This is a genomic window from Paenibacillus sp. OAS669 (assembly GCF_014873645.1).
In the GTDB taxonomy this organism is placed as follows: Bacteria; Bacillota; Bacilli; order Paenibacillales; family NBRC-103111; genus Paenibacillus_S; species Paenibacillus_S vulneris.
Genome location: NZ_JADBDR010000013.1, coordinates 57672 through 113324 on the forward strand (window position 1 = coordinate 57672; position 55653 = coordinate 113324).

Here is a 55653-nt window from a genome sequence, read left to right on the forward strand (position 1 = left end):
CTTTACTCTTGCCATGATTCATTACCTCCAAAGTTTAAGTAGAATAAAATTACGAATTAACCTTTGATGTTAGCCAGTTGCTGTTTCAAGCGTCTTACGTCGCCTGCAGCCATAACCGGGTTAGTAGCAAGAACACGCTTTTGACGTGCGGATTTACCGGATAACAGGTGGTTTTTGTAAGCTTTGTATCTTTTCACTTTGCCTGTACCTGTAATCTTGAAACGGCCTTTCAAGCTGCTATGTGTTTTCATTTTTGGCATGACGTGTAGTCCTCCTTATAAATTATACTTGCTGCTTCGGCGATAAAATCATGATCATGCTGCGGCCTTCCAGCTTCGGTCTGCGCTCAACAATGCACAGTTCCTCCACTTCGGCTGCCATCCGCTCAAGCACTTTTTGCCCGATGCTAGCATGGGCGATTTCACGACCGCGGAAACGGACGCTCAGCTTGACCTTGTCGCCATCATTCAAAAACTTCACGACGTTGCGCTGCTTTGTTTGAAAGTCATGCTCATCAATCGTGGCGCTCAAGCGAACTTCTTTAATTTCGATGACTTTCTGGTTCTTACGGGCTTCCTTTTCTTTCTTCTGCATTTCATAGCGGTACTTCCCGTAATCCATGATCCGGCACACCGGCGGCTTCGCCGTTGGGGCAACGTTAACCAAGTCCAAACTGGCATCCAAAGCAATTTGAAGCGCTTCGCGAATCGGCTTGATCCCGAGCTGCTCCCCATCCGCACCGATCAGACGAACTTCCTTCGCCCGAATTTCATCGTTAATTAAATGCTCTGTACTAATAACCTGCCACCTCCATTAGGATTGTGAGATAAGCCTCTATGGGGATCTTTCAAATGAACGACCGCACCCAGAGGTTGGTTTATGCGCCAATAGGAGTGAGTTTTCGCTAAAGCAAAAACGGTTCCTATGTGCTAAAAAAGAAAAGACGCGGGCACAATGGGCCCACGTCTGTTAAGGTTCAAGTGATCGATTTCATTCCACATTCACTTTAGCTTATAACCAGCCAACTTCAAGTCGGTCAGGTGAGAAGCGGGCGCTTCTTCTTTTGCACCAAAGAATCATATCATATTCTATTTAGGAAGTCAACAAGTTCGCAAATTGTAAGCTAGCTAACCTGCTTGCTTTGAACCTCTTCCAATCGAATGACCCTTGTATGCTCCGTATGGCTCCATTGCTTGTTGTTTTGCGTGAAGAACGCGTACACCGTAATCGGCCACCAGGAAAGCATAAATACAGGGAACGTGATCAGGTACATCCAGGTTTTCCAGGACGCCTTCTCGATAATCAGCGCTAACGGGAACAGGACGTAGCTGACAATAGCAACGATCGTGAACAGGGCCGGCGCATAATCGAACAGCGATCTCAGTGAAGGAATGCCCGGCATCATCATATCGATCCACAACGCGATGGAAACGATAGAGCCGATCAGAATGACATAAACATTCAGCGCGTATACGGCCGTATCGATCTTGGCCCAGCTGGCTTCCTTCAGACCCTGCCAGAACAACGGGAAGAAATAGCGGCGGGCGACATCAAAGTGTCCCTGCATCCATCTCAAACGCTGCCTGGCCGATGCCTTGAAGGTCAGAGGCTTCTCGTCGTAAACCTTTGCATCATAGTTAAACGTAGGATTAATGCCGCGCTGCACGCAGCGCATAGTGAACTCCAGGTCTTCCACCAAGCTTGTAGCGCCCCAGCCGATCTCTTTCAGGAGATTGGTTTCAAAGCACATGCCCGTTCCGCCCAGGAAATTAGCCAGTCCCAGGTTTTCACGAGGCAGCTGCCACAAGCGGTTGCAGTACCAGTAGGTTACCGCGTAAGCTGCGGTAATCCAGGAATCGTTCGGATTTTTGGTATCCAGGTAAGCTTGAATAACACGGGAACCATTGCACAGATCATTGTTCATGTGCTTCAAATAATCAGGGTTCACCAGATTGTCTGCATCGAACATAACGACCGCATCATAGCTGCGGGGCATCTTCCAGAGCTCCTTCAGCATCCATTCAATGGCAAAGCCTTTGCCGCGAAGCTTCGGATTGTTGCGCTCGCAGGCATGAACGCCCATGCTACGGGCAATGTCTGCGGTTTTGTCCGTACAGTTATCGCAAATTACAAAAACGTCATACAATTCTTTCGGATAATCGAGGTTTTTCAGGTTATCGATCAGCGCTCCGACGACTTGCTCTTCGTTATGAGCCGCAACCAGTATGGCAAAAGACTTTTGCGGTGCATGCTGCGCTTTAGGCTTGCGGCGGAACCAACCAAAGCATGTCAAAAAAAGCTGGTATCCTCCGACTAACGCCAAGACAATCTGAATGCCTAGTATTACATTGTCCAGCATCATAAATCCCCCTTTTTTATGTACCTCAAAGTCTTTTCTCTCTCTACTCTCTATAGTTATGAACTTCGATGGTCTCTTTTGGATTTGTGTGGGTAGCCGAATATGATTTTCCTCTCTTTGCCCCGTTTTGTCAAAAGCCCCTGAAAGCTCCTTTTAGTCAGATCTATGAGCTATACGGTCAAAAACAAGGCAAATTAAACAAAGCTCTCTGCCAACCAGCTTTTACATCTCATTTTCATCGATTTTCAGCTTTTTTTCAGTTTAGCATGATTTAACAGCTGCAGCATCCGGGCAATTAACGGATTCAGAAGCCGCTTGTCCTTTCAACTTGCGCTTGTACAAGCAGGTACTTGCATGTGATCCCACGACTGCGTAAGCTGTATGCCTCCCTGCCGCGGATTACGGGAACGGCATACGCTACTATGATACAACAATTCAACGTCGTGTACAAATTGTGGAAAATGTACCCAAAAGGACATAAGGATGCCTATGCGGCGGCACTTCATAATTCCTTACCCTGCCGCGAGCCATTCTAATCATCCGAATGACGGGCTTGTGCACTCATACAGTCTAGGTCTAATGGGCCCGTCCGGCAAAACCGCAACACGGCACCAGCACCCGCTATCCAAATTGACGAATGTTTCCGTCTCCAACCCTCAACTCTTCTAAAATTGTTGCATAATCGACAGGAGAAAAGGGAGGCTTGTTCGTTCATAGAAGCTCACAGGTTGACAGGTGGCCTGTCCATTAAACGTTCGGAACACGTCTCCCGAATAGCCCCGACGTGATAGGAAATGCCGTTTGAGGACCCCGTAGAGCTTCTGGGCTCTACAAGCGGTCGCCCATTGTTAGAAGAGCATTAACGCGGCGTTAAATATGATTTGAGCCTTTTTATTATGGAATTGATATTCCATTAACAAAAGGGGATTACACTTATGTATATGTTCGCTATCTTGAGCTTATCCCAATTTTTGAAGGAGGAAGGGGCAATGAGCAAAGTCATGCTCTGGCTTCAGTTTCATGAAAAGCGGCTGTTTCGTTGGGTCAATCAGCGGCTTCAGCACAAAGTACTCGATTATGTATTTAATACGATAACCCACCTGGGAGGCGCGACGATGACGATCCTGGCATCCCTGGGCTTGACCTTATTCGGGCAGGACGGCTGGAGAATGGCCGGGGTCCATTGCTGTGTCGCTCTGGCACTCAGCCACATCCCCGTTGCGATTATAAAACGAGCCTACCCGCGGCTTCGTCCTTATCTTGTTCTTCCCGACACGAATACATGCAAAAAGCCGTTGACCGATCCTTCCTTTCCGTCCGGCCATACAACCGCTATTTTTTCCCTCGCCGCACCGATATCTTATGCCGCCCCCTGGCTGGGAACTATTTTCATTCCGCTTGCATTCTTTGTAAGCTTGTCGCGTATATATTTAGGACTCCACTATCCATCCGACTGCTTGGCCGGGTTCTTGATCGCAATGACTGCCGTATTGGTCACCGCGCCGATATTCGGGTAATGATTTGGGCATAATAGGGACTATGTTCACTTTCTGTAAACCATTTGGCACAAGGTATGGTGAAGAGCCTATGAGTAAAAAAAGGGTCTTGTTATTATCCGAAGGCTTCGGTGCCGGACATACGCAAGCTGCTCACGCTTTATCTGTAGGCCTTCGTATGCTCTCTCCCGATATTCAGACCCGCGTTATGGAGCTTGGTACTTTTTTGCATCCCACACTGGCTTCATGGATTCTGACGGCCTATCGCAAAACCGTCACGAAACAGCCTAAACTATACGGCCTCATGTACCGCTACCAATACAAAAAATCATTGAACCGCTTTACCCGGCTGGCGCTGCATCGGATTTTTTACTCCCATGCCGCCGAGGTCATCAATCACCTCCGCCCCGACACTATCGTATGTACGCATCCGCTTCCAAGCGCCGTAATTTCCAGGCTGAAGCGGGCCGGTTTAGATGTTCCCTTATGCACGGTGATAACGGATTATGACGTTCATGGCACCTGGGTCAGCCCCGAGGTAACCAAATACCTCGTACCGACTCCCGCCGTAAAAGATAAGCTGCTCCAGCGCGGCGTTCCCGCCGAGGCGATCGAGGTTACGGGCATCCCGGTCCACCCCAACTTTTGGGAGAGGCACAACCGAGAGGAGCTCCGGGCCCGCTTTCAGCTTAAGGCTATGCCCACGGTCCTTATTATGGGCGGAGGCTGGGGCTTGATTCACAATACGGAGTTTATGCAGTACTTCACCCGTTGGCGCGACCAAATACAGCTGATTATTTGCCTGGGTAAAAATGACAAGGCTCTAGGCCTTTTATCCGAGGACGAAAGGTTCAGGCACGAGAATATAAGACTAATGGGATTCACGAGAGAAGTAGATAAATGGATGGACGTGTCGGATTTATTAATTACGAAGCCCGGAGGAATGACCTGCACGGAAGGACTGGCCAAAGGAATTCCCATGCTCTTCTATACACCGATTCCGGGCCAGGAGGAAGAAAACCTGCAGTATTTCACCCAGCACGGCTTCGGCGAGCGGATCAAGTCTGCGGAAACGATCGACCATTGGTTTCAGCTGCTGATAGACCGGTACCCGGAGGTCCAAAAAAGAAGAGCCCTGCTGAACCGGTATATAAACAGCTATAAGCCCGCAGATTGTCCGAGCGCCATTATGGAATTAGTGAATGCAAGCCGCTAACAGACTCCAGAGCCGGGTCAGCTATATGTTGCGAAGATATTCTAGCCGATGAAAAAAAGCATGCCGGGCCTTAGGGCTCAGCATGCTTTTCCTATATTAATCCTCTTCAACATCGTCAGAAGCTTCCACGTTCTTTTCCTGCCGTTCGTTCAACTCCAGCTGACGCAAATGGTTCTCTAAAGCAGCGGAGCCGATAACGACCTCCAGGCGATGAATATTCATTCCCTTATCGTGAAACTTCATTTCATATTCCGTCATAACCAAATCGGTTCGCGGTCCTTCCGCGTGAAGATCCAAAGAAATGTTACGCATGCGAAGTCCCATATCGGCAAAAGAATTCAATGAAAATTCGAATAAGGAACGCGAATCTGTCTTGAAATGAATTTCGCCCAGGTCATTTAAAATATCGATATATTTGCGAACAAAGCCGGAATGTGTCAAACGGCGGCGCGCGTGGCGTTTTTTGGGCCAAGGATCGCTAAAGTTCAAGTAAATGCGTTCCAATTCGTTCGTATCGAAAATATCCTCGATTTTTTCAATATTAAAAAGCGCCAGTCTCAAATTGTCCAGAGTCCCGCCATGCTCCTCACGGGAAAGCTGCGCCTTCTCAGCCGCTCTTCTCAGCAGTTCGTCGTACATATCGACGCCTATGTAATTGATATCGGGGTTCAAGGCGCTGAGCTGACTGATAAATCGGCCCTTCCCCATTCCCAGCTCGACATGAATAGGCTTGTCATTGCCGAACAATTCCTTCCATTTGCCTTTATAAGCCGCTGGATTTAATAGGATAAGACCCGGTTGTGCCTCCAACGCTTCCCTGATCCCTTTTCTACCACGTAAACGCATCGTCATCCTCCAAAAAACTGCAATCTCAATTTCAGTTCAGTGAGAATTATACTCTGAATTGCCGTTAAAGAAAAGACCGGTCCATGCAACCTGCACTGCATGGACCGATATAAGCCGGATATCATACTTCGAGAAGGTGATAATCCACTTTGGTCTGTTCGGAGAACAGATGAGCTTCCATCGTTTCTCTCACCTTTTTACGAGCCGCGGCGGCCAGCCCCGGCTGTTCCCAGAAGTGAGTACCCATACTGAGCGCCCAAGCTTCTTTAACCGTAAGCTCCACGAGCATCTTGTGATCTCCGGATGGAAACATCAAATGGCTCATAGGATGCCCGAATTAACGGTCGTTTGCATTAGACTCGTTACGGTTGTTGTTGCGAAGTCCTGCCAAGCCCAGCAAACCAAGCAAGCCTAACCAGCCCCAGCCGGAGCCTGTTCTTGTCGTATTGTCCGCGTTAGCACGGTAGCTGGTTGTGTTGTAATTTCCGCCGTAGCCATATGGTCTGTACGTGTGATCATACGTATTCCCATACGTATTCATACGGTTCAGCAAATTATTGCTGCTATAAGTTCCCGTTCCAGTCCCGGTTCCGGTAGGCGTGCTAGTACTTGTGGCATTGTTCGTGTAGGTGCCGTCAGGTGTCGTGGAAGTTCCTGTAGTAGAACCCGTCGTGCTTAAATTAGTCCCGGTAGTAGTACCAGTGGTTCCATAAGTGCTAGTACCGGTAGTACCCGTACCCGAAACGCCTGTGCTAGAGGTCGTATCCACATTATAAGTGCTGTAATTGCCGGTAGTCGACGATGTCGTTCCCGTACCGGAAGTAGTCGAAGTACCCGAAGTCGAAGTGGATGCTTCGGCAAAAGCTTGTCCCCCAAATCCCAAAGAAGCAGTAAGAGCCAGGGTCATAACAGTTTTACTAAGCTTGTTCATGTGGTTGTAATCTCCCTTCGCAGCTTGGTTTTGTTGGTGCACCTTTAGCATGGTCCCTTGATGAAATAAATATCCTCACCGGGCGATAGGAGCTTTTGTCAAGGAAAAATTCGCAAAGCATGCGTTTTTGCGATAAAATAAAGAGGTCGAAGATCCTCGAATTCTGCTCCCAAAGGGACTTCCGAGGTTAAGCTCATACAACTATAAAGGAGTTCACTATAGATGAAGCAAGCGGCAATATCACCTATTCCTGCAAGCTGGGGAGATAAAAGGTTTCATACCTGGAACGTGGAAATGCGCCGGCAGTTTGGTACGAAAGTATTCAAGGTTATGCTGGATGCAGGGTTTACTTGTCCCAATCGGGACGGATCTATTGCGGCAGGAGGCTGTACCTTCTGCAGTGCGCGGGGGTCGGGAGATTTTGCCGGCAGCCGCCGCGACGATCTGGTGACCCAATTCAACAAAATTCGGGATCTGCAGCATAAGAAATGGCCCGAAGCCCAATATATCGGTTATTTTCAAGCCTATACGAACACGTATGCCCCGGTAGAGGTGCTTCGAGAATATTTCGAGGTTATTCTGGAGCAGCCAGGAGTTGTCGGATTATCGATTGCTACAAGACCCGATTGCCTTCCCGATGATGTCGTCGAGTATTTGGCGGAATTAAATGAAAGAACGTACCTGTGGGTAGAGATGGGACTCCAAACCATTCATGAATCTACCTCGCAGTTAATTAACCGGGCCCATGACACGGAATGCTACCTGGATGCGGTAGCCAAGCTGCGCAAGCATAACATTCGCACCTGCGCCCATATTATTTACGGGCTTCCCGGCGAGACGCATGAAATGATGCTGGAAACCGGCCGGGCCGTGGCTCAAATGGATGTGCAGGGCATCAAAATCCATCTTCTCCATTTGATGCGCAAAACTCCGATGGTCAAGCAGTACGAAGCCGGTTTGCTGCAATTTCTGGAAAAGGATGAGTATGTGAAGCTGGTCGTCGATACGCTGGAAATATTGCCTCCGGACATGATCGTTCATCGGCTTACCGGAGATGCTCCGAGGGATCTGCTCATCGGACCTATGTGGAGCCTGAAGAAATGGGAGGTTCTGAACGCATTCGATCAAGAGCTGAGAAGACGCGATACTTGGCAGGGTAAATATTGGAATAAAGACAGGTCCTGAATATACAAGCCATCATTACACAGAGAAAGAAGATGAAGGGAAACGACCAAGGATGTACATGACGAAAGGAGCAATGCTTCGTGAAAAAGACATGGATAGCGGCGCTGGTCACCGCCGCGATGATCTCCGGCTGCACCAGCGAGCCTGCCTCGCAGCCGAAGGAAAGCCCGCCGCCCGCGAAGCCTGCTGACACGGGCGAGCTGGTCGCGCCGCCAAAGGCGGAGCAGCCGGACGATACAGCGTCCGGCACCACCGCTGGCGGCGACAGCGGGGCCGCTGCCCCTCCGGCGGCAGCGGAAGAGCCTGCTGCGCCCAGCCATGGCGCAGCAAGCGGCGGCGGCGCGGCGACGGGCGCGCCGAAGAAGCCGGCAGCGGACAAGCCGACGCTGCCGCCGGCAAAGACGCCGGCGTTGAAGGAGCCGACGCCGTCCCCGCAGACGGTGGCCGAAGCGCCTAAGCCCACCGAGCCGGTAACGCCATCCTTGCCGGCCTCAGCCTTTAAGGAGCCGCCTAAGGCAACTCCCTCCCCTACGCCGTCGGGAGAAGGCAGCAAATCGCCTATCGTCCCTCCGGTACAGGATCTTCTCACTCCGCCTATGGCGGGGGGAGGCAAATAAATCGTGTTTCTTCTATAGAATATGTAGGTTTTAAAACTATGTAATTTTTTTAACGGCAATGATCCTTTGAACTTATTTTATTATTGAGACTATAGTCATATTTTGGAGGCTCCAATGGGTTTCTTATCCATTCTAAGCTTTGCTCATAAACTGATACAGGAACGTGTCGCTCCAGGCGAGACCGTAGTGGATGCTACGGCAGGCAATGGGGTCGACACCGTTTTTTTAGCCAAATGCGTAGGTCCGCGAGGAACCGTTCACGCCTTCGATATTCAGGAGCAAGCCCTGCTTCTGACGGAGCAGCGTGTTGCCAAAGAGGTGCCCGGGGGCTCCTCGGTTCAGCTGCATTTACGTAGCCATGCGCTGCTCAAAGACACTCTGCCTATAGCGGCGCATGGGCACGTCGGGGCTGTCATGTTCAATCTGGGTTACTTGCCGGGCGCCGACCAGGAGACGATTACGAAGCCCGAATCCACCATCCCTGCGCTGCAAAGCGCTCTGGACGTTTTGCGTGTCGGAGGGATTCTGACGATTGCCTTGTACACCGGGCATGAAGGCGGCGGACTTGAAGCCGAAGCCGTGCACCAATGGGTCGAACAGCTTCCGCAGCAGCAGTACCAGGTCCTGGAATATCGCTTCCTTAACCGGCATAACAGCCCACCTTACTTACTGGCGGTAGAAAAAAGACAATCGAGCTGATATAATGCTACTAAAAAATTGGAAAAACCTTAGAAAGCAGGGAATGCATTGAAACCATATCCATTATTATTTCAACCCGAAATGAAAGAGCGTGTTTGGGGCGGCCGTGCCCTGGAGCAATTCGGCCTGAAGCTGCCCGATGGCCCGATAGGCGAAGGCTGGATGATTGGAGATCATCCGAACGGCACAACCAAGGTGGTGAATGGCGAGCTTGCGGGCATGGGCCTGGATCAAATTCGCGAGCAATATGGCAAAGAGCTGTTCGGCACCAAAGGCTTCTCCGAGAAAAACGGCCGTTTCCCTCTGCTGATCAAGCTGCTGGACTGCCAGGACGACTTATCCGTTCAGGTGCATCCGAATGACCATTACGATCGCCTTCCGCAGGGAGAACTCGGCAAGACGGAAATGTGGTATATTCTTGATGTCAAGCCCGGCGCCAAAATTATTTACGGGCTGAACGACGGAGTAACCCGCGAGCAATTGGCTCAAGCCATTGAGGAAAACCGCATTCTGGATTGCTTGCGTGAAATCCCGGTTGAAGCTGGAGACTCCTTCTATATCCCGGCAGGTACGGTTCACGCGCTGGGCGCAGGAATTCTGGTAGCGGAAATCCAGCAAAATTCGGACAGCACTTATCGTTTATACGATTACAATCGCTTGGGGCTTGATGGAAAGCCGCGTGAGCTTCACATTGAAGACTCCTTGAACGTTATCGCTTACGAAGGCTCGGGTTCCTCCTATATGAAAACCGAGCTTGCGGGCGCCAATCAATGGCTTACGCTGGCACGCTCTCCGTTCTTCATTACGGAAAAAGGCAAGGTGGAGCAAGCCTGGGCGCTGCAAACCACTGCAGAAAGCTTTGTGATCCTTATCATTTGCGACGGTACCGGCACTATCCAATGGGCCGATGGAGAGCTTGCCGTCAAGCCTGGAGAATGCTATTTGATCCCGGCCAATCTGGGGAACTACACGTTGACCGGATCTATGACCGTGCTTCGAAGCTATCTCCCTTAACCTTAATACAGAAAACAACCACCCTGGAATTTCAGGGTGGTTGTTTTGCGTTTTGCGTTTATTATGCAGATCCTCGTCGGATTATTGGGTCATGACCGATGCCTGGGCGGCATTCATGGAGAAATATTGTGCGGGCGAAGAAGCATCCGGCGGGAAATACACGACAAGCAGCCGCTCTTCATCCGTTAGCATCTCGCCCGTTTCCAGATAGTGGTCCAACCGGAACGGAAGCACTTCGATCATGACATGCTTATGCAAGTCCTTCTCGCTAATACGCAGGGAAGCGAAGGTTTCCGAGACGGCCTCGGGATGCTCCGCCAGCAGCTTGAAGTAACCGGCCTGAGCTGCCTTATCCAGCTTGAAATCCCACCATATTTTTCTCGGCTTGTACTTATGGTTAAGGAAGTAATCCAGCTTCATCAAGCCCTCCACTACTTCCAGGCTCTTGGTTCCCCGCTGGATCAGGAAATCGCGCAGGCGGGTGAACAAATCCTCCAGCTGGTGGCCGATTTTTTGCCAGCCCCGGGATTCCCAGAAGTCCCCGAACTGCTGGAAGAAATCGAAGGCCGAAGGGAATTCCTCTCGAATCAAATAGTTTACGGTATGGTCCATCCGGTGGGCATTCCAATACTTCTCCAGAACATCCTCCACCCGTTTAATTCGAACCAGATCCGAGAAAGGCAAAATATCGTTGCCGAGAATTTCATAAGGCGCATAATCCATAAATTTATAGCCGTATTTCTCCGCATCCGCCCTCATACCGGTTCCTCGAAGCATTTTCAGAAATCCAAGCTGCAGCTCCTCCGGTCCCAATGCAAACACGTCGTTGAACGTTTTGCGGAACGAATTGTAATCCTCCTCCGGCAGGCCGGCAATCAAATCGAGATGCTGGTCGATCTTGCCGCTTTCCTTGACCTTGGTCACCGTACGGGTCAGCTTGGTGAAATTTTGCCTCCGTTTGACGAGGCTGTTCGTGAGATCATTCGTCGACTGGACCCCGATCTCAAAGCGGAAGATGCCGGGCGGCGCGTTCTCCGCCAAATAGTCCAGCACCTCGGGCCGCATGATGTCGGCGGTAATCTCAAATTGAAATACCGTACCACGATGGTTTTTGATAAGAAAATCGAAGATTTCCATCGCATAGTCCCTTTTAATGTTAAAGGTCCTGTCCACGAACTTGATCAGCTTCGCTCCCGAATCGATCAGGTAAAGCAAATCGCTTTTGGTCCGTTCCATATCAAAATACCGTACCCCAACCTCAATGGAAGACAAGCAGAATTGGCAGCTGAACGGACAGCCACGGCTCGTCTCAAAATAAACGACACGGTTCGCCAAGCTTGGAACATCCTCGGCAAAGCGGTGCGGAGAAGGAATGTCATCCAGCTGCAGCTTGGGACGGGGCGGGTTGATGATCACTTTATCGTTCTTGCGGTAGGCCGCACCGAACACACTGTACATTTTCCGGTCTCCCGAAAGCTCCTGAAGCAGGTGGTGGAACGTTTCCTCCCCTTCCCCCATCACGATGTAATCCACCTCGGGAAGTCGGTTCATCCAATACTCCGTATCGTAGGATACCTCCGGTCCTCCCAGCACGATAGTAAGCTCCGGCTTAATTTTTTTCATCATGTTGATGACCGTAATCGTCTCTTCAATATTCCAGATATAACAGGAGAAGCCGAGAATATCCGGATTTTTTTGGAACAAATCGGATACGATATTCATCGCCGGGTCCTTAATCGTATATTCTACGATATCTATATCAAAATCTTTCTCGCTGAACGCCTTCAAGTAACGAAGCGCAAGCGAGGTATGAATATATTTCGCATTCAACGTAGATAGCACAACTTTCATTCGAATACCCTCATTTGCTGGCAGAATCAATTATTCCTTTATTCTACACGGAAACAGGGATGAACACAAAAAAAAGAAAATGGAACGGCTTCTCCATTTTCCTGCTATACCCAGCTGTTATTTGATTCAGTCCAGCCCGACTCCGGGGTCATCGCTTGAAGCAGAAACTCGTCGCTGCCTTCCCCGTTCCATACATTGGCTTGGCTTATTAATTGAGCTTCTACCTGATCCTTCTGTGAAAGCAGCTCTTCGCGGTCACCCTCGGATAAAAGGAGATTTCGTTTTAATTGCTGGCGCTGCTCCATTCGTTTAGCCATTTGATATAAAATCATGCTCGATCTTCCCTTCTGCTTTTTCCTCGTTATCGTTAGGATACCGCCCCAATATTAAGACAAGATTAGCGGAACATAAACCATTCGTTAAAAAATCCTTTGACGATACGGATTCTCTCTCTATTTTTCCCAGAGAGTTGAAATATATGTAAAACGGTGGCGCCTTATGCCAAAAAAAACAAGAACATTGCATATTGGCGTTTTCAGCGTCCTTAAGTTTCTCCCATCAGGCCGAACGTGTTATAGTATCTGTAACTGTATGAATACCCAAACCATCTATACGTAACGGAGCGAGGAATAAAGATGAACAAACCTAAAGGACAAGCTGCCCCCCGTCAAGGGAAAAAGCCGTACAACGGACAGCAGCCCCGATATACAAATAGCGGCGATGACGTCAAGATCGGCGATCGTATTGTCGTAACGATAAAAAGAATCGGAATTAACGGAGAAGGTGTAGGCTATTACAAGAGAAAGGCCGTCTTTATTGACGGGGCCCTGCCCGAGGAGGTTGTCAAGGCCAATGTGACGAAGGTCGAGCCGACCTATTTGTCCGCAAAGCTGGCCGATATCGAGAAAAAATCTCCGGATCGCGTAAAGCCGCCCTGTCCGGTGTACGAGTCCTGCGGAGGCTGTCAGCTCCAGCATATGACTTACCCCGCTCAGCTTCGCGCTAAGGAGGAGCTTGTGCGAGAAGCCTTCAACCGGTACGCCAAGCTGGCGGATTTGCCTCTGCGGCCTATTCTCGGGATGGACGACCCTTGGGGGTACCGCAATAAAGCCCAGCTGCAGGCGGGCTGGGCTAATGAACAGATCATAACGGGGCTGTACTCCCCCGGCTCGCATCGGCTCGTCGATATTTCGGGCTGCCCGATCCAGCAGCCGGCCATCAACGATGTCATTGCCAAGGTCAAAGCCATCTTTTCCCGGCTTCATATCCAGCCATACCAGGAGCGCAGCCGCAAAGGGACCGTGCGCACCGTGGCGGCAAGGGTCAGCAGGCAGACGGGGAACGTCCAGCTGACATTCATTACCGCCTCGGACAAGCTTCCGGAGAAGGAACGCCTGATCGCGGTGATCCGTGCGGAGCTCCCGAATGTGACTACCATCGCCCACAACATTAACAAGGCCGATACGCCGCTCGTGTTCGGCGAAGAGACCCGCGTCCTGTGGGGCGAGGAACGTTTGGACGAGGAGCTTGGTGGCCTTCGCTTCTCCTTATCGCCGCGGGCCTTCTTCCAGCTTAACCCCGAGCAGACCGTCAAGCTGTACGATGCTGCCAAGGAAGCAGCGGCTTTGACCGGCAGCGAGCTTGTCGTCGATGCTTACTGCGGTACCGGCACGATTGGTCTATGGCTCGCTCCGCTAGCCAAGGAGGTTCGCGGCATCGAGATCATCCCCGAGGCGGTGGATGACGCCCGCCGCAATGCCGAGCTGAGCGGTGCCGACAACGCGAAGTTTTACGTCGGGCGCGCGGAGAAGCTGCTGCCCGAATGGGTCAAGCGCGGCACCCGTCCCGACGTCATCGTCGTCGACCCGCCGCGCACCGGCTGCGATCGCGAGCTGCTGAGCGCGATCGCGGCCGCGAAACCGGCACGACTCGTCTACGTGTCGTGCAACCCCTCCACCCTGGCCAAGGATTGCCAGGTGCTGCTGCAAAGCGGCTACCGGCTGGAGTGGATCCAGCCGGTGGACATGTTCCCTCAGACGGCGCATGTGGAATGTTGCTCACTGTTAGTGCGGAAGGACAGTTAAATCAGAGATGTATTGGCGGAAATAGCAGCGAGGGGCGACGAACCCCTCTTTTTTGTTGGATTATGTACTATGAACAAAAATAAAATGCATTAGCTTTCGAGCGGATAAAAACTGTCCTATGCAGTTGGGTGATGCAGGCGTGAAGCAAAGTTCAAGTCATTGTTATCATTAAGTCTAATAACTTTTTCTTTGTATAATCGTAACCGGGATTCGAACTCATCTCGACTTCTTTCAAAATCTCTCGTCCATTTATACATCATTTTCAGCATCTCAATATCAGGTTTATAGTTACACTTTTCAATACCAAGATTTTGTTTGAGAAACCGGGTTAAGATTCTTATTCTGCGCTTCCACAAAGGTGTATCTAGAAATATGATTGTATCCGCCATTTCAAATAAACAACGATATGATGGTCGGTCTGTACCTTCGAATATCCATTCACCATATGTATCAATGTCCTTAATAACCTCAATCTGCTCATCTGCGGTTCGTTTATACCTTCCGATTTCAGTTCGATGATGAACGATACTATCCAACTCATACCAAGGAATTTTTAATTTTTCGGATAGTCGCTTGGCAAGTGTTGTTTTACCGCTAGCTACTATTCCAATTATGAGAACCTTTTTCAAGTGATTACACCTCACATTGACATTATGGTTACGAGTGTTCCCTAGTCACTAGTTAGAAACTTGTTAGAATAATTATAACGTATCATATGGAACCACAATAAGAGGGTTATTTACGTCAAGTCGATATTCGAGTTAGGTTTACGTTGGTAGTAACTATAATGGAAATAGAGGTTGTGGCGTTTAGCAGGATATAGCGACTTAATACGATTGATTTCCTCAGCGGTTAGAGATGTAACAAGTCTAAGCTTGTCCTTGATAACTTTCATAACTTCACGTCCTTCTTTAGGAGGGCTTTACTTTTTGTGTCGGTGTATTTCTCATGCCCTCCCGAGCCTTCTCCTTGTGATGTCTCAGGTTAGCTTTGCAAGGTATGCAGGGGGCATAAAAAATTTGCAAATAATGGCGAGTAGGTATCTGTGAAAAAGCAGTAAAACGTGAGCAAGCATTTATGTACTTCTCGTCCCAAAAAGAGGAATTTCATAATTTAAAACAAATTTGTAACTAAGAAATCGAATAAATGGGAGTTGCTTGGATGCCACCATATTTTTCAGTACACTATTCATTGCCATATTCAACTTTTACTCAGAATTTTGTTGGTGATATTTACAACACAATATTTAGCGGCTTCCCTTTTAAATCAGGTTATTGGATGTCAGAAAACAATACTCTTGAAGAGATAATAAGTTGGAATACTTCCCTGCTTGCTAAGAAATTCAAACTAGGATTTGACCAACATGTAAAGCATGATTATAAGCAAATTCTCCTGGAATCAGATTTGTATAGCCATCTTCGCCTGTTTTGGATGTACCAATCCAATGAAATTGTTTTGCATCTGATTGTCCCTGAAGATGATATTTTCTTGGATAACGGGTTTTTGAGGTACGATAGTTCGAAGTTATTACCTCTCCTTAATCTTTCCGTGAAGATATGCGATTCGTTCGGCGTTAACACAATTCAGACCTATCACGAGTTAGGGGCTCCAACAAGTTATAAGAAAGTCTTGAGTGGTCAGCAGCCATCGACTGAACCATTCAGCATTTTGTTACCTGAAGTATTTAGTCAATTTGAGGACGTCTTAAACCACAAGTTCATTGTAAAGAAATTTAATCGTGGAGTTCTTTTAATTGAGAAGGACTATGATATTGAAGCTTGAATGAGGTGGTTATAGTGGACAAAGATGAAAGGCTAATAGCAGAAGAGACATTAAAACACTTATTTGTTGGTTCGAGTGTAGACGGTATGCAATTTGGATTATCTCCCGCGACAACAAAGATTTACTTTACTCATTATGGCAGGAATAGCGATGAAGATTTTGTATTTTTGAATATTGAATCAAAATGGTCAATTTATCCAAGCGATACGGTTTCTTTTCCGGGTTCAGAAATCGCAATGATGGACATGACTGAAGAAGAGGAATACTGGAATTTATACAAAATAAGACGTCAGAAAGTAACTCAGATAAAGATTGGCGAAATGTCCCCTCATTTATACATCACATTGGAATCCGGTTTAATTCTTTTTGTTAATGGGTTTCATGAAAAGTATGAGTGTTGGCAATCAGGAGTTCTTTTTGATGATTCATGGTTAGTAGTTGCTTGTCCAGGAAATGGAATAGCCATTTGGGCTCCGACGACTGAAGAGAAAGATTAATTAAGGTGAACACTGCCGCATCCAATTTGATGTTGTCAATAATGCTCAATCCACACACGTGGAGCGCTGTGTGTCGCTCATTAGAAAATAACCAATTCGAGACCCCATGTTCCCGCCCTAATAACGAAGATCTCAAACGCGACTAAGCTGCCTGAGATCTTCGTTTTGTATGCAATTAATTAAACAAGCTTGAGTTTTGCTTTAAGTTACCACTATAGTAGGTCTTAATCACGTTTCTTTATGAACTCAGCCATTAACTTGAATACTCCCACCGAGAAATTCATGGCTATATATATCAGTGATTTTATCCAGCACACGCTGCGCATGTTCTGTAAATTTCAAGTCCGTAACCCGATCTTTCAACAGAAACACGCCGGTCTCATTGCGGTGTTTGCCGAGGGCTCCCTCAAATAATAGATTGGCGCCCAGGGTAGGCGGAGAGGAAAAAAACTTCATAAACAGTTCAAACCATAAGGCCAGTCCGGAATCTTTTCCTTTTCTTAGCGTGTTGTTAATTCCCGGGTCCACGCTGCGGATCTTGATGCCTTCCTTGGCAAGTTGCGGTGCGACGGCTTGAGTCCACAACGAAAGAGCCAGCTTTGAAGTCGCATAAGGGCCAAACATTTTGCGGAAGGTTTTGGGGTGCTCTAAGTTTTCGATCGAAAACTCCTTAGTAAATCGAAGCGCCTGTGATGAAGTGTTAATCACCGTTTTTAAGCTGCCGTTTGTCAACAGCTCCTTTAATTCCATCAGAATAATATAAGGAACGACCGTCAACAATTCATAATGCAATTCGCGCCCTTGTTTCGAATAGCGCAGCTCACTTAAGCCTCCTCCGGCGTTGTTGAACAAAATATCGATCCGCTGCTCCTTGCTTTTGATTTCTTCCAAAGAGTGTCTCAAGCTGCCGTAATCGGTGAGATCCGTCACTTTATAGGCCCGGAGCCATCCGTTCTTCAGATGATTTTGGAAGAATGTATCGTCCGCTGGAAAACTCGACCGGTTTAAAGCAACCACCTGCCAGTTCTCCGACAGCAATTTCCGGGTTAATGCCAACCCGATCCCACTACTTGCGCCTGTAATCAGTGCGATATGTTCTCGTTCGTTTGTATTCAATATACGTCCTCCTTCATTCGGCCTATTCATCGGTCATATGCGCACATCAGTCGGAAGCGGGCAGGAGGATCAGTTTGCCGTGGGCACGCCCACTCTGACTGATTTCGACGGCGGAACGCCATGCGTCGAGTGCGAAGGTCTTGGCGACCGGAATAGTGAACTTGCCGTCTGCTGCGTACTGGGCAAAGTCGCCGACAACGTCATAACGTAGGGTATGTACTTCTCCGTAGCTGGCGCGAACGCCAAATTCAGCGGCTGCGGCGAAATCGCTGACGGTTAGGACGCGCTCGGGATGCCCATTGACGATATGGATTAAATCTATCATTGCGCCGCTGATTGGTGCGGCATCCAGGGCGAGGTCTACCGGCTGCTTCGCCAGTTCGGTCACTCGCTCGACCATTCCATCGCCGTACGAGGTCACCATCGCTCCCATTGCGCGGAGTTTGTCGGCGTAGGTGGTACCGGCGGTTGCAACCACACGAGCACCGCGCATGAGCGCAATCTGGACGGCGGCGAAGCCTACCGTGGTGCCAGCTCCGTGCACGAGTACGGTCTGACCCGGCCTCACCCCGAGAGCATCAATGCCTCGGTAGGCGGTTTCAACCGCCATTGGCAGTGCTGCAGCCTGTACAAAGTCGAGTCCGATCGGGATGCGGAACCAGTAGTACATGATCGCTCGGTCGGATGCACCTGCGCTTGATCCACCCATGAAATCGGCGGCCCCCAGAACCGCATCACCTATAGCGACATCGGTAACGCCCTCTCCAACTGCGTCTACAATACCTGACAAATCCAGCCCAATCCCGCGAGGCAAGGGCAGTTGACCGGCGAAGTGTCCTCGGCACATCACCCAGTCAACCGGATTTAACCCACAAGCGCGTACACTCACGCGAATGCGTCCCGGCCCTGGTTCTGGGATCTCCACCTCCTCCAGGCGCAAGACGTCGGTTGGTTCACCGTAATCGTGGAACCGAATTGTCCGCATGGTAGCAGGGTTGGATGCCTGATTCTTCACATCTTTGAAAGACGTATCTAAATTCTCCATTTCGATGTTCCCTCCAGTTTGCTCTGATGGAATAGTGTTCTCTGTGAATTCATAAGGTCATCCAAGGAAAAGCACGAAAGCCTAAACGATTAAGTTCACTTGAAGGCAAGATGACTTGAGAGGAAAGTTACATGGAAATTCACGACATCCCTGCCTACATTTTAATAGTCATGAGAAGAAGCCCTGAGCCAGCTGCGAACTGAGCGTGCTCAGATCTGGGAGCCGCCTCCGTCAACAGGGAACTCAGCCCCGGTGGTATAGGTGGCCTCAAATGCTAGGAATGCTACGGCTTTGGCGACCTCGGCTGGATCGCCGAAACGCAGCATTGGGATCTGCTGTTTCATCTGCTCCTTCGTCTGTTCTGCAATTTCCTTCGGCATCGACCGCTCCAGGATCCCTGTGTCGATGGGGCCGGGGCTGACCGCGTTGACTCGAATCTTCCGCGGTAACAGTTCACGGGCCAGACTGCGAGTCATGGAGCGCAGCGCCGCTTTACTGGCCGAGTACGCACTGATCATCGGGATCCCCAATACGTTCGTTATAGAGGTGGTGAGCACCACGCCACTTCCTTCGTTTAGCAATGGGGCAAGCTTCTGTACGGTGAAGTACGGACCTTTAGCGTTGATTGTATGTAACTCGTCGTACACATCCTCGGACATTGACTCGAAAGGGATGTAGCGCGTAATGCCGGCGTTAACGAACAGGGCATCGATCGTGCCGAACTCATCCTTGACCCGATCGGCCAGCCTATCGATATCCGTCAACGACGCAGTGTCGCTCAGCAATGAGACCGCGTTGCTGCCGAGTTCCTCACGAGCCGAGTCGAGCTTAGCCTGGGTACGCCCGGTGATCAGAACGCGTGCTCCTTCATCCACCAGCAGCTTCGCCGTCACGAGGCCAAGTCCGCTGCTACCTCCCGTGATCACTACTTTCTTGCCAGCGTATTTACTAACAGGATTGTTTTCCATGTTCATCTTCCTCCCTTTGGGTATGCACTGCTTTCACAGAACCCATCGTTTCTAGTTTTCTTGTTTTACTTTGAACCAACGATAGACCCAACAGTGTAGTAAAAACTACACTGTCTGTGTTAATCTTATCTAAGCGGTTTGGGTTGTACAACCAGTAAACAGCCGCATTTGTGGCTTATACAACACATGTACTTATTTGTTGTTTTAGCTTTCCAAAATACACATGCTAACCAATATATCCCAAAGAGAGAGGGAGAAGCATAACATGCTCACTCACACAAACGATCCCCGTGTGAAACGGACACGTCAGCTATTGATGCAAGCTTTTATGGAATTGCTTGAGAAGAAAAAGAATGTCTCTTCTATTACCGTACAAGATATTACGGCTTACGCGACCGTAAATCGCTCCACGTTCTATGCGCATTTTGAAGACAAATTCGCATTTCTTGAGAGCTGGATGAGGGAAAAATTTCAGGAGAAGCTGCAGAATGAGCTGCCTAATGCTGCTTTATCCGATACAGGGAGCCTGCGAACGCTTATTTTAATCGTTTTCGATTTTCTTTTCTGTACTCGTCCGTATATGACTTTAACTGACCGTCAGTATGAACCGTTATTTCAGGTCGCGATGCAAAAGGAGCTATATGATCTATTATTTGCCTGGTTAAGTGAACAATCGGAACCATCCGTTTCACGAGAAACGGTGGAGACTGCCGCCCTGATTACAAGCTGGAGCATTTTTGGATCAGCCGTGGAGTGGAGCAGACATCCGCAGCATAGATCGGCGGAAGACATGGCGCGAGAAGTTTTGGTGGTCGTTGCTGCTGGTTTAGCACCCGTAATAGGGTAATCATGTAGTGTTTCGAACAGGCGGCGAGATCAAATAGAGTGCCAGAAACTATTATTTGTTAGACTCCTTCGATATGTTTAAAGCTATCTTCCCCGACGACTTTTGAGGTAGAATGAAGGAACTGCGTATTTTCTAGTACTACGTATGAGGAGGATCAACCGTGACCAAGAGTAATGACACCAGCGATAAAAAGATGTTGTCACCAGAACAGCGTGAAGAACTACTCGCAGCATTGAAATCCCGATTTGAGAAAAATATGAACCGCCACGACGGCCTTGAGTGGGCTCATGTTCAAGCCAAGCTCGAAGCTAATGTTGATAAATTATGGTCGCTCTATGAAATGGAGAGAACCGGCGGCGAACCGGATGTGGTCGGTCATGAGCTAGAGACGGATGAATACATCTTTTACGATTGTTCCGCGGAAAGTCCTAAAGGCCGCAGAAGTGTTTGTTACGATCGGGAAGCTCTGGAGTCACGAAAAGAACATAAGCCGCAGAATAGCGCTATGGATATGGCAGCCTCCATGGGGATTGAACTTTTAACGGAAGCACAATACCGGGAATTGCAGAAGCTTGGAAAGTTTGATACGAAAACATCGAGTTGGGTGATAACCCCTGACAATATTAGAAAACTTGGCGGAGCCCTCTTTTGCGACCGGCGCTACGAGACTGTTTTTGTGTACCATAATGGCGCGGAATCCTACTATGCCGCCAGAGGGTTCCGCGGCTCGCTGAGGGTCTAAATTTTGGAGTCCCTCAGTCATGTGGAGTGCTGTATGATGCCCTTTTCACTGAGGGCATTCTTTTTTGGAGCGTTTAGGAACGCAAATCTATTATTTATTCCAGTAAGGCCATTACACATCATAGGAGATGTCTCATAGATCATGTTAAAGAAAGAAGTCGCTTATATTCGCAAGCTGTTTAAGCTGGATCATGAAAAGCTTCAAATTCACGATATTTTAAATGTGTATATTATGAAGGAAACAAGCGAGATCTATCATTACGAACGTCAGCCTTTTGCACTATTGGACAGGGAAAAGCAGGAGCTTTATATGGGGAATTTCAAAAAGCTGATGGCCGGCGAATTGGATCAAAAGCTGTTCGAGCTAAAGCTTCACGAGGAAGCGGAGACGCCTACGCGGGTGCTTCTTCATCAAGGTCTGGTGACCGGCAATGCGGAGGAATGGCATGATCTGATGATCCTGCTAGTGGAGAAAATGCTGGTAGATACCCAGTATGAAAAGGATACGGTGATTACTTTCGTCCGCGGCCAATACTACCAGCCGACCAAGGCAAGAAACGAAGAGGCCGAGGTGAGCGAAAACGACGAGATGTTCTCCAACCTGTTCATTCTGTGCAGCATCAATTCGACGGAGCAGCAAAAGAAAACACTCATGTTCGATTACGTCGAGCGGGAATTCAAATACAATGTCATCGTGGATCCGATCATTAAGTTGAGTTCGCCGGAGCAAGGCTTCTTCTATCCCAGTGTGACGGATGGCTATTCCGATGTGAATCGTATTCTGTATTGCTCGGGGAGAGCGAATGATCCGAATCAGCATTTCATCGAGGAAGTCTTGAATGCCGAGAAGAGCGTGACTGCGCTGGAAGAGAGAGCCATTTTCGAAGAGATCGTAAAGGAAGTGGCTGGAGATCAGCTCGATACCTCAACGATAGCCAGCGTATACGAGGAAATTCATCAGGTCATCGAGACCCACGAAGAGGAAGAACCTCCGAAGCTGGACTATAAAGATGTGGAACGCTTGCTGACGGTCAGCGGCGTGGAGAATGTGACGGCGGAAAGGGTGGAACGAGCGTTCCAAACGATCGTCGACGACAAAAACTACGAAATTAAAGCGAGCAGCGTCATTCCGAAATTCACTTCAAAATCGATTAAGATCGATACGAAGATCGCCACCATTTCGGTCAGTCCCCAGGATCTGAAGTACGTAAGACAGGTCAATTATCAAGGGAAACGATGCATCTTGATCGAGGTGGACGAGGACGCCGTCATTGACGGATTTACTCTCAGTACGGAAACGTTGTAGATTAGGAGCCTGGGATTGAACGTGCCGCAAGCGATCTGATCTCAAGTAAACTTTATAAAGCGCCTCCTGATAGATATTGTAGAGCACATGCTCACATTCCATCAGCCGAGGCGCTTTCTTGCTTATAAAGTCGATGCCTTAGCGTAAAGCACTCTACCTACACTCCATTTTTTTCGCTTGACCCTAACACTAATGTCAGGGTTTATAATGAAATCGAATCGATCATCAGGAGGCGTTGAAGCATGAAAATCGGAGAGCTTGCAGCCCTTACCGGGGTCAGCATCCGTTCGCTGCGTTATTATGACCAGTTAGGCTTGATCAAGCCGGTTCGGCGTGAGAACGGCTACCGGGAATATTCGCCGCTGGCGGAAGAGCAGGTGCGGACCATACAGTTCTACCTCAAGCTCGGACTGTCGACGGAGCAGATCGCCGGTTTTCTTCATTGTGTCTTGAAAAATAAGGAAGCCTTCTGCCAGGAAGTGCTCCCGGTTTACCGCCAAAAGCTTGCGGAGATCGATGCTCAAATCCACCTGCTGCAAAACATCAAGTCGAATCTGGAGGAGCGTATTCAGTCGATTTTGGATGAACGGCAAACCCATGATGAGGAGGAACAAAAATGAGCATACCCAGAGTCAACACAACTACGTTTCGGAATGCCATTAAGGAAAAGGAAGTGACGCTTGTCGATTTCAGTGCCCAATGGTGCCCGCCCTGCAAAGTGCTCCTTCCTATTCTTGAAGAGCTGCAACACGAGGAAGGAAGCCGCTTGTCGATCTTGCAAATAGATTGCGACGAGTCGCCGGAGATTGCAGCTGAATTTGGCGTTATGTCCATGCCGACCGTTATCGTATTTCATAACGGCGAACCGGTGGATAAATTTATTGGCCTCCGGCCCAAGGGAGTATATCAGGCGGCGCTTTCGCGGTATGCGTAATACTACCGAAAAGCAACATGCTACAACAATCTTCGCCAATTTGTGACATATTTGCAGGAAATCCCCTCCAAATGTCGAAAGAAAGTAAAGGCGATAGGTATAACCTGTCGCCAGTATATTCCATCGAATGAAGTAGCGGAGGCATTTCCATGAACCGAATCACCATTATGACCATGCTGCTGTTCCTGATGATCATCGCATCTGCTTGCGGATCAACCAGCAGCGGCAAGGCTGAGAATCTGAAGAGTCAGTCGGCTCCTTCTGCTATTCTTCCCTCTCCTTCCTTACCGGCGGCACCAAGCCCAGAGCCGGAGGAACGCAAGCTGACGCCCGACGAAGAAGTCGCCCTGGCCTACATTACCGACTACTTGAATAGTGACGATCCCGAGGGCAAAGCCAATTACGTGAAGCAGCATTTTGCTCCCGATATGCAGGAGACGGCCTTGAAATACGCCTCCACTGTCACAAAGAAAGATAAACGCTTCAAAGACCCGAGCGTTAAGGAATCGATACAAATGCCGGTTAACGGGGTTCAGGTTACCCTGGTACTCATTCAGGGGTATGAAGACCAGCCATGCCGCGCATGCAATAACTTCAAAACCATCAAAGAAGTCATCCTGATGATCGCAGATAACAAAATGGTGTGGGGTTACTTGAAAACAGACGATTTTCACGAACGGCTGTCCTTCTATTTACTCCGGCATCAGTTCAAGACTGCCGCGGGAGAGGTTCCCGCATTAACCCTAACAGAGGGGGCGCCGGAAGAGGATCAGGAAGTGGGGCTTGCCTACATCCATGACTTTTATAACAGCGATGATTTAAAGGGAAAAAGAGCTTTTCTGTTCCAATCCATTCAGCCATCGGTAACATCCACATTCTATGCACATACCCAGGTAGCGACGAATAAAAACATTCGTCTCCAGAACGCCAAGGTTGCAGAATCGCTGCAATATCAGTTGGAAGAGCGGCGAGGCTCCTTGGTTCTCCTTCAGGGAGAATGCTCGTGTGACAACAAGGAATTGATTATACTGGTCGTCGATGCCAAAATGGCATGGCAGTATAAGAAGCTGGATAAGCTGCAGGAAGATATCATCTACCATCTTATCCGCGACAAATTCCAAGCCCCTTCCCCTTCCTGATATCATACTGCTCCACACAGAAGCCCAGGCTGTCAGGCCTGGGCTTCAAGATGTTACAACCATTTACTCCGACGAGCCGCCCACATCCGCTTCCCCCGCTCCCTTATGCTGCTCATTCGCAGAGACGATCAGCTTCTGCAGCCATTCCGGGACCTCGGAGTCCGATACGTTCAGCATATCCAGAAAATCAGAATCGTGCAGCAGGGAGCGGATCCCGGAGACGGCATTGCGATCACCGCTTACCGAGCCGAATCCTTGGGTCAGCTTCTGGTGGCTCTCAAAGCCAGTCGGCCAGTTGTTGCCCATATTAATGCAGGCCGCGTTTTCTACGGAGCCGATACGGATGGAGCCGATCACAAATTGAGGAGATAAAAAAGAAGATATGGCCATAACCTCCCATCCTGGAATGAGTCGCTGATCAGCTTTTGGTTACGCGGTAGCCGGTTTGCGTCCGCTGCAGACCTGATAAAGGAGGATCCGACATCTGGGAGGAGGGATTCGCCTTATGGGGGCTATGCCGCTGCTCGGAGGGCGCCGCAGAATCCGTCTTCCTTCGGATGTCGGCCTGCAGAGAAGATGAATCCGGGCTGATCTTGGCGCCGAAATTGTTCCCCAAATTCAGGGAGCCGCTTAGCTGCTCTATATCCAGATTGTCCAGACGATACTCCATTTTCTCCACAACCGGCTGATGAATATGGACATTTTCGATAGTAATCTGCGTCGTATTCGTTCTTAATTGTTCAAGGGATTGTTCAATTCGGCTAAACCGGTTGTTTAAATCCTGAAACCGTTTATCCAGCTCCACAGCCAGCGCTTGAGGTTGGGGCGGCCGCTTTTTCCAAAACATATGACTCACATGTTTCGTAACTTGGTCGTTGATACAGTATCGAATTGATCATCATCCCTTAAAGACGCTTGTAAACCGGTGATAAGAAGATGCTTTCCGTTGACTGTGCCAAAGGCTTGATTGCACTTGGCCTTATGCTTATAATTGCGCTGAATGTTGCTTCCATGGAAAATGCCTGACGAGCTGGACACCGTTCCAATTTGAAGATCATAGAAATGGATTCGTACCATCTTTTACCCACCTCGCGTTCTTTTTTGCCCTGGAAGAAAGGTTCAAGTAAAATCGATCGGGATCTGTGTCTGCTGTACGGAGGCTTCAATTTGCAGCTCAATCAGAAGCAAGCCTCTGCTATATTTAGCGGTGATCCTGTCTGCGCATACCGGCTTAGGCATCGGCAGAACCCGCCGGAATGGCCCGAAGAACCGTTCATTCAAGGTGATCCGATTCTCGGTAACTGGATATGTGCAGGGAATTTCCCCTTCCAGCACCAGGTTCTGCCCTTGAAGAAAGATGCCGAGTTGATCCGGAGAGCTGAGGCCTGGAATTTCGGCAAGCACGACTACGGCGGTGTGGGTATGATAAATATCGACACGCGGACCCGTCTTAGGGATCATCTCGGCGATATCCTGCCAGAACTCCTCCCCCAACACTTCGCTGGCCTGCTTATGAAACGTATGCACTTCCTTCATCGGATTTGTTTTATCCTTATCCACCAGCCGTCATCACCACGCTCTGACAGTTGCTTTTATCATTGTCTATGTATATGTACAAGAAAAGAAATGATGCTCCATGCCTCCCCGCTGGCTTGTCCTATTTAAAGCAGACGCGACATGGGATATCCCGTCCCGGTCAACATCTTGATGCTCCCCCCTATCAGCCGCCTACTCCCGAATGGTTATTTCATGAAACGGCTCTTGATGCCGCGATTTGGGCAGCTGCACCTCAATCACATCGCCGTCTAGTTTTGCGCTGGCCTGGGCCGGCGATATATCGCTGGGCAGTCTGATTTCCTGGGTGCTCCCCATAAATTCTATTTTGCAGGTATGCCTGTTGGCAAAAAAACGCAGATCGCCGCTGGACATGCTCTCCGGGATTTTACAGCGCAGGAAAATCACCCTTTGGCTTTGGAACAGCTCATATTCGAGGCTATCCTCCGTCGAAAAGGGGTCGTATCCCGCTGAGTGGGGGATGGAGTGCTGAACGAAATTTTTGAGGGTTTTATGCACGAATTTTTCGATTCCGGTATTTCCGGCAGGAAGAGGGAATTGCTCGATCAGGGCCCTCTGCAGCTCCTGCCAGCTCTTGATGGAATTCCGGGTAGGGTCCATAATGCTTCACAGCCTTTCGGAAAAAAATATCCGTCCTGAAATGAATCCTGCTGCTTGCCGTCTGCTGACTTTAGCCGAGGCAGATTAGTCCCCGAACATATTGTTTTTTAAAGCCTGCTGCAAATGGTTGATCCGGCTAAAAAGCGGTTTGTTCGCATTATCGTAGATCGGGGTGATGAGCCCGTGAAGCTGAAACAGCGTCGGTTCTCCGCATTTGGCACAGAAGGCGGCGTTTTGCACATTGAGATGCGAACAGCCCTTTTTTAGCAAACCGGGCTCGTCAGAGCAGCGGTTTTGTAGGGGAGCACCGCAATCAATACAAAATTTATCGTTCTCGTTGGCTGTTTTGGAGCAGCGCAGGCAGGTGACTGGTTTCTTATTACTCACAGACCTCTCTCCTCTCATGCTGTTATCTATCCCTCATTTATAGCACTTGGGATTGAATGGATGGAGCCGGTTCAATTTCCGTAATCGGATTATCCACGACATCGCTGTCAAACAGAGTGGATACAAAGCCGGCCTCAATATTAGCTCCGAATAATTGACCGTTTCCGTAGTTTGTCTTTCCGTTCTGGTTCCAGCCGGGCTGGGAGATTTCTCCGACAGCTATGACAGAACCTCTGTTCAATGTATTCACATTGATCGCACCGGCAGCCAAAGAAATAATAACAGCCACAATGGTTCACCCCCGACAAAGGCCTATGCCTTATAGTATTCAGTCCCTCTATTTAGGTTACAGCCTATGGATGCCGTGCGGCTTGCCCCTACCCGTTATGGTTTGGCTTCTGGGTAATCCGGATGTTTTTCTCCACGTGTTGAACATGTTCGTTAATGATTCCTTCATTGCGAAATGGCGCGTCAATCACATCGTCGTCGAGAACCATGCTGGCGACTTTCTTTACCTGATTACGGCCCAGGCTTTTTCCAAAGCCGTAGTTGACTTTCCGTGCGGTTCTCCAGCCTAACGGTTTGTTATCTCCCAAGTCCATGGCCGAGCCATTGTTTAACACGTTGGCATGAATAGCGTTAAAATCAATGGCGCTTTGCTGCATGGAGCTGCCGGTCTCCGCCAGCGTGATGTATCTCATATCCTCAAAGGGGGCGTCAATCAAATCCGAATCCTGCACAACACTCACTGCATGGGTCATGGTAGAGCCGCTTAAGCTGCCAAACCCCTGATTGCTTTTGCTGTAAGAGGACCAGCCGATGGCCTGATTGGTTCCGATAAAAATACCGGATGAATCTTCAATATTGTTGACCAGCAATTTATTGAACACCACACAGGCTTTTTGATGATTCAGCTTCATGGACCCTCCTCCTGCCGGATGTAAGCAATATCGTCTTCTTAACAAGGTGTATGCCTATATTGTATTCCGTCATTCCGTTCTGTTGCTTGGCTACCGAATAAATTGCCCATTTTGTAGTCCCATTCGCGATAAAGCCTTTCCCTCCCCTTGCATCACCTTCAAGATCTTGCTATAATCTTTTTCAACCATTGTTGAAGGGATTTGAAATCATGAACACCACCCTGTTACAACAATTGCATCATTACAAGCAGCGTTAGCACACCTGTACATTTTCGGGGTGGGCTAACGCTTCTCGCGTTGGCCTCCCTGCGGCATACCGAACGCGCAGGACCAAGAGGTCCGGCGCGTTTTTTATTTTATTTGCGAAGAGAGGAATGGGAGCTATGCAAAATGTAAAAGGAACCTACGATTTCTTTGGAAAAGAGCAGGCGCTGCGAAAACAGGTGCAATCCGTACTTCAGGAAGTGTTCGAGCTGTATGATTTTGAAGGAATGGAGTCAACGATCCTCCACGAGCTTGATCTGCTGACATCCAAATATGCAGGCGGCGATGAGATTTTGAAAGAGATGTATCGGCTGACGGATCAAGGCTCACGCAGCCTCGGCCTTCGCTATGATCTGACGATTCCCTTCGCCAAGGTCATTGCTTTGAACCCGGGTATCGAGCTTCCTTATAAGAGATATGAAATAGGCAAGGTGTTCCGTGATGGGCCCGTCAAACGCGGACGCCTGCGTGAATTTTTACAATGCGATGTGGATATAGTCGGAATTGAAGGCCCCGAGGCGGAGGCCGAATTAATGCAGGTTGCCGTCGAGGTGTTCAAGCGGCTGAATATCCCGATTACGCTCCGGTGGAATAACCGGCAGTTCCTGGGTGATCTTCTGGAAAAGCTCGGCGTGGCGCCGGAGATCAAGCCGACGGTCATGCTAACGCTGGATAAAATCGCCAAAATCGGAGCCGATGGAGTTGTCCAAGAGCTGATCGGCAAAGGCTTGGCCCCTCAAGCAATCCGTTCCATGACCGAGCTGATCGAGTGGAACAACCCAAGTATGGAGCAAATCCTGGAACGTTACGATGTCCGTGATTCTGCAGGATACAGGGAGATCCGGGCCTTACAGGAGCTCATCTCCAGGCTTGGGCTGGAGCCGACTTGCAGCTTCGATCCCTTTTTATCGCGCGGCCTCTCCTTTTATACCGGGACAGTGTATGAAATCTTCGACGCATCCGGTTCCTTCACCTCCAGCCTGGGCGGAGGCGGGCGTTATGACGCCATCATCGGCAGGCTGATCGGGCGTGAGGATCTTCACTACCCGACTGTCGGCATCTCATTCGGAATGGAATCCATCATGGCGATGCTGCAGAGCCGCCCCTTGGAAACCAAGGCACCATTAGCGTTGGTTATTCCCATAGGGAATACCATTCCCGAGGCTCTGCTTGCAGCGTCCGAGCTGCGAACGAATGGAATTCGCACCGGGCTGGACACCAGCCGAAGGAAATTGAAGAAGTCGCTTGCCGCCGCCGCATCCCAAGGAATCCGGTATGTTATCCTGGTTGGAGAGGATGAAGCCCGTGATAACAGGATTCGTTTGAAGGACATGGTGGAGATGACAGAATCAGTACTATCTGTAGAGGAGGCTCTGCTCATCCTTCAGAAACAGGCGCTCTGAGCATCCGAAAGAGAAAGAGCGGTCTAAATTCCCACAGTTCGTTGATGGATCCGAATAAAAATGGGTAAACTACGTAAAATAGGCTCATTTTACTACAAAATCACCGTTCAAACGACAAAAAACGGCGATTTTGGCCAGAAAGTTTGACAATTTCGCCTATTCGCTTAAAATTTATTTTATTATGCTATATAATTACATTTGAGCAGTTATCACACGCTCTATGTTTTATCAAGTGTGATTGGATGAAGAACGGATCCAAAATAAGGTTACAATAAAACCCATCCATGCTAAACTCAATTTCGGATGGGGCTTTTACCTGCTCAGAAAGGATGAATACATGATGGACAAGCATCTGAGCGAAACCGATCAGAAGATGCTGTTGAAAGAGGAAGAAAAGCGTTGGCCCAATATTCAGGTGCCGGTTACACTTTCCGATTATTTTGCCAAGCTTACTAAACCGGAGCTGTCAACCATTCGTATGAACCTGGGGATCAAAGGAGCAAGCTCCTTGAAGAAGCAAGAGCTGATAGATGTGCTGGTAGAGCAACTGCCTTCAGCGCTTCCGCAGCTGCTTCAAGCCTTCGATGAAACCCGCTACCAACTATTGAAGCAGCTGGCGGACCGCGGCGGACATGGCTTCAGGCCACTCGAAATGCACCAGCTGGAATACTTCAAGCAAAGAGGAATTCTTTGTACAGGTACGTACAATGGAGACAAGACACTGGTTATGCCTCAGGAAGTGCTAGCATGCTTCAAGCGTGTGGACAGTTCTTCTTATCGGGATCAGGTCCGTAAAAATACGGAGTGGATTAAGCTCACGCAAGGCTTGCTCTACTACTATGGCGTTCTCAGCCTGAATGAGCTGGAAAGGCAAATCAACCAACTGACCGGAGCCCGAATCAAGCTCGGAGATTATACGGCGATTCTTCAGGAAGCCGTCTCCTACTATGAAGAGATGAAGACCGATACGTACGGCTATGCCAGCAGCAGCGTAGAGAATCCGGACAGGGTGATAAGCGAGCAAGAGTCGAGACCTCAAGTGCCCTACTATCCATTTACCAAAGCCCAGCTGCTGCATGCCGGCGCGCCGAATTTCGTCGACCGCAATGAAAGCTATCAGGCGTTTGTGCTTTTCATTCGCAAAAACTATACCATTTCTTTGGACGAGGCGGACTTTATTGTAGAACAATGTGTGGATGCCATCCGCAACGGCCAGTCTCCGGCAGAAGTGTTCAAGCTGCTTCAGCAGCTTCTTGAGATCAATGAATTGGATATGGTCAAAGCATTCATGGATCATATTGCCGATCTCCATAACCATACAAGACAATGGACCATAAAGGGATATACTCCTTCTCAACTGTCTCCTGCTAAGGATGCCTCGGCAGAAGCATCGCCGATGAAGCCGAATGTCGTGACATTTGCGGCAAAATCAAAGGTCGGACGAAATGACCCTTGTCCTTGCGGAAGCGGCAAAAAATACAAAAAGTGCTGCGGACGTTAACCCTTTTCTATACCTGGAACCCTTGATAGGTTCTATAACGAAATAGCTGTCCCCCAGGTAACCATGATCTGCGCGGGATGGCTATTTGTGCTGTGCAGAATAAAAAATTCCATTCCAGGTAACCATTTAGACATGAACAGCACAGATCATGAGGGATGCGTATGCCGCTTTTTTCCTGGCTAAGACGTCACATCGTTCACACCAAGGCCAACAACCATAGTCAAGCCGGGCCCGGAAGAAAAGCCCAGCCTGAACAAACCCATGTACTTGATCGAGCGGTTAGCGTGAACGATCGTATCGCATGGTTCCAGAAGCAATTCCATGACGACGCGGATGTCGTCATTCAATATTTCACCCATAGCTGCGGGACTCCTTGTGCACTCTTGTTTATTAGAGGCCTGATCGATCAGGAGACCGTGCAAAAGGAAGTGCTTCAAGCGGCTCTAGCCATTGAAGCAAGCAATACGGCGGACTTCTGCCGGCAGATGTTCGACGAGCATCATTTGCCCGTTACCGGAATTCAGCTGTCACCTTCCTTAAACCAAGGCTTGCTTTCCATATTGGAAGGCCACGCACTGCTACTGGTAGAGGGAGACTGCCGGGTTCTTGATCTGCCCGTTACCTCTTATCCCAAGAGAGCCATTGACGAAGCACCCAACGAGTCCGTCATTCGCGGTCCGCGGGAAGCTTTTATCGAAAATTTGCAGGTGAATACTACGCTGATCCGCAGAAGGCTCAAGACGCCGGATCTCAAGCTGGAGTATATGAAGATAGGAAGACATTCGCGTACCGATGTCGCCATTAGCTACGTGCAGGGGATTTGCAAGCCGGAGCTGGTGCAGGAAGTGAAGCGGAGATTGTCTCAAATCGAAGTGGACGGCGTTATGGGAAGCAGCTATATCGAGGAATTTATCGAGGATAATCCCTACTCCCCCTTTCCTCAAATGCAGTATACCGAAAGACCTGATGTCGTCTGCGCCTCCCTGCTGGAAGGGCGGGTCGCTATTCTCGTGGACGGTACGCCGATTGCTTTGCTGGCTCCGGTCACCTTTTTCATGCTGATGCAATCCGCGGAGGATTATTACCAACGGTTCATCTCCTCCACCTGGATCCGATGGATCCGGTTTGCGTTTATCTTTATCTCGCTGCTGCTGCCCTCCACTTATATTGCCGTAACGACCGTACATCCGGAGATCATTCCGAAACGGCTGCTCATTACGATCACCTCTTCCCGGGAGGTCGTCCCCTTTCCCGCGCTGATCGAGGCTTTCATGATGGAATTGGCTTTCGAGGCACTGCGTGAGGCTGCCATACGCATCCCCAAATCGATAGGACAGGCCGTCTCCATTATCGGAGCGCTGATTATCGGAACGGCTGCCGTGCAAGCGGGGATCGTATCCGCGGCGATGGTTATTATTGTTGCATTAACGGGGATCGCTTCGTTCATTATCCCGCATTACGATCTAGGATTAGCCTTCCGTTTGCTGCGCTTCCCTATTATGATTCTGGCGGGGATGTACGGGTTGATCGGGATAGCGTGCGGATTGATTCTTATCTACCTGCACTTGCTCTCTCTGCGGTCATTCGGAACCCCGTACCTTACTCCCTTGACCCCTCTCTCGTTCAGCGATTGGAAGGATACTTTCGTAAGAGTTCCATGGTGGTTCATGAGAAGAAGACCTTCTCTTCCATCGAACGGAACGCAAAGAGAACCGAAGCACACAAGAGGCTGGGCACAGCAGGAGGAGGAAGATGGAGATTGAACATGGGTAGCCGCCTTCGAAAAACATTCATTCTGCTGACAGCTCTTCCCCTCCTGCTGCTTGTAAGCGGATGCTGGTCGACCGTTGAATTGAATGACCGTGCCTTCGCGAGGATGATGATTTTTGATAAAGGAAAGGAAGGCATCGAGCTTACGCTCGGGTTCCCGCTCCCCAACCGGATGATCCCCGGAATGGCTGGCAGCGGAGGAGGACCGCAAAGCGGAAGTCCCTATACGTTTATTACCAAAGAAGGCGTCAATGTCGGACAGGCGCTTCGCAACATTCAAATTGATCTGTCTAGAAAAATTACTCTAGGGCAATCCAGTGTCGTCGTCATAGGCAAAGAGCTGGCACAGGAAGGAATAGACCCCGTATTGGAGTTTCTCGCCCGGGAGCCCCGTGTTCACATTAATGCCAGCGTGTTCGTAACGGAAGGAAAAGGCAAGGAGATCGCCAATATTCCGACGATTTTCGAAAGATTTCCGACCGATATATTAACCGCCTATGTTCTTCAGCATGAGACGATGCAGACAACGATCAAAGATTTCCTTATGGCCAACTACACCGGGGGGGATATGATTGCCCCCCTGCTCTACTTCAAACCGCAAAAAATTGCGAGTGAGAAAGGCAAATTACAGGATTGGATGGGCGTTGGCGGCGCGGCCATTTTTAAGAACAAGAAGCTGCAGTCTACCATCGGAGTGAAGGAAATGCGGGGGGCGCTTTGGGTTGTTGGACAGCTTGCTGATGCGGAAATTACGATTCCTTCACCAAGCGACGGACGCAAGGTCAGTTTTTTTATCGAGCATTCCCATACCAAAATAAAACCTCAGCTATCGGGCGGAAAAGCCTCTATTCATCTCCAATGCACAGCGAATGCCCGGCTGCTGTCCTCAGATTCGATGCTGGATGCGGAGGACCCCAAGCAATTGAAAGAGCTGGAACATCAGCTGGAGACGGAAGTAGAAAGACGCATCATGAGCGTGATTGACAAGACACGGGAAGCGAAGGCGGACGCTTTTCAATTCGGCAACTTCATCGCCTGGTACTATCCGAAGCAGTGGAAGACGTTACAGCCGCAATGGGTCGAGCATTATTCCAATCGAACGGCTGAAGTCATCATCCATGCCGATATCGATATCCGGAGGCTGGGAACCGAAACCAAATCCGTCGAATTGGAGGAAAACACATCTTGATTATTATCTTGATGGTATACGCAATCGTAATGTACCTGGAATGGCGGTACTTGACCTGGAAACGAAGAAAGCCCCGGACGTTCTTCATCGTTCTTGGCTACAGCGCTGCGTCCTGGCTCTGTCTCGAGCTCTTGTATTTCATCAGGGAGAAATGGAGGTTAAAGGACTTTATCGAGGCTGTGTTCGGACCTGTACAAGCCATCTTGAAAATCAATGAATAAGGAAGGAGAGACGGGACAGTGAGACAAATCACCCAACAGCAGCTGTTTATGATGTTTTCCATCTACTTGTTTACAAGCACGCTTGGATTATATGTCAATTTTGTTGTCAACACTTCCGGCTATTTAGCATGGTTAAGCGTGCTGCTGGGTGCCTGCCTCTCCCTCCTCATCACCTATTTTTCCTACAGCTTGGCCAAACGCAGGCCGGATCAATATTTCGTTTATTACGGCAGGGGGATCTTGACGAAGTGGATCCATTATCCCCTTGTGGTATTTATCACCATTTGTCTATTATTCATCACAGCCTTTATTTTACATGACTTGGAGGACTTCATCATTCAGGTGTATTTGCCTGCAACCCCCAATTGGGCCATTGCCGTATTATTCGGCGTATGCTTTGCGGTTGCGGTGCGCTGCGGCATCGAAACGATTTTCCGCTGCGCCCAGGGGATTTTCTTTATCAGCATTCTCGGCCTCCTTGCGACCCCTTTTTTTGTAAAAAAAGAAATGGATGTGGATATGGCCGTCGCTTTCATCAATCGCTTCGACTTTGCTCAAGTCTGGAACGGGATGTGGGCGAACGCCTCTCTGTACGGAGAGACCGCATTCATTCTGTACCTCTTCCCGAAAATAGGCAACCCCGGGAAAACGATGCGCACTATCTCCGGCGCCACCTTTACCGCGACCGTTGTCATTTTAATGAACATCTTGCCCGCCATGCTGATCTTCGGACCCAATTTGATGGCCAATATGACTTACCCTGAACTCGAGCTTATTCGATACATTCACGGGAGCACGTTCTTTGAGAATCTGGACCCTGTCCTTATTGCGCTATGGATCACCGGTTTATTTATTAAAATCAGCTTTCTTATGTATCTGATCGTTATGAATCTGGCCCAGCTCTTCTCGTTAAAAGACCACAAGCCCTTGACGCTGTCAACGGCCATTCTTATTATCGGAATGTCCCTATTCGTTGTGGGCTCGACGGCGGAGACTTCGGAGCTGATTTCAAACGGTCTTATCGGCATGATCATCCTCATTGAGGTGATCCCGGCCTTCTATCTGCTCGTCGACCGGATTCGTTCTTTCAAAACAGCGAAGCCCAAATAACCCTCGATTTTTATAAAATCGTCAGCATAGCAAAAAAGCTCATCCGAGAGCTTGAGAAGCCTCGAATGAGCTTTCCTTGTTTCTTACCAGAATCCGCCGTAAAAGCCACCGTACGGATATCCAAACCCGCCGCCGTAAAAGCCGCCGCCATAAGCATAAGGAGCCGTGCCAATGGCTAAGAGATCGAATAATACCAGCGGCGCTAATGCGGATGTTGTGACCTCTTTGCCCTGCTCGGGAGCCAGGATGATCTTATTTCCGCTGATACGAACCAGCTTGCCGCTGACTGTGGTGCCGTCTTTTTTAACGGCATAAATCGTTTGGCCGATAAATTGCTGAACATCCTTTTTGCTGACCGTCTTTTGCATGGGAGTCCTCCTCTATATCCTGAATGTAGGCTAATGCCACATAGCATCTAACTACCCTACATAGTACGGAATAGAAGGAGCGGTTGCTTGTTCACTTGTACCTGTCCGAAGAAGTTAGGGACATGACCCTCGTGACAGCCGTCCCTACACTTTGCGCAGACGTCCCAGCTCGGTCGTAATCGCCTCGATTTCACTAATGCTGAAATTCGGCTTCGAGGCAACCATCTCATAGATGTCCCGCAAATCCTCGTATTGCTCGTCATTTAATTCGGTTGCCTTCAAAGCGGCGCCTGTCGCCATCCGAAGCTTCTTCTTGATCTCTTCGATCATATACGCTGCATTTTCCAATGTATTTTGAGTTAAATCCAAATTGACTCATCCTTTCTCATCTGAGACCGCCAAGGACGTCGACGTTATCAACTTCCTCCGGCTAGTCTTTGGCTACCCCATTGTACCATGTTTTGAGCGGATGCGAGTACTATGTAAACCGTTTGCTGTACAAAACGGCATAGTGGATAAGAAGAGGCGCTTGCAAGATAGATAATCCGGACAAGGACCGGCAGCCTTGAGCCGCAGGCTATTGAAGCCCCTCGCATAAATACTTCACATGCTGCTCGGCCAGCTTTCTGACGTCTTCGTAGGTTTGGTTGTAGCGGATATTGTAGGAGATAAAGCCGTGCATGGACATAAATAAGCTCCAAGGGACGCTATACATCTTCTGTTCGTTGCCCGATTGTCTGGCAATTACGGAACGGACTACCGTGGCGAACAGCTCCAGGCACTGGGCTTGTTCATTTTTCCCGTATCCCTGCAGCTCCGCATCGTTAATCATGAACATGATCTCGTAATGATAAGGATTCTCCAGTCCGAATCGGATAAATTCCAGCATCAGCTTCTCCAGCTGGCCAAGATCGCCCATTCGGGTACGTCTCAGCATCTCTCTCTGTCTTTCCAGCAGCATTTGAAAATCGGAGCTTACCAACGCATGAAACAGCTCCGCTTTTTCCTTAAAATGATAATACAACGCCCCGTGACTGTAACCCATCGCTTTGGCGATGCTTCGCATCGTTAAAGTATGATAGCCGTGTTCGGCGAAAAGCTGCCTCGCCTCCTCCAGTATTCTTTCGCGGCTCAGCTCTTGCGCCACTGCTTTTCTGGCCAACACGATTCAACTCGCTTTCTTGTATATGGTTTTATCTCTATACTTTAATAGTTTATCACTTTATTACTGCAAAGCAAGAGAAAAGATAGGATAAAAGTATGATATCGGAGAAAAAACCTGACGAAGCCCTTTTATGGATGCGCGGCTGCCGTTTAGCGGAGAATAGTAGAAAAAAAGCGCCTTTCGGCGCTGGGGTTGTTGAAAAACCTGAAAATCTGCAAAATTGCTTTGGTACCCCGGTGGGGTATCCCCCTCCGGCCGCTGTTGTTCTCGGAAAAATTTGATTATATTCGCTTTACAGCGGATTTTTTCCGAGAACAAAGGCGGACGCTATCCGCTCCTCCAGGGGATACCCCACCTTCACCCTTCTCATTTTTCTGTACGATTAGGTTTTTCAACAACCTGAATCGCCTTACGGCGCTTTTTTTGTGAAGGGTGTAGTATGGAAAAGCGAGCCGCAGTCAAGCTACGGCTTCTCGGTATGATCCACATATTTCTCTTCCCCCGAGGTGATGACCGCCTGGCCCTGCGTGATGTCGGTCATCCAAGCCACGAAATGGTCCGCCTCCCCAGCCAGAGGAAGACAGAGCAGCGTGACCTTATCCGTAAATTCCGTCTCACCCATCAGCATCTCGCGGTTCCGCAGCTCGTTCTCGACTTTTCCGTGCCACGTATAATCGATCTCAATCCGCACCTCGCGGTGAAGTACTTTGTAAATGGGCTCCGCAGCCGCCAAGCCTGCTACCGCACCGTCCGTGTAGGCACGGACAAGCCCTCCTGCGCCCAGCATAATGCCGCCGAAATACCGGGTAACGACCACAGCTACATTTTTCAAGCCCTGGTTCTTGATGACCTCCAGAATCGGTCTGCCCGCCGTACCGCTCGGTTCGCCGTCATCCGACTGCTTCTGAAATTGATCGCGTTCCCCAACCATATAAGCAGAGCAATTATGAGTCGCCATGGAGTGCTCCTTCTTGATGCTCTCGATGAACTGGATCGCCTCCTCCTCCGTCTCAACCGGCATGGCATGTCCGATAAAACGGGACTTCTTGATCACAATCTCCGAGACTCCGGCCTGTTTGACCGTTTTATAATAGGGCAGCATCCCCCATCCCTCGCTTTCTAAACCATTGCAATACCCTACTGTATTCCATTCTGGAATAAACGTCAACTCAACCCATGAGAAAAAAGCAGCGCACCTCTATCATGCAAAAGGTGAACTGCTTTTTCTGTGCGTTACTTGGACAATCTTGCTTCAAGCTCCGCTTTTTCCTTCTCATAGCCCGGCTTGCCAAGCAGCGCGAACATATTTTTCTTGTACGCTTCAACGCCAGGCTGATCGAATGGATTCACTCCGAGCAGGTAGCCGCTGATGCCGCAGGCTTTCTCGAAGAAATAAACCATATAGCCGAATGTGTAAGGACTCATATCCGGAAGCGTCACGATCAGGTTAGGCACTCCGCCGTCCGTATGAGCAAGCATCGTTCCTTCGAACGCTTTTTTGTTGACGAAATCCATTGTTTTGCCGCTCAGGAAGTTCAAGCCGTCCAGATCGTCGGCATCCGTTCCGATAGTGATTTGCTCTGGCACGTCCGCCACTTGAATAACCGTTTCGAACAAGGTACGGTTGCCTTCCTGGATGAACTGCCCCATGGAGTGAAGATCTGTCGAGAAGTCAACGGAAGCAGGATAAATCCCCTTGTTGTCTTTACCTTCGCTCTCCCCGAACAGCTGCTTCCACCACTCGGATACGAAGTGAAGGGAAGGCTCGTAGTTGACGAGAATTTCTGTTGTTTTGCCTTTGCGGTACAAAGCGTTACGAACCGCTGCGTATTGGTAGCTCGGATTTTCATGCAGGTTCGGGTTGGAGAACGCTTCTCTAGCATCAGCCGCTCCGCGCATCATGGCTTCAATGTCAACGCCAGCTGTCGCGATCGGCAGCAAGCCTACCGCTGTGAGCACGGAATAGCGTCCGCCTACGTCATCCGGAATAACGAAGGACTCGTAGCCTTCTTCGGTAGCCAGCTTCTTCAGAGCCCCTTTGGCTTGGTCCGTCGTTGCGTAGATACGCTTGCGCGCAGCTTCTTTGCCGTACTTTTTCTCCAACAGCTCACGGAAAATACGGAAGGCAATCGCAGGCTCCGTCGTTGTACCGGACTTGGAGATCACGTTAACGGAAATATCCTTGCCTTCGAGCAGCTGCAGCAAATGCGTGACATAAGTGGAGCTGATGTTGTTTCCGACGAAATACACTTCAGGCGTTTTACGCTTGTCCTTCGGCAAAAGGTTATAGAAGGAGTGGGACAGCATCTCGATCGCTGCGCGGGCCCCTAGGTAAGATCCGCCGATACCGATAACGACAAGGGCGTCGGAGTCAGATTGAATTTGCTTAGCCGCTTTTTGAATGCGGGCGAACTCTTCTTTATCGTAATTGACCGGAAGATCGATCCATCCCAAATAATCGTTTCCTGCACCGGTTTTGTTATGTAATTGCTCATGGGCCAGCTTGATCGGCTCCGCGAGATAATCAACTTCATGCTGTTGAATGAAAGATAAGGCTTTACTGTAATCAAAAGAAAACTTGGCGCTCATTCGGATTCATCCTCCTTGAATTTGGCTTTCTATTCTTTCAATTAGAATACTGTACTTCACAAAGGAAAAGCAAGCGACGCATTCACACCGATACTGGTAAAATGCTACAATGGACACAGAGGTGATTCGATGAAAAGGATTGGATTTATCGGATTAGGAACTATGGGTAAGCCCATGGCGGCCAATCTATTGAAAAAGGGCTACGACGTTGTCGTGTACAACCGAAGCTCGGAAAAAGCGGCTGAGCTCGTATCGCTTGGCGCACGCACGGCATCAACACCGTCCGCCGCGGCTCTGGACATGGATGTCGTCGTATTAATGCTGAGCAACGATGCCGTCGTACTCGAAGCGGTCCTTGGCGAACAAGGAATCATCCATGGGGTGTCGGCCGGACAAACGGTCATTGATTGCAGCACGGTGTCTCCCGATACCAGCAAGCGCATCGCGGGCGAGCTTCTCGGACGAGCCGTCGATTTTCTCGATGCTCCCGTAACCGGCAGCAAGCCTGCAGCGGAAAGCGGTACGCTTGTCTTCATGATCGGCGGCGAGCAGGCTGTTCTGGAGCGGCAGTGTCCCGTATTTGAAGCCATGGGCTCCAAAATCGTCTACATGGGTCCTACCGGCTCCGGCTCTTACGCCAAGCTGGCGCATAATACGATGGTCGGCATTAACGCGCTCGGGCTGGTCGAAGGCCTATCCATCGTGACCAAGGCGGGCCTGGATGCAGAGCAGTTTCTGCAAATCGTATTTGCAGGCAGCGGCAACAGCAAGCAGGCAGAGCTCAAGGGCGGCAAAATCATCAACCGCGACTTCAGCAATCAGTTCTCGCTTCAGCTGATGCTCAAGGATTTGCTGCTGGCTAACGAGGTCACCAACCGCTTCCAGATGCCGTCTCCAATGCTCAAGGCAGCGGCAGGCATATTCCAGATGGGGCTCAGCAAAGGGCTCGGCGATGCTGATCTGTGTTCCGTAGCTCAAGTCTACGAGGACTGGATGCAGCAGCAGATCGGCAAGGCTTCCCCCGTGGTGGAGGAACGCCGCAGATCAAGCCGGGTGCAGCTGAACATTCCTTTGCATCTATCCGTTCATCAGTGGGAGCAGGAAGGCGCCTTTACCGGTCAAACGATCCCGGGTATCCTGTACGACTTGTCCGAGAACGGACTGCAAATCATCTCCCAGTTCCCGCTGGCCGAGGATATGTTTGTCGTCATTCACTTCCCTAAGGAGGCCGTTCTGCCGCCGGTAACCGGGCGAGTCATCCGCATCGAGAGTGACAATAACGGCTCCTTCCGCTACGGCTGCCTGCTCTCCGGACTGGCTCCTTTTGACAGGCTGCAGCTGGAGACCTATATTGCCAGCCACCTGAATCAACAATAAGAGCTTGGCTCCGTCAGGTTACGATGTGAACCACCAAAGCTTTTTTCATCCATTGGCGCTCCCCTAAGGATGCAAGCTTTTCTCGACAATAGGAAAGTCCTTCACTACGATCATGCTTTAGTGAATTAAACCTCCTGCCGGGAGAAAAAATACCCTGCTGCTATGCATCCTCCTTGGAGTTGCTTGGCGGCAGGGTATTTCTCATTCCATCATCAGTTACAGCTGCCTGGACTACTCTGCAATATAAGAGCAGCAATAGTCAGTCGGTGTTTTCACCTGCAGCTTGAACTTCGAATTCGCAGGAACGGTGAACTCCCCTGTGCCTTGGATATGAAGCCATTCGCTTGCTCCTGGAAGCAGAACCTCCAGCTCGCCGGCTTGGATCTCCATGATTTCCTTGGCATCCGTTCCGAATTCGTACTCCCCTGGAAGCATAACCCCCAGCGTCTTCTTCGTTCCATCAGCGAACAATACTGTACGACTGGTTACTTTGCCATCGAAGTAAAAGTTCGCATTTTTCAATACGGTCACATTCTCGAATTGGGACATGGTTCGCTTATCTCCTTTGGAAGCAAGACCGGGCTGATCAGCCCGGTCTACTGGTATTCTTTTATTTCAAAAGCTGCTTCACGCGGGCAACTACGTTCTCCACGGTAAAGCCGTATTCTTTAATAACTACAGGACCTGGTGCAGAAGCTCCGAAACGGTCGATGCCAAGAACGCTGCCTTGCTCGCCTACATAACGCTCCCAGCCGAAGGAATGACCCATCTCCACTGCAAGACGAGCTTTCACTTCCGGCAAAATAACGGAGTCCTTGTATTCTTGGGATTGCTTGTCGAACAGCTCCCAGCTTGGCATGCTGATAACGCGAACTTGTACGCCTTCTTCAGCCAATTGCTTCTGGGCAGCTACTGCAAGCTGTACTTCCGTACCAGTAGCGATAATTTGCGCTTGAGGTTTGCCGTTAGCCGCATCGGACAGAACGTACGCACCAAGGCTCAAGCTAGCTGTCGCTTGCTCAGTGCCTTCCAGTTTAGGAGCAGCTTGGCGGGAGAAGATGAGAGCTACAGGGCCTTTTTTGTTCTCAACCGCATAGCGCCATGCTGCAGCCGTCTCGTCGCCGTCTGCCGGACGAATCACGGTAACGCCAGGAATGACGCGCAAAGCAGCCAATTGCTCGATTGGCTCATGAGTAGGGCCGTCTTCGCCGACACCGATACTGTCATGAGTAAATACATAAATAGCAGGTACACCCATAATGGCTGCCAAGCGAACAGCCGGACGCAAGTAGTCGGAGAAGACGAAGAACGTACCGCCGAATACTTTCAGACCGCCATGCAGCAGCATACCGTTCACTGCAGCGCCCATACCGAACTCACGCACGCCGAAGTAGATGTTTTGTCCGCTGTAATCTTTGTGTGTCATCACACCAAGATCTTTCATATGCGTCATGGTAGAGGACTCCAGGTCCGCAGAGCCGCCTACGAGAGATTTTACGTTCTTAGCGATAGCATTCAGCACGATACCGGAAGCGGTACGAGTTCCCTTTTCCGCAGGAGCGGCAGCAGGAATGTCTTTATCCCAGCCTTCAGGAAGGTCGCCGTTAACGGCTGTTTCGAACTGCTTGGCAAGCTCAGGATATGCCTTAGCGTACTCAGCAAACATTTGCTGCCATGCAGCATTCGTTTCGATACCTTTTTGCTTTACAGCAGCAAAGTGAGAGCGTACTTCTTCAGGCACGTAGAAGTGTTGATCCTCAGGCCAGCCGTAAGCTTTCTTGGTTAGAGCCACTTCGTCTACGCCAAGCGGAGAACCGTGAGGACCAACGTGACCGCCTTTACCTGCTTTGTTCGGGCTGCCGTAGCCGATGACGGTTTTTACTTCGATCAGCGTAGGACGCTCGTCTTTTTTAGCTTCCTGGATTGCTTTGTCGATCGCGTTCAGATCGTTGCCGTCTTCAACGCGAAGCACTTGCCAGCCATAGCCTTCAAAGCGTTTGGTGGCACTCTCGGAGAAGGACAGGCTCAGCTCGCCATCCAGGGAAATGTCGTTCGAATCATACAATACGACCAATTTGCCCAGCTTCATATGTCCTGCAAGCGAAGCAGATTCGGAAGAGATCCCTTCCATCAAGTCTCCGTCGCCGCAAATTACAAAGGTATAGTGGTCAATGATATTGAATTTATCTTTATTGTAAACCGAAGCCAGATGTGCCTCAGCGATAGCCATACCTACTGCCATACCAAAGCCTTGTCCCAATGGACCTGTTGTTGCGTCAACACCTGGGGTATGTCCAACTTCAGGGTGACCCGGGGTTTTACTTCCCCACATACGGAACTGCTTCAGCTCTTCCATAGGCAGATCATAACCGCTAAGATGAAGCAAGCTGTACAGCAGCATGGAGCCATGGCCGGCGGACAGAACGAAACGGTCGCGGTTAATCCAGGTCGGATTGTCCGGATTATGGTTCATTACTTTCGCAAACAGCTCATAACCCATAGGCGCTGCGCCCATCGGCATTCCCGGATGCCCGGATTTTGCTTTCTCGATGGCATCGATGGATAGTGTACGGATCGTGTCAATGGACAATTGCTCGATCGTTTTATTCATTACTGTCATGAAAAAAAACCTCCTACTTATTTTAGTGAAAGCGGCAATTCCGGACGCTGCTCGGCATAATCGGCAGAATGTACGGAAATGAACGCCATTGTTAACGTGTGCATGATCAATTGCACGGAAACTCACTGGCACCATTTTACCATTGTCCGTATCGGTTTGCCAGCTTAAACCTGAATTAGATAGAAAAAATTCATACGGAAATTGTGACGGACACTAGAGGAATTTGTTTAATACTGGCGAATATGTTGTATTCGTGGATGAATGAATCCTGTTTACTTGGAGTGGTAGAAGTTAATTATGGATCTGTTATTGGAGCTTGACAAGACGCGTCAAACCTATCGGAAGATGCTGAATTTAAACTGGGTTACCATCCTGTTCACCGTGGTTCTGGAATATCTGATTCACCACTTGGATCCATCAGGAGACGAGAAATCGATCTTAAGCCCGCTGGTCCTCCAGGCGATCGGTTAGCAGCCGTGACCGGTACGTCGGAGATGCTTTACAGGTATCGCAAATTACAAAGCGATGATTTAATGATTATTACCGGCATCATCTTCGCCTCATCGATCATCTATTTGAACCCTAACATCGGCATTGTACCTGCAATCTACATTTTTCCCATCCTAACATCCGTACTATCCTTCAACAAGAAGCGAATTGTGATAGCCCTTTCCTTGATACTCATTTGTTTTGCCGCCATGTATGCCATCACTCCCGAGCTGCGTATCTCCATGAAGCCTATCCATATTATCGGTACTTTATTTTTGTACATCGGCGTCACGATCATTGCCATGAACATTTCGAATAGCGGCATTGAGCTGCTGAACAATCTGAAGAACGCGACCGAGACGAAGCAGGAGCTGCTGGTCAAGACGATTATTATGGACAAGCTGTCCAAGATGGATGCATTGACCGATTTGTACAACCATAAGACCTTCCACGAGTACTTGGAAAAGCTGATTGAGCAGAACGAACGGAATCATCTGTCGCTCCAGCTGGCTATTATCGATATCGATAATTTCAAAAAAATTAACGATACGTACGGTCATTGGGTAGGTGACATTATGCTGCAGCGGGTGGCCAACATCATTAAGGAGACCGTTACGCCGAATGATTTCGTGGCGCGTTATGGGGGTGAGGAATTCGCGGTTATCTTCACGGAGAAAACGATGGAGCAATCGTTCCGCATTGCCGAACAAATCCGCCATAAGCTGTCCGTCACGCTGCAGCCCGAGCTCGACTCCCAAGCGGTTACCCTAAGCATCGGGCTTCACGATTACAAGACAGGCGAAGGCAAGGAAGCGCTCTTCAAGGGTGCTGACACCTCGCTCTACTCCGCCAAGCGAACCGGCAAAAATAAAACGGTCATTCAGGCGCTCATCGGCGACCATAAAGGTGCTTGAGCGGCGGCTTGGAGGCAAAATATCCGCACAAGGCGGGGCGCAATTTATACACGCTGCATTTGAAAGAAAAGAGACTGAGCGTCATGGGAATGACGGCTTCAGTCTCTTTCGATTTCTATTAATTAAATACAACGGTTTTGTTGCCGTGAATGATCACTCGATCTTCAACATGCCAGGATACGGCACGCGCAAGAACGATCCGCTCGATATGGCGGCCGATGCGCTTAAGGTCATCTACGTTATGGCGATGGCTTACACGCTGCACGTCCTGCTCGATGATCGGGCCTCCGTCCAGCTCTTCCGTTACATAGTGTGCGGTAGCGCCGATAATTTTCACGCCGCGGTTATAGGCCTGTGCATAAGGCTTGCCGCCCACAAACGCCGGAAGGAACGAATGATGGATATTGATGATCCGGTTAGGGAAATGCTCGATAAACTTCGGCGTAATGATCTGCATATACCGGGCCAGAACAACCGCATCCACCTTGCCCACCACAAGCTCCAGCTGCCGGCGCTCGGCCTCTGCCTTCGTTGTCGGTGTCACCGGAATGTGGTGATAAGGAATATCGAACGATTCCACAAGGCTCCGCATGTCATCATGGTTACTGATAACCATGGCAATATCGGCTTCCAGATCTCCCGCCTGCCACTGCCACAAGAGCTCCAGCAAAGCGTGATCCTCCTTCGATACGAACACGGCTAGACGCTTCTTGCGGCTGGCGCGGGTAATGCTCCACTGCATCTGAAACTGCTCCGCAACCGCTGCAAAATCCTCTTTGAGCTTCTCTCTGCGGTCGTCCAGATTATCCAGGTCGAACTCGATGCGGATGAAGAACATGCCGCCTTCCGGGTCCATTGTATATTGGTCCGATTGTACGATATTCGCACCTTGTTCATGTAAAAAGCGGGATACCGCCGCAACGATTCCCGGCTGATCCGGGCAGGAAACTAACATTCTGGCGCGGTTTTTCAAATCATCCCGCTGGGCTTTTGGCAAAACATTCGGTGTCATGATACAAACTACTCCTTCATTATTTCAATATTTCCGTTACAGCTGAAATACCTTTTGACCTGCAAACCACGCCGTCAAGCGCTGGTTAATTTGCTCTTCCGATAACTCCGGCAGCACGCGATGCTCGGCAACCAGATCGTACAGGCGCTCCATCGGCTCGCGGCCGTCCTCTTTTTTGGCTTTGGCATCCGTTTTGAGCACTTCCCATACATTCAGTACATAATCGCGCGGATTGATGTCCTGCTTGTTGAAGAAATGCGCCAGCCGTTCAACATCCTCCAGGAAATTGGAGCCGAACCGCTGCTCGACCGTACCGCTCAGCAGAGCGATCTCCGCTTCGTACATCGGACGCTGCAGCTTGTCCTCTTTCCCGATCCATGGGGTTTCCAGAATCAGCGGCAAATGAGTCAGCTTCTCATGATGAACTACATTGTTCATCGCCTCAAACCCGATCCAGCCGGCTCCGACAGTAGCATGACGGTCTTTGCCTGCGCCTTTCGGATTTTTGCTGTCGTTCAAGTGAACGACTTTGATCCGGTCAAGTCCGACCACTTTATCAAAATGCTCCAGCACCCCGTCCAGATCATTGATAATGTCGTAGCCTGCGTCATGAACGTGGCAGGTGTCCAGGCAGACAGATAATCTATCATTATTCTCTACCTTGTCAATGATGGCGGCGAGCTCTTCAAAGCTGCGGCCCATTTCCGTTCCTTTGCCCGCCATCGTCTCCAGGGCGATTTGCACGTTCGTATCCTGAACCCCGGCCAGCACCTCGTTCAATCCTTGAGCGATCCGTGCGATCCCGTATTCCGCATCCTTGTCTGTGTAAGCTCCGGGATGAAGCACAATTTGCTTCACGCCCAAATAATCCGTCCGGCGAATCTCCTCCTGCAAAAAACGAACCGCCAGCTCGTAGGTATCATCCTTATAAGAGCCCAGATTAATAATATAAGGGGCATGAACGATGATCTCTCCGATGCCATGCTTGTCCATCAAGGCTTTGCCTTCATCAATATATTGCGATTCTATCGGCTTACGGCGCGTATTTTGAGGCGCACCTGTGTATATCATGAATGTAGATGATCCGTAAGAGACAGCTTCCTCCGCGGCATTCAGCAGCCCTTTGTCTGAAAACGATACGTGAGAACCGATTTTTACCATCGTATTCCTCATCTCCTTTTTTTCGCACTCACTCTATTTTACTAGGATTGACTCTTATCCACAAGGCTACTTTTGGATATCGCCAAAGTAAGGTATAATAAGGATGAGGTGACAATAATCATGAATTCGGGTTTTATGTATTTTATCTTCTTCTGGGTTTTTGTGCTTCTCTTCTTTATGTCGATAGGCGGCTATTTTATGTTCCGCAAGTTTCTGAAGGTGCTGCCTAAGGCGGACGGCAAGTCCAAGCTGGATTGGCAAAACCATTATGTCGAAGCCTCCCGCCACCTATGGACAGACGAAGCCAAAGACTTTCTTAATATGCTGGTCGATCCTGTGCCGGCCCCGTTCCGGGACATTGCCCGTCATTCCATTGCCGCCAAAATCGGGGAGGTCGCTCTGGAGGACAAAGCCGACCGGATTACGCAGGAGCATTGTCTCCGCGGCTATATTCTGGCCACTCCGAGACGCGATTACAAAAGCTTAACCTCTTATCTCGACAAAAAACAAATCGACTATAGCGCATTAAAGCATCTTCTTCAATGATACAGCAAAGGCTCCCGCCAGATGGCGGAAGCCTTTTTTTCGTTGCTATGGATGGATGACCTCGGAATGAGGTCTTCTTACTTCTTCTTGCCGGGCTTAACAGGCTCCGGCTTCTCCTTATCCAGCTTCACCGTCAAGGTGACCGGAGTACCTGCGATTTTCAATGGATTCGGCTTCAGCTGGGTTGTGCGGAAGCCTACCAGCTTGACTCCTTCCACCGATATCGTTTTGGGCAGCTCCTTCTGCGTCAGATGAGCAATTTGTCCGTCAAGAATGAGGTACAAATCGACCTCATCGTCCGTTTTCATATCGACGGTCAAATATCGATTGTCCTTAGGCAAAATAGCCGCTTCAATCTCGCCGTTCTTTAGATTTTTTTGCAGCACGCCTTTATCGTCGAAGTAATCGCGAACATTGACGATAGAATCATTCGACCAGCTTGCCCCGTTATTGCCGCCGATAATGGATCCCCCTGTATCCCAGTCCGGATACAAAGCCGACGTGTCAGGGTTGTAAATGCCGGAATTGGGGCCGCTGCCCGCTCCGGTTGAGCCTCCCGAGCCGGAACCTTCCAGTTCAATCGTGGAATAGTCGCCCAGCCAGTAGTTTTTGCTTAAATAATTGTATATCCGGTTTAAAATCGTTACCGCCTCGGCACGGGTAACCTTATCCATCGGACGGAAATACCCCAGCTCATTGGCCGTCATGATGCCGGAAACCTGTAAGCTTGCCAGGCTGCTCGCCTGGGCATTGGAGAAAGCATCCGTACCGAAGGTGCAGTCGCTCTTTCCTGTTCCCATCATGAGTATGGGCAGGACGCTGTTCGTCTGCAGCAAGGCCATGCCGGATGCGTCCAGGCGGCCGTCCGATTTGGCGGCATCGTCATACTTCGATTTCTCCTCGAACATTTTGATCGGAATATCTTTATATTCCGATACTACGGAGCATACGTCATTCGGGCTCATGCGCCGATCGATCATCCTCGTGTCAAAGAAGGAGTACAGCATATCCGCAAGCTGGAGCCGTGTCAGCTGGGCATCCGGGTGAAAGGTTAGCTCCCCCGTATTCGTTAATCCGAACACGCCCCAGTTAAACGTTTGGTTGTAAATCTCCGAAATCGGCTTATACGCCCAATGCTGCGGAGATACGTCGGAAAACCCTTCAAGCTTTTGCAATCCTGTTGCATATAAATTAGGCCGGTATTTGTCGAACAAACGGTATACCATGGTTGTCCATTCGGCTTTGCTGATCGTTTGGTTCGGCTTGAATGTTCCGTCCGGATATCCGGTCAATACTTGCTTTTGCGCCATCAAATAAATGGAATTGATAGCCCAGCCGTTTGCTTGCGCGCTGACATCGCTGAATTGAACCTCTGCCTTGGCCGGCATCGGGGGCAATGCAAGCCCTATCACCGTCAACCATAACAAGCAAGTATAGCGGAAGCCTCGTTTCTTTTTCATTGCATACCCTCCAATCCTCTCTACTTAATATCGGTTTTTCCCGCCTTTTTTGTTAATCCATAGAAAAAAAGAAAAGACGGCCCCAAAGAGCCGTCACGTTCCAAGTCATGATGATAATTTCCGTTGAAGCCAATCCAAGATGAGCGACCGCGTCTATGGTTGGTTTATGCCTTTCAGACTTTTAAATCGAGACTTTGTCCCAAATAGGGATGCTGAGCCGCAGCGAAGCCCTGCAACAGCGCATTCACCTGCTCTGTCTGCATATCGGCCGATTTTTTCAACACGGCAATCCCTACGGTTTGCTTTAATGCGCTTGCGCTCAGTGCCATGGATGCCGAGCCTATACTTCCTACGTCCATTGTTCGCGGCCCCCTTTCCGTTCGATTTGGACACGATAGCATCCTCTTCTATTATCGGATACTAAAGTCCTAATCTTTAGAAACGGTTTGCTTTCCGTTTGCGGAAAACAAGTCGAGCCAAACCGATTACGAGCGCTGCCAGCACTACGCCGATAGAATCCACCATCACGTCAATAGCGTGGCCGGTTCTCCCCGGAACGAAGGTTTGATGCCATTCATCCGAAGCTGCGTACAAAATCGAGAAGACTGCGCCTATACCAATAGAAGGAAAAGGCTTGTACGGCCTCGACAGCAAGGTCATCACGCTAAAAAAGCAGAGGATCGCAAACTCCGTGACATGACCGCCCTTACGGATAAAAAATTCGATAAAATCATACGGCTTCGTCCAGGTGACCAAGCCTCCGTCGTAATAAAACTCCACGTGAGGAATCCAATGAAGCAACGTTTCATAGGGAAGCCACTCGGCCAGCAGCGGGCGAATATCCTGCTCTGCATAGGTTTGGGCCGATTTGACAAATATAAGCACGACCCAAAAGCAGGTTAGCGCCAGCCACACCCAAAATGTCCACCGCTTTGCAACTCGAATATGAATCACTCCTATCCGCAAATAAAATAGGTTTGGTTGTTCATATGCGGGGAAAGAACCCCCCCACAAAGTCGGGCCATGGTTACGAAGCTGATTAGGTACATTGCGGAAGCCCCGAGATGAAAATCAATTGTTTACATTAAAAAAAACCCTTGTTTCCAAGGGATTGTATCGTTCGGATAATAATGCGGTTGAGAGGACTCGAACCTCCACGAGCGTACGCCCACCACCCCCTCAAGATGGCGTGTCTGCCATTCCACCACAACCGCAAGTTAATACTATGAGGGATAAAACATGAGCCATGAAGGACTCGAACCTTCGACACCCTGATTAAAAGTCAGGTGCTCTACCAACTGAGCTAATGGCTCTAATCAAGGCATGCTATTCAATTCGATAACCTTCGAAAAGAATGGTGACCCGTAGGGGATTCGAACCCCTGTTACCTCCGTGAAAGGGAGGTGTCTTAACCCCTTGACCAACGGGCCTCGTTATGCATGTTCTTGGTTGCCTTTTTGACGACAAAAGTTATTATATCTGAATGTCTCGAAATTGACAAGCCTTTTCTTAAAATAATATTTTCGTCTTCAAAAGAATTGTATGATATGCTTTGTACAACGAGGTGAACGTAAAAATGATGATCGTACGCTGTCCGGGTACGGATCATGTGTCGGAGGAAGCCATCCGGCCCTTAGCCCCGCATGAGACCGTCTGGATTCATTTGTCCAAGCCGGATCCCGCCGAAGTCAAGCGCGTACTTGTAGAGATGTTCCACTGCCACCCTCTCGCCGTGGAGGATGCCATCAAGCTGAATCAACGGCCCAAGATGGACCGGTATAAGGACCATATCTTTCTTACTTTTTTCGCTATTACCGATAAACGATTGGCTCCTGTGGAGATCGGCATTATCATAGGCGCTAATTATATCGTGACCATATGCAAAAAGCAGCTTAAACTGTTCGAACTGCTGCGGCAGCAATTATTAGCTGTGAAAGAGCTCGCTGATCATCCGGGAGATATTCTGCACCGTTTGCTCGATCTGTGCGTAGATGAATATACCGAAATCACGAATCGGATCGAAGATCAAATGGACGAGCTGGAGCGCAAAATATTCGAGAATCCTTATCTCAAGGTGTCTCATGAGGTGTTTCACCTAAAACGGGCGATGCACCTGTTTCGGCGTATCGCTCTGGAGGAAAGAGCCATCGTGGGATCGATCAGCCACCAGACGTTTCCTTATACCCGTCAGGAAACCGACGCTTATTTCGTCGATATCTGCGACCATATCTCACGGGTGCTGGATTCCCTGGACATGTTCAAGGAATCGTTTACGGCTCTGCTTGAGCTTCAAGTGAATATGAAATCGGACCGGATGAACCAAATCATCAAGACGCTGACGATCGTCAGCTCCATCTTTCTACCGCTGACCTTCATCGCGGGGGTGTACGGCATGAATTTCAAAAATATCCCCGAGCTAAGCTGGGATTGGGGCTACGCCTATGTCTGGGGAGTCATGATTGGGGTCAGCCTGCTCTTGTGGCTCGTTTTTAAGTGGAAACGATGGATTTAAGGAATACAGGATTACTCAACATCCAGGAAACAGGTGATAGTGTTGCAGACATTTTTTTTCATCCTGCTGGGTTTTCTGGACGTTATAGCCACTCTCGCGCTCATGTTCAAAACGTTCCGGTGGCCCTTCTGGGAATATTGGCCCCAATTGACAATCATCGGGCTGGTATTATCGATCGTTTCTTATTTGAACCGGATGGTGCTGGATATCCCAAGCTATGATCTGGCCATCCAGTTTGTTTTATGTGTCCTTCTATTGAGATTTCTGGTTAAAGTCAGTCTTGTCCATGCCATTGATGTCTCTGCCATCGGGTATCTCGGCTTTAACGGTATCGTGCTGCTCGTCTATTTCGGCTTGCTGCGATCGGGAATCGTGACCGTTGATGACGGGCAGCAGTCCGCTAACTGGGGAACCTTCATCATCCAGGTATCCGGCGAGCTTGCTGCATTTTTGACGGCCTATCTTCTGTACTATTATCATTACGGCTTTTCCTTCATCATGAGGCCGCCGCATAATTTGTACTATACCCGTCAGTTATCGGGGTTCAAAAAAATAAAAGCCGTCGTCAACATGATTGGCATTCTAACCATCTTTGCCTCCGTGTACTGGATTATGAATTATCATGAATCCATCTACATTCTGCTGCTGATCATAGTGGTGTCTCTGGCCATACTCGTTTATTTGTCATATAAGCGGGATCTTCAGGATTGATAGCCGTTCTTTTTTCAATACGCGTGCGGCCTACAGGGTGGGTTTTGGAGCTATGGGTTTGCGGTCATGCGCAGTTCTACTCCATTGGGGAATGGATTGCAGGAAAGGATGCTTTTGCAACCTTCCCTACCCGGCAGGGGCTGGTCATGTACATGGTCAGAAAAAAGAAAGAACCGTCCAAACGGACGGTTCTTTCTTTTACGGAGAGAGAGGGATTCGAACCCTCGCACCGCTCACGCAGTCTAACCCCTTAGCAGAGGGTCCCCTTATAGCCACTTGGGTATCTCTCCAAAGCTATGGCTCCCCGAACAGGACTCGAACCTGTGACAACTCGATTAACAGTCGAGTGCTCTACCAACTGAGCTATCAGGGAATACATTTTTAAATTTATCATGAATTTTATTTGAAGTCAAGCGTATGCAATTTCAATTTCCCCCTGCATTTTCCACATGCATATTTGCGCGGATCCAGCTTTCTTTTGCGCAAATACTCCATCTTGCAAGCCGTGCAAACCAGCTTGTACCGGTACGGCTCACGCCGTTTGGCTGTGGGCAGGGATCTGCAGAACCGGGTTCCGCCTACCTGCTTCAGCAGCGCCTTAAAGTCCGCATCCCGGTGCTGGTATCCCCTGTTCAGCAAATGCAGATGATAATGGCATAGTTCATGCTTGATGATCTTCTCGACGTCTTCCTTCCCGAATTGCTCCAGCTGATGCGAGCTGATCTCAATATCATGGGACTTTATAAAATAGCGGCCTCCCGTCGAAGTCAGCCTGCGGTTGAATCGCGCTTGATGCAGAAACGGACGGCCGAACGATTCCAAAGAAATTTGCTCCACCCACTCCTGCAGCTGCTGGTCATTCACACTTGTCCACCCACGTTTCTTTCGCTATTCTCACTTGAATTGTAACCGCATCATAGGCTACACTGTCAAGTAGATAGTTTATCCATCGGATAGTTAGAGCAGCAAAAGCACGAGAGGAGTCCTTATTCATGTCCAAAATGAAATACGCCGTTCTGCAGCTGGGTACAGCCATCGAATTTGTCGAGCTGCCCGCTTCCCACATGTACCAATTAACGGCATTAAATTTACGTCTCCATAAAGAATTAGAAAAGCTGACCGCATCCAATGTGCCTTCCCTTCCTAAGGTTATTGCCGAATGCGACGGCTTGGATATCGTGAATCCGGAATACAAGCTACATCACGGTCTGGACTACATTAACCAGCTGGAGAAAGCCTTCTCCTCCATCAATGAACAAGCCTACCCGCTGATTTCCTTGCTGACCGAAATTCGCGCACTGCAGGCTCAGCTGGAACAGTGGTACGAGGACGAAGAAGAACTCGCCGATTAGGACCTGCACCTATCAGCCCACCCAGCCATATGCTATACCATAAGAACGAAGGCGCATAACGGAAGGGCGGGAAGGGGCTGATTCATATGCCGCAATGGCTTTGCAATCAATTAATGCGGGCATACTATAACAAGAATTTAAGACAAATCCGGTTGTTGAACGATTGCTGGTTTTTCTACCGAACGCGAAGGAGCGATTCGGAGGAATCCTCATCTTCACAACTTTAATAAAGCGAGTGTTTATCAATAAATAGAGCATAGCAAGGAGTTGCATCTCCGGCTATGCTCTATTTTTATGCAGCCCATAAAAGCTTCTGCTGGCTTTAAGGCCTATCCGGTTTAGCGTATTCCCTTCAAATTGATCGTAGAGGAAATCTCACCTTTTTGCTGGGCATTATAAAGCCCTGGAAAGAAGACACCGAGACGAAACCGTAGAAACTGGCTTTGTCCTCGGGCACGCTCTCCCCTACCGATGGAGGCTTCACATTACCATTAAGGCTTTTTCATGGTCAAGCTGACACGGCCCTTTTTCAAATCCACGCTCAACACCCATACGGTTACCGTGTCCCCGACAGACACCACATCCATCGGATGCTTCACATAAGAGTCGCTCAATTGGGAAATATGGACGAGACCGTCATTTTTGATGCCGATATCGACAAAAGCACCGAAGTCAATAACGTTGCGCACCGTGCCTTGAAGCTCCATGCCCGGCGCCAAATCCTCGATCTGCAGTACGTCCGTACGAAAGATCGGGGCTGGCAGCTCGTCCCGCGGGTCGCGTCCCGGGCGCTGGAGGCTGTCCAAAATGTCGCGCAGCGTAGGCACGCCGACCCCCAGCTTAACAGCCAGCTCCGCAGGCTCCACCTGCTGGAGCATGTCCTTGAGCTCCTGGGAGCCCAGCTGGGACAGCTTCAGCTTCAGCTCAGCGAACAGCTTGTCCACGACCTCGTAAGACTCCGGATGAATCGGCGTGTTATCCAGCGGATTCTTCCCGTCGCTGATACGAAGGAAACCGGCGCACTGCTCAAAGGCCTTCGCTCCCAAGCGCGGTACCTTTTGCAGCTGTGAGCGGCTCACGAACTTGCCGTTATCCTCGCGGTACTTCACGATATTTTTGGCTAACGTGCTGTTGATCCCCGATACATAAGAGAGCAAAGAAGGCGAGGCCGTATTTACATCCACTCCGACATGGTTAACGGCGGATTCAACGACGAACGTCAAGCTCTCGTCCAATCTTTTTTGCGTCACATCATGCTGGTATTGACCGACACCGATCGCCTTGGGCTCGATTTTGACCAGCTCGGCCAATGGATCCTGCAGGCGTCGGGCGATAGAGATAGCGCTCCGCTCCGCCACGTCAAGATCCGGGAATTCGGTCTGCGCCAGCTTGGAAGCCGAGTAGACGCTCGCACCCGCTTCGTTGACGATCAAATACTGCATGCGTCGCTCCTTGATCTCGCTGATCAGCTCGGCTACGAACTGCTCCGTCTCGCGCGATGCCGTACCGTTACCAATAACAATGAGCTCAACTCCGTAAGTCTCGATCAGCTTGCGGAACTTGGCCTTAGCCTCGGCTACTTTATTGTTAGGAGGGGTCGGATAGGTCACGGCAATCTCCAGCATCTTGCCCGTCTCGTCCACTACAGCAAGCTTGCAGCCTGTCCGGTAGGCCGGATCGACTCCCAGCACCACCTTCCCCTTCACGGGGGCTTGCAGCAGCAAATTACGCAAGTTTTCGGCGAATACCTGGATGGCCTTCTCC

66 protein-coding genes, 5 tRNA genes and 1 other annotated feature (2 of these 72 running past the window's edge) are annotated in these 55653 nt (G+C 49.5%); of the genes, 30 read left to right on the top strand and 41 right to left on the bottom strand.

Going from position 1 to position 55653, the window contains the following annotated elements; all coding sequences use genetic code 11:
- The 4 genes from rplT to GGC63_RS24475 all read right to left on the bottom strand — a co-directional run.
- A protein-coding gene (gene rplT / locus GGC63_RS24460) for a 50S ribosomal protein L20 (protein ID WP_079913556.1) crosses the window boundary here: on the bottom strand, positions 1-15 show its 5' portion. Its footprint begins 345 nt before the window's first position; only the first 15 of its 360 coding nucleotides appear in the window; the start codon lies at positions 13-15; its stop codon lies off the left edge, out of view.
- A 41-nt stretch (positions 16-56) separates the two neighbouring features.
- Positions 57-260 carry a 50S ribosomal protein L35 gene (gene rpmI, locus GGC63_RS24465; protein WP_079913557.1) on the bottom strand — a complete coding sequence of 68 codons (204 nt, stop codon included), beginning with the start codon at positions 258-260 and terminating at the stop codon, positions 57-59.
- Positions 261-282: 22 nt separating this feature from the next.
- Positions 283-798, bottom strand: a complete 516-nt coding sequence (infC, locus tag GGC63_RS24470) for a translation initiation factor IF-3 (RefSeq protein ID WP_192704671.1) — start codon at positions 796-798, stop codon at positions 283-285.
- Between the two features lie 133 nt (positions 799-931).
- Positions 932-1069 (bottom strand) — a sequence feature (ribosomal protein L20 leader region).
- A 54-nt stretch (positions 1070-1123) separates the two neighbouring features.
- Entirely contained in the window at positions 1124-2359 is a 1236-nt protein-coding gene (locus GGC63_RS24475; RefSeq protein ID WP_192704563.1) for a glycosyltransferase family 2 protein, read from the bottom strand.
- A gap of 356 nt (positions 2360-2715) precedes the next feature.
- Here GGC63_RS24475 and GGC63_RS24480 point away from each other — a divergent pair, with 356 nt between their 5' ends.
- From GGC63_RS24480 to GGC63_RS24490, 3 genes are all read left to right on the top strand, one after another.
- Positions 2716-2895: a hypothetical protein gene (locus GGC63_RS24480; protein WP_144028024.1), complete on the top strand. Its 180-nt coding sequence runs from the start codon at positions 2716-2718 to the stop codon at positions 2893-2895.
- A 453-nt stretch (positions 2896-3348) separates the two neighbouring features.
- Complete coding sequence (locus GGC63_RS24485) at positions 3349-3876, top strand: phosphatase PAP2 family protein (protein ID WP_079913581.1); 528 nt, start codon at positions 3349-3351, stop codon at positions 3874-3876.
- Between the two features lie 70 nt (positions 3877-3946).
- Positions 3947-5071: an MGDG synthase family glycosyltransferase gene (locus GGC63_RS24490; protein WP_079913559.1), complete on the top strand. Its 1125-nt coding sequence runs from the start codon at positions 3947-3949 to the stop codon at positions 5069-5071.
- Positions 5072-5167: 96 nt separating this feature from the next.
- Here GGC63_RS24490 and trmB read toward each other — a convergent pair whose 3' ends face one another.
- The 3 genes from trmB to GGC63_RS24505 all read right to left on the bottom strand — a co-directional run bounded on the left by trmB (position 5168) and on the right by GGC63_RS24505 (position 6848).
- Positions 5168-5917, bottom strand: a complete 750-nt coding sequence (trmB, locus tag GGC63_RS24495) for a tRNA (guanosine(46)-N7)-methyltransferase TrmB (RefSeq protein WP_192704564.1) — start codon at positions 5915-5917, stop codon at positions 5168-5170.
- 121 nt (positions 5918-6038) lie between these two features.
- Positions 6039-6230 carry a hypothetical protein gene (locus GGC63_RS24500; RefSeq protein ID WP_225948473.1) on the bottom strand — a complete coding sequence of 64 codons (192 nt, stop codon included), beginning with the start codon at positions 6228-6230 and terminating at the stop codon, positions 6039-6041.
- Positions 6231-6254: 24 nt separating this feature from the next.
- A complete protein-coding gene (locus GGC63_RS24505) occupies positions 6255-6848 on the bottom strand; it encodes a WGxxGxxG-CTERM domain-containing protein (protein WP_192704566.1) in 594 nt (197 codons plus the stop codon).
- A gap of 222 nt (positions 6849-7070) precedes the next feature.
- Here GGC63_RS24505 and GGC63_RS24510 point away from each other — a divergent pair, with 222 nt between their 5' ends.
- Positions 7071-8033, top strand: coding sequence for a TIGR01212 family radical SAM protein (locus GGC63_RS24510; protein WP_192704567.1), 963 nt, complete (start codon positions 7071-7073; stop codon positions 8031-8033).
- Here the strand turns inward: GGC63_RS24510 and GGC63_RS24515 are convergent.
- Positions 7930-8622 (bottom strand): hypothetical protein, encoded by a 693-nt coding sequence (locus GGC63_RS24515; protein WP_192704568.1) that lies wholly within the window; start codon positions 8620-8622, stop codon positions 7930-7932. The genes GGC63_RS24510 and GGC63_RS24515 overlap by 104 nt on opposite strands.
- 142 nt (positions 8623-8764) lie before the next feature.
- Here GGC63_RS24515 and GGC63_RS24520 point away from each other — a divergent pair, with 142 nt between their 5' ends.
- Positions 8765-9349, top strand: coding sequence for a class I SAM-dependent methyltransferase (locus GGC63_RS24520; RefSeq protein WP_192704569.1), 585 nt, complete (start codon positions 8765-8767; stop codon positions 9347-9349).
- A gap of 48 nt (positions 9350-9397) precedes the next feature.
- Positions 9398-10363, top strand: coding sequence for a type I phosphomannose isomerase catalytic subunit (locus GGC63_RS24525; RefSeq protein ID WP_192704570.1), 966 nt, complete (start codon positions 9398-9400; stop codon positions 10361-10363).
- 81 nt (positions 10364-10444) lie between these two features.
- On the opposite strand, the gene GGC63_RS24530 is transcribed toward GGC63_RS24525, so the two are convergent.
- Together GGC63_RS24530 and GGC63_RS24535 are read right to left on the bottom strand one after the other, a co-directional pair.
- Complete coding sequence (locus GGC63_RS24530) at positions 10445-12214, bottom strand: B12-binding domain-containing radical SAM protein (RefSeq protein WP_192704571.1); 1770 nt, start codon at positions 12212-12214, stop codon at positions 10445-10447.
- Positions 12215-12318: 104 nt separating this feature from the next.
- On the bottom strand, positions 12319-12546 hold the full coding sequence (locus GGC63_RS24535) for a hypothetical protein (protein ID WP_192704572.1): 228 nt from the start codon (positions 12544-12546) through the stop codon (positions 12319-12321).
- 303 nt (positions 12547-12849) lie between these two features.
- Here GGC63_RS24535 and rlmD point away from each other — a divergent pair, with 303 nt between their 5' ends.
- The gene (gene rlmD, locus GGC63_RS24540) at positions 12850-14298 is read left to right on the top strand and encodes a 23S rRNA (uracil(1939)-C(5))-methyltransferase RlmD (protein WP_192704573.1); all 1449 of its coding nucleotides are present in this window, start codon (positions 12850-12852) and stop codon (positions 14296-14298) included.
- 116 nt (positions 14299-14414) lie between these two features.
- Here the strand turns inward: rlmD and GGC63_RS24545 are convergent, their stop codons facing one another.
- On the bottom strand, positions 14415-14927 hold the full coding sequence (locus tag GGC63_RS24545) for a EutP/PduV family microcompartment system protein (RefSeq protein WP_192704574.1): 513 nt from the start codon (positions 14925-14927) through the stop codon (positions 14415-14417).
- Positions 14928-15459: 532 nt separating this feature from the next.
- Between GGC63_RS24545 and GGC63_RS24550 the strand changes: the two genes are divergently transcribed.
- Positions 15460-16080: a hypothetical protein gene (locus tag GGC63_RS24550; RefSeq protein ID WP_192704575.1), complete on the top strand. Its 621-nt coding sequence runs from the start codon at positions 15460-15462 to the stop codon at positions 16078-16080.
- Positions 16081-16094: 14 nt separating this feature from the next.
- The gene (locus GGC63_RS24555) at positions 16095-16577 is read left to right on the top strand and encodes a hypothetical protein (protein WP_192704576.1); all 483 of its coding nucleotides are present in this window, start codon (positions 16095-16097) and stop codon (positions 16575-16577) included.
- A 246-nt stretch (positions 16578-16823) separates the two neighbouring features.
- Here GGC63_RS24555 and GGC63_RS24560 read toward each other — a convergent pair whose 3' ends face one another.
- The 3 genes from GGC63_RS24560 to GGC63_RS24570 all read right to left on the bottom strand — a co-directional run bounded on the left by GGC63_RS24560 (position 16824) and on the right by GGC63_RS24570 (position 19706).
- Entirely contained in the window at positions 16824-17693 is an 870-nt protein-coding gene (locus GGC63_RS24560) for an SDR family NAD(P)-dependent oxidoreductase (protein ID WP_192704577.1), read from the bottom strand.
- Between the two features lie 46 nt (positions 17694-17739).
- Entirely contained in the window at positions 17740-18738 is a 999-nt protein-coding gene (locus GGC63_RS24565) for an NADP-dependent oxidoreductase (protein ID WP_225948474.1), read from the bottom strand.
- Between the two features lie 209 nt (positions 18739-18947).
- Entirely contained in the window at positions 18948-19706 is a 759-nt protein-coding gene (locus GGC63_RS24570) for an SDR family oxidoreductase (RefSeq protein WP_192704578.1), read from the bottom strand.
- A 265-nt stretch (positions 19707-19971) separates the two neighbouring features.
- On the opposite strand from GGC63_RS24570, the gene GGC63_RS24575 reads away from it, so the two are divergent.
- The 6 genes from GGC63_RS24575 to GGC63_RS24600 all read left to right on the top strand — a co-directional run bounded on the left by GGC63_RS24575 (position 19972) and on the right by GGC63_RS24600 (position 24673).
- Positions 19972-20553 (top strand): TetR/AcrR family transcriptional regulator, encoded by a 582-nt coding sequence (locus GGC63_RS24575; protein ID WP_192704579.1) that lies wholly within the window; start codon positions 19972-19974, stop codon positions 20551-20553.
- Between the two features lie 193 nt (positions 20554-20746).
- The gene (locus tag GGC63_RS24580) at positions 20747-21295 is read left to right on the top strand and encodes a DUF4256 domain-containing protein (protein WP_225948483.1); all 549 of its coding nucleotides are present in this window, start codon (positions 20747-20749) and stop codon (positions 21293-21295) included.
- Between the two features lie 141 nt (positions 21296-21436).
- Positions 21437-22600: a DUF4317 domain-containing protein gene (locus GGC63_RS24585; protein ID WP_192704581.1), complete on the top strand. Its 1164-nt coding sequence runs from the start codon at positions 21437-21439 to the stop codon at positions 22598-22600.
- A 242-nt stretch (positions 22601-22842) separates the two neighbouring features.
- On the top strand, positions 22843-23220 hold the full coding sequence (locus GGC63_RS24590; protein ID WP_079913898.1) for a MerR family transcriptional regulator: 378 nt from the start codon (positions 22843-22845) through the stop codon (positions 23218-23220).
- Complete coding sequence (locus GGC63_RS24595; RefSeq protein ID WP_192704582.1) at positions 23217-23534, top strand: thioredoxin family protein; 318 nt, start codon at positions 23217-23219, stop codon at positions 23532-23534. Before GGC63_RS24590 ends, GGC63_RS24595 begins: the two co-directional genes overlap by 4 nt.
- Before the next feature lie 149 nt (positions 23535-23683).
- Positions 23684-24673 carry a hypothetical protein gene (locus tag GGC63_RS24600; RefSeq protein ID WP_192704583.1) on the top strand — a complete coding sequence of 330 codons (990 nt, stop codon included), beginning with the start codon at positions 23684-23686 and terminating at the stop codon, positions 24671-24673.
- Between the two features lie 63 nt (positions 24674-24736).
- Here GGC63_RS24600 and GGC63_RS24605 read toward each other — a convergent pair whose 3' ends face one another.
- From GGC63_RS24605 to GGC63_RS24640, 8 genes are all read right to left on the bottom strand, one after another.
- On the bottom strand, positions 24737-25063 hold the full coding sequence (locus tag GGC63_RS24605; RefSeq protein ID WP_192704584.1) for a hypothetical protein: 327 nt from the start codon (positions 25061-25063) through the stop codon (positions 24737-24739).
- A 28-nt stretch (positions 25064-25091) separates the two neighbouring features.
- Entirely contained in the window at positions 25092-25520 is a 429-nt protein-coding gene (gerPC, locus tag GGC63_RS24610; RefSeq protein WP_192704585.1) for a spore germination protein GerPC, read from the bottom strand.
- A gap of 5 nt (positions 25521-25525) precedes the next feature.
- Entirely contained in the window at positions 25526-25750 is a 225-nt protein-coding gene (locus tag GGC63_RS24615; RefSeq protein ID WP_192704586.1) for a hypothetical protein, read from the bottom strand.
- 42 nt (positions 25751-25792) lie between these two features.
- Positions 25793-26233 (bottom strand): Hsp20/alpha crystallin family protein, encoded by a 441-nt coding sequence (locus GGC63_RS24620; protein WP_192704587.1) that lies wholly within the window; start codon positions 26231-26233, stop codon positions 25793-25795.
- Between the two features lie 168 nt (positions 26234-26401).
- A complete protein-coding gene (locus GGC63_RS24625; RefSeq protein ID WP_192704588.1) occupies positions 26402-26848 on the bottom strand; it encodes an Hsp20/alpha crystallin family protein in 447 nt (148 codons plus the stop codon).
- An 84-nt stretch (positions 26849-26932) separates the two neighbouring features.
- On the bottom strand, positions 26933-27235 hold the full coding sequence (locus GGC63_RS24630) for a hypothetical protein (protein WP_079913890.1): 303 nt from the start codon (positions 27233-27235) through the stop codon (positions 26933-26935).
- Positions 27236-27272: 37 nt separating this feature from the next.
- Positions 27273-27524: a hypothetical protein gene (locus tag GGC63_RS24635; RefSeq protein ID WP_079913889.1), complete on the bottom strand. Its 252-nt coding sequence runs from the start codon at positions 27522-27524 to the stop codon at positions 27273-27275.
- An 88-nt stretch (positions 27525-27612) separates the two neighbouring features.
- The gene (locus tag GGC63_RS24640) at positions 27613-28155 is read right to left on the bottom strand and encodes a hypothetical protein (protein ID WP_192704589.1); all 543 of its coding nucleotides are present in this window, start codon (positions 28153-28155) and stop codon (positions 27613-27615) included.
- Positions 28156-28538: 383 nt separating this feature from the next.
- On the opposite strand from GGC63_RS24640, the gene GGC63_RS24645 reads away from it, so the two are divergent.
- The 6 genes from GGC63_RS24645 (at position 28539) to GGC63_RS24670 (ending at position 35613) form a co-directional block, all read left to right on the top strand.
- Complete coding sequence (locus tag GGC63_RS24645; protein WP_192704590.1) at positions 28539-29822, top strand: histidine--tRNA ligase; 1284 nt, start codon at positions 28539-28541, stop codon at positions 29820-29822.
- Positions 29823-30159: 337 nt separating this feature from the next.
- The gene (locus tag GGC63_RS24650) at positions 30160-31323 is read left to right on the top strand and encodes an SEC-C metal-binding domain-containing protein (RefSeq protein ID WP_192704591.1); all 1164 of its coding nucleotides are present in this window, start codon (positions 30160-30162) and stop codon (positions 31321-31323) included.
- A 161-nt stretch (positions 31324-31484) separates the two neighbouring features.
- Positions 31485-33086: a spore germination protein gene (locus GGC63_RS24655; RefSeq protein ID WP_192704592.1), complete on the top strand. Its 1602-nt coding sequence runs from the start codon at positions 31485-31487 to the stop codon at positions 33084-33086.
- Positions 33087-33088: 2 nt separating this feature from the next.
- Positions 33089-34282: a Ger(x)C family spore germination protein gene (locus GGC63_RS24660; protein ID WP_225948486.1), complete on the top strand. Its 1194-nt coding sequence runs from the start codon at positions 33089-33091 to the stop codon at positions 34280-34282.
- Positions 34279-34503, top strand: coding sequence for a hypothetical protein (locus GGC63_RS24665; protein ID WP_192704594.1), 225 nt, complete (start codon positions 34279-34281; stop codon positions 34501-34503). The genes GGC63_RS24660 and GGC63_RS24665 overlap by 4 nt, the downstream gene beginning before the upstream one ends.
- Positions 34504-34521: 18 nt before the next feature.
- Positions 34522-35613 (top strand): GerAB/ArcD/ProY family transporter, encoded by a 1092-nt coding sequence (locus GGC63_RS24670; protein ID WP_192704595.1) that lies wholly within the window; start codon positions 34522-34524, stop codon positions 35611-35613.
- An 83-nt stretch (positions 35614-35696) separates the two neighbouring features.
- Here the strand turns inward: GGC63_RS24670 and GGC63_RS24675 are convergent, their stop codons facing one another.
- The 3 genes from GGC63_RS24675 to GGC63_RS24685 form a co-directional block, all read right to left on the bottom strand.
- Positions 35697-35981, bottom strand: a complete 285-nt coding sequence (locus GGC63_RS24675) for a 50S ribosomal protein L33 (RefSeq protein ID WP_079913881.1) — start codon at positions 35979-35981, stop codon at positions 35697-35699.
- A gap of 144 nt (positions 35982-36125) precedes the next feature.
- A complete protein-coding gene (locus GGC63_RS24680) occupies positions 36126-36350 on the bottom strand; it encodes a DUF1128 domain-containing protein (RefSeq protein WP_192704596.1) in 225 nt (74 codons plus the stop codon).
- Between the two features lie 208 nt (positions 36351-36558).
- Positions 36559-37143, bottom strand: coding sequence for a TetR/AcrR family transcriptional regulator (locus GGC63_RS24685; protein WP_079913987.1), 585 nt, complete (start codon positions 37141-37143; stop codon positions 36559-36561).
- A gap of 98 nt (positions 37144-37241) precedes the next feature.
- Here GGC63_RS24685 and GGC63_RS24690 point away from each other — a divergent pair, with 98 nt between their 5' ends.
- Positions 37242-37427: a hypothetical protein gene (locus GGC63_RS24690; protein WP_192704597.1), complete on the top strand. Its 186-nt coding sequence runs from the start codon at positions 37242-37244 to the stop codon at positions 37425-37427.
- A 182-nt stretch (positions 37428-37609) separates the two neighbouring features.
- Here GGC63_RS24690 and GGC63_RS24695 read toward each other — a convergent pair whose 3' ends face one another.
- Together GGC63_RS24695 and GGC63_RS24700 are read right to left on the bottom strand one after the other, a co-directional pair.
- Positions 37610-38248: a YigZ family protein gene (locus tag GGC63_RS24695; RefSeq protein WP_079913878.1), complete on the bottom strand. Its 639-nt coding sequence runs from the start codon at positions 38246-38248 to the stop codon at positions 37610-37612.
- Positions 38249-38379: 131 nt separating this feature from the next.
- The gene (locus tag GGC63_RS24700; RefSeq protein WP_192704598.1) at positions 38380-39735 is read right to left on the bottom strand and encodes a glucose-6-phosphate isomerase; all 1356 of its coding nucleotides are present in this window, start codon (positions 39733-39735) and stop codon (positions 38380-38382) included.
- A gap of 129 nt (positions 39736-39864) precedes the next feature.
- Between GGC63_RS24700 and GGC63_RS24705 the strand changes: the two genes are divergently transcribed.
- Positions 39865-41112: an NAD(P)-binding domain-containing protein gene (locus GGC63_RS24705; RefSeq protein WP_192704599.1), complete on the top strand. Its 1248-nt coding sequence runs from the start codon at positions 39865-39867 to the stop codon at positions 41110-41112.
- A gap of 231 nt (positions 41113-41343) precedes the next feature.
- On the opposite strand, the gene GGC63_RS24710 is transcribed toward GGC63_RS24705, so the two are convergent.
- Together GGC63_RS24710 and tkt are read right to left on the bottom strand one after the other, a co-directional pair.
- Positions 41344-41661: a pyrimidine/purine nucleoside phosphorylase gene (locus GGC63_RS24710; RefSeq protein ID WP_192704600.1), complete on the bottom strand. Its 318-nt coding sequence runs from the start codon at positions 41659-41661 to the stop codon at positions 41344-41346.
- Positions 41662-41722: 61 nt separating this feature from the next.
- Positions 41723-43732 carry a transketolase gene (gene tkt / locus GGC63_RS24715; RefSeq protein ID WP_192704601.1) on the bottom strand — a complete coding sequence of 670 codons (2010 nt, stop codon included), beginning with the start codon at positions 43730-43732 and terminating at the stop codon, positions 41723-41725.
- A 297-nt stretch (positions 43733-44029) separates the two neighbouring features.
- Between tkt and GGC63_RS24720 the strand changes: the two genes are divergently transcribed.
- Both GGC63_RS24720 and GGC63_RS35220 read left to right on the top strand, forming a co-directional pair.
- Complete coding sequence (locus GGC63_RS24720; protein ID WP_192704602.1) at positions 44030-44203, top strand: hypothetical protein; 174 nt, start codon at positions 44030-44032, stop codon at positions 44201-44203.
- 5 nt (positions 44204-44208) lie between these two features.
- On the top strand, positions 44209-45135 hold the full coding sequence (locus tag GGC63_RS35220; RefSeq protein ID WP_192704603.1) for a GGDEF domain-containing protein: 927 nt from the start codon (positions 44209-44211) through the stop codon (positions 45133-45135).
- Positions 45136-45253: 118 nt separating this feature from the next.
- Here GGC63_RS35220 and purU read toward each other — a convergent pair whose 3' ends face one another.
- A complete protein-coding gene (purU, locus tag GGC63_RS24730; protein ID WP_079913872.1) occupies positions 45254-46147 on the bottom strand; it encodes a formyltetrahydrofolate deformylase in 894 nt (297 codons plus the stop codon).
- 36 nt (positions 46148-46183) lie between these two features.
- Positions 46184-47308, bottom strand: a complete 1125-nt coding sequence (locus tag GGC63_RS24735) for a deoxyribonuclease IV (RefSeq protein ID WP_192704604.1) — start codon at positions 47306-47308, stop codon at positions 46184-46186.
- Between the two features lie 120 nt (positions 47309-47428).
- Between GGC63_RS24735 and GGC63_RS24740 the strand changes: the two genes are divergently transcribed.
- Complete coding sequence (locus tag GGC63_RS24740; protein ID WP_192704605.1) at positions 47429-47854, top strand: DUF2621 family protein; 426 nt, start codon at positions 47429-47431, stop codon at positions 47852-47854.
- A gap of 77 nt (positions 47855-47931) precedes the next feature.
- Here the strand turns inward: GGC63_RS24740 and GGC63_RS24745 are convergent, their stop codons facing one another.
- From GGC63_RS24745 to GGC63_RS24770, 6 genes are all read right to left on the bottom strand, one after another.
- A complete protein-coding gene (locus GGC63_RS24745; RefSeq protein WP_192704606.1) occupies positions 47932-49314 on the bottom strand; it encodes an S-layer homology domain-containing protein in 1383 nt (460 codons plus the stop codon).
- 173 nt (positions 49315-49487) lie between these two features.
- The gene (locus GGC63_RS24750; protein ID WP_192704607.1) at positions 49488-49673 is read right to left on the bottom strand and encodes a YjfB family protein; all 186 of its coding nucleotides are present in this window, start codon (positions 49671-49673) and stop codon (positions 49488-49490) included.
- A gap of 76 nt (positions 49674-49749) precedes the next feature.
- Complete coding sequence (locus GGC63_RS24755) at positions 49750-50229, bottom strand: VanZ family protein (RefSeq protein WP_256865551.1); 480 nt, start codon at positions 50227-50229, stop codon at positions 49750-49752.
- Positions 50230-50445: 216 nt separating this feature from the next.
- Positions 50446-50528: transfer RNA gene (locus tag GGC63_RS24760), tRNA-Leu, on the bottom strand.
- Between the two features lie 26 nt (positions 50529-50554).
- A tRNA-Lys gene (locus GGC63_RS24765) sits at positions 50555-50627 on the bottom strand.
- A 42-nt stretch (positions 50628-50669) separates the two neighbouring features.
- Positions 50670-50744, bottom strand: a tRNA-Glu gene (locus tag GGC63_RS24770).
- Positions 50745-50890: 146 nt separating this feature from the next.
- On the opposite strand from GGC63_RS24770, the gene corA reads away from it, so the two are divergent.
- Together corA and GGC63_RS24780 are read left to right on the top strand one after the other, a co-directional pair.
- Positions 50891-51826: a magnesium/cobalt transporter CorA gene (corA, locus tag GGC63_RS24775; protein ID WP_225948475.1), complete on the top strand. Its 936-nt coding sequence runs from the start codon at positions 50891-50893 to the stop codon at positions 51824-51826.
- A gap of 39 nt (positions 51827-51865) precedes the next feature.
- Positions 51866-52537 carry a hypothetical protein gene (locus GGC63_RS24780; RefSeq protein WP_192704608.1) on the top strand — a complete coding sequence of 224 codons (672 nt, stop codon included), beginning with the start codon at positions 51866-51868 and terminating at the stop codon, positions 52535-52537.
- A gap of 201 nt (positions 52538-52738) precedes the next feature.
- Here GGC63_RS24780 and GGC63_RS24785 read toward each other — a convergent pair.
- From GGC63_RS24785 to GGC63_RS24795, 3 genes are all read right to left on the bottom strand, one after another.
- A tRNA-Ser gene (locus tag GGC63_RS24785) sits at positions 52739-52827 on the bottom strand.
- 7 nt (positions 52828-52834) lie between these two features.
- A tRNA-Asn gene (locus tag GGC63_RS24790) sits at positions 52835-52910 on the bottom strand.
- 26 nt (positions 52911-52936) lie between these two features.
- The gene (locus GGC63_RS24795) at positions 52937-53401 is read right to left on the bottom strand and encodes a SprT family protein (protein WP_079913865.1); all 465 of its coding nucleotides are present in this window, start codon (positions 53399-53401) and stop codon (positions 52937-52939) included.
- Positions 53402-53529: 128 nt separating this feature from the next.
- Here GGC63_RS24795 and GGC63_RS24800 point away from each other — a divergent pair, with 128 nt between their 5' ends.
- Positions 53530-53889, top strand: a complete 360-nt coding sequence (locus tag GGC63_RS24800) for a hydrolase/acyltransferase (protein ID WP_079913864.1) — start codon at positions 53530-53532, stop codon at positions 53887-53889.
- An 86-nt stretch (positions 53890-53975) separates the two neighbouring features.
- Positions 53976-54116, top strand: a complete 141-nt coding sequence (gene cmpA / locus GGC63_RS24805; RefSeq protein WP_144028043.1) for a cortex morphogenetic protein CmpA — start codon at positions 53976-53978, stop codon at positions 54114-54116.
- 264 nt (positions 54117-54380) lie between these two features.
- Here the strand turns inward: cmpA and GGC63_RS24810 are convergent, their stop codons facing one another.
- A protein-coding gene (locus GGC63_RS24810) for a Tex family protein (protein ID WP_192704675.1) crosses the window boundary here: on the bottom strand, positions 54381-55653 show its 3' portion. The gene runs 950 nt beyond the window's last position; 1273 of the gene's 2223 nt are visible here — the last part of the coding sequence; the start codon falls outside the window, past its right edge; its stop codon occupies positions 54381-54383.

Excerpts from the sequence above, each read along its gene's own strand:
- GGC63_RS24550 (WP_192704575.1), top strand. The coding sequence starts at position 15,460 with ATGCCACCATATTTTTCAGTACACTATTCATTGCCATATTCAACTTTT.
- GGC63_RS24645 (WP_192704590.1), top strand. The coding sequence starts at position 28,539 with ATGCAAAATGTAAAAGGAACCTACGATTTCTTTGGAAAAGAGCAGGCG.
- GGC63_RS24710 (WP_192704600.1), bottom strand. The coding sequence starts at position 41,661 with ATGTCCCAATTCGAGAATGTGACCGTATTGAAAAATGCGAACTTTTAC.
- GGC63_RS24660 (WP_225948486.1), top strand. The coding sequence starts at position 33,089 with ATGGGTAGCCGCCTTCGAAAAACATTCATTCTGCTGACAGCTCTTCCC.
- rlmD (WP_192704573.1), top strand. The coding sequence starts at position 12,850 with ATGAACAAACCTAAAGGACAAGCTGCCCCCCGTCAAGGGAAAAAGCCG.
- GGC63_RS24720 (WP_192704602.1), top strand. The coding sequence starts at position 44,030 with ATGGATCTGTTATTGGAGCTTGACAAGACGCGTCAAACCTATCGGAAG.
- GGC63_RS24605 (WP_192704584.1), bottom strand. The coding sequence starts at position 25,063 with ATGGCCATATCTTCTTTTTTATCTCCTCAATTTGTGATCGGCTCCATC.
- GGC63_RS24740 (WP_192704605.1), top strand. The coding sequence starts at position 47,429 with ATGAATTCGGGTTTTATGTATTTTATCTTCTTCTGGGTTTTTGTGCTT.
- GGC63_RS24485 (WP_079913581.1), top strand. The coding sequence starts at position 3,349 with ATGAGCAAAGTCATGCTCTGGCTTCAGTTTCATGAAAAGCGGCTGTTT.
- tkt (WP_192704601.1), bottom strand. The coding sequence starts at position 43,732 with ATGACAGTAATGAATAAAACGATCGAGCAATTGTCCATTGACACGATC.
- gerPC (WP_192704585.1), bottom strand. The coding sequence starts at position 25,520 with ATGTTTTGGAAAAAGCGGCCGCCCCAACCTCAAGCGCTGGCTGTGGAG.
- GGC63_RS24490 (WP_079913559.1), top strand. The coding sequence starts at position 3,947 with ATGAGTAAAAAAAGGGTCTTGTTATTATCCGAAGGCTTCGGTGCCGGA.
- GGC63_RS24690 (WP_192704597.1), top strand. The coding sequence starts at position 37,242 with ATGATATCGGAGAAAAAACCTGACGAAGCCCTTTTATGGATGCGCGGC.
- GGC63_RS24800 (WP_079913864.1), top strand. The coding sequence starts at position 53,530 with ATGTCCAAAATGAAATACGCCGTTCTGCAGCTGGGTACAGCCATCGAA.
- cmpA (WP_144028043.1), top strand. The coding sequence starts at position 53,976 with ATGCCGCAATGGCTTTGCAATCAATTAATGCGGGCATACTATAACAAG.
- GGC63_RS24520 (WP_192704569.1), top strand. The coding sequence starts at position 8,765 with ATGGGTTTCTTATCCATTCTAAGCTTTGCTCATAAACTGATACAGGAA.
- GGC63_RS24500 (WP_225948473.1), bottom strand. The coding sequence starts at position 6,230 with ATGTTTCCATCCGGAGATCACAAGATGCTCGTGGAGCTTACGGTTAAA.
- GGC63_RS24535 (WP_192704572.1), bottom strand. The coding sequence starts at position 12,546 with ATGATTTTATATCAAATGGCTAAACGAATGGAGCAGCGCCAGCAATTA.
- GGC63_RS24675 (WP_079913881.1), bottom strand. The coding sequence starts at position 35,981 with ATGCAAAAGACGGTCAGCAAAAAGGATGTTCAGCAATTTATCGGCCAA.
- GGC63_RS24510 (WP_192704567.1), top strand. The coding sequence starts at position 7,071 with ATGAAGCAAGCGGCAATATCACCTATTCCTGCAAGCTGGGGAGATAAA.
- trmB (WP_192704564.1), bottom strand. The coding sequence starts at position 5,917 with ATGCGTTTACGTGGTAGAAAAGGGATCAGGGAAGCGTTGGAGGCACAA.
- GGC63_RS24565 (WP_225948474.1), bottom strand. The coding sequence starts at position 18,738 with ATGGAGAATTTAGATACGTCTTTCAAAGATGTGAAGAATCAGGCATCC.
- GGC63_RS24615 (WP_192704586.1), bottom strand. The coding sequence starts at position 25,750 with ATGGTACGAATCCATTTCTATGATCTTCAAATTGGAACGGTGTCCAGC.
- rpmI (WP_079913557.1), bottom strand. The coding sequence starts at position 260 with ATGCCAAAAATGAAAACACATAGCAGCTTGAAAGGCCGTTTCAAGATT.
- GGC63_RS24595 (WP_192704582.1), top strand. The coding sequence starts at position 23,217 with ATGAGCATACCCAGAGTCAACACAACTACGTTTCGGAATGCCATTAAG.
- GGC63_RS24530 (WP_192704571.1), bottom strand. The coding sequence starts at position 12,214 with ATGAAAGTTGTGCTATCTACGTTGAATGCGAAATATATTCATACCTCG.
- GGC63_RS24590 (WP_079913898.1), top strand. The coding sequence starts at position 22,843 with ATGAAAATCGGAGAGCTTGCAGCCCTTACCGGGGTCAGCATCCGTTCG.
- GGC63_RS24580 (WP_225948483.1), top strand. The coding sequence starts at position 20,747 with ATGTTGTCACCAGAACAGCGTGAAGAACTACTCGCAGCATTGAAATCC.
- GGC63_RS24650 (WP_192704591.1), top strand. The coding sequence starts at position 30,160 with ATGATGGACAAGCATCTGAGCGAAACCGATCAGAAGATGCTGTTGAAA.
- GGC63_RS24505 (WP_192704566.1), bottom strand. The coding sequence starts at position 6,848 with ATGAACAAGCTTAGTAAAACTGTTATGACCCTGGCTCTTACTGCTTCT.
- GGC63_RS24575 (WP_192704579.1), top strand. The coding sequence starts at position 19,972 with ATGCTCACTCACACAAACGATCCCCGTGTGAAACGGACACGTCAGCTA.
- GGC63_RS24475 (WP_192704563.1), bottom strand. The coding sequence starts at position 2,359 with ATGCTGGACAATGTAATACTAGGCATTCAGATTGTCTTGGCGTTAGTC.
- GGC63_RS24625 (WP_192704588.1), bottom strand. The coding sequence starts at position 26,848 with ATGGACCCTACCCGGAATTCCATCAAGAGCTGGCAGGAGCTGCAGAGG.
- GGC63_RS24695 (WP_079913878.1), bottom strand. The coding sequence starts at position 38,248 with ATGCTGCCCTATTATAAAACGGTCAAACAGGCCGGAGTCTCGGAGATT.
- GGC63_RS24655 (WP_192704592.1), top strand. The coding sequence starts at position 31,485 with ATGCCGCTTTTTTCCTGGCTAAGACGTCACATCGTTCACACCAAGGCC.
- GGC63_RS24585 (WP_192704581.1), top strand. The coding sequence starts at position 21,437 with ATGTTAAAGAAAGAAGTCGCTTATATTCGCAAGCTGTTTAAGCTGGAT.
- GGC63_RS24735 (WP_192704604.1), bottom strand. The coding sequence starts at position 47,308 with ATGGTAAAAATCGGTTCTCACGTATCGTTTTCAGACAAAGGGCTGCTG.
- GGC63_RS24600 (WP_192704583.1), top strand. The coding sequence starts at position 23,684 with ATGAACCGAATCACCATTATGACCATGCTGCTGTTCCTGATGATCATC.
- GGC63_RS24700 (WP_192704598.1), bottom strand. The coding sequence starts at position 39,735 with ATGAGCGCCAAGTTTTCTTTTGATTACAGTAAAGCCTTATCTTTCATT.
- GGC63_RS24750 (WP_192704607.1), bottom strand. The coding sequence starts at position 49,673 with ATGGACGTAGGAAGTATAGGCTCGGCATCCATGGCACTGAGCGCAAGC.
- GGC63_RS24640 (WP_192704589.1), bottom strand. The coding sequence starts at position 28,155 with ATGAAGCTGAATCATCAAAAAGCCTGTGTGGTGTTCAATAAATTGCTG.
- purU (WP_079913872.1), bottom strand. The coding sequence starts at position 46,147 with ATGACACCGAATGTTTTGCCAAAAGCCCAGCGGGATGATTTGAAAAAC.
- GGC63_RS24570 (WP_192704578.1), bottom strand. The coding sequence starts at position 19,706 with ATGGAAAACAATCCTGTTAGTAAATACGCTGGCAAGAAAGTAGTGATC.
- GGC63_RS24745 (WP_192704606.1), bottom strand. The coding sequence starts at position 49,314 with ATGAAAAAGAAACGAGGCTTCCGCTATACTTGCTTGTTATGGTTGACG.
- GGC63_RS24705 (WP_192704599.1), top strand. The coding sequence starts at position 39,865 with ATGAAAAGGATTGGATTTATCGGATTAGGAACTATGGGTAAGCCCATG.
- corA (WP_225948475.1), top strand. The coding sequence starts at position 50,891 with ATGATGATCGTACGCTGTCCGGGTACGGATCATGTGTCGGAGGAAGCC.